Annotated in this window: 55 protein-coding genes, 1 tRNA gene and 1 riboswitch (1 of these 57 running past the window's edge); of the genes, 31 read left to right on the plus strand and 25 right to left on the minus strand. The window is 37.0% G+C overall.

Features of this window, described 5'->3' with window-relative positions; genetic code table 11:
* Positions 1-258, minus strand: the 5' portion of a protein-coding gene (locus DSM00_RS01240) for an SCO family protein (protein WP_128756205.1). The gene continues 423 nt to the left of window position 1, outside the view; only the first 258 of its 681 coding nucleotides appear in the window; the start codon lies at positions 256-258; its stop codon lies off the left edge, out of view.
* A gap of 245 nt (positions 259-503) precedes the next feature.
* On the opposite strand from DSM00_RS01240, the gene rseP reads away from it, so the two are divergent.
* From rseP to DSM00_RS01265, 5 genes are all read left to right on the plus strand, one after another.
* A complete protein-coding gene (gene rseP, locus DSM00_RS01245; RefSeq protein ID WP_128756206.1) occupies positions 504-1838 on the plus strand; it encodes an RIP metalloprotease RseP in 1335 nt (444 codons plus the stop codon).
* Between the two features lie 176 nt (positions 1839-2014).
* A tRNA-Asn gene (locus tag DSM00_RS01250) sits at positions 2015-2088 on the plus strand.
* Positions 2089-2289: 201 nt separating this feature from the next.
* Positions 2290-2679 (plus strand): hypothetical protein, encoded by a 390-nt coding sequence (locus DSM00_RS01255; RefSeq protein WP_128756207.1) that lies wholly within the window; start codon positions 2290-2292, stop codon positions 2677-2679.
* Positions 2676-2870, plus strand: a complete 195-nt coding sequence (locus DSM00_RS01260; RefSeq protein WP_128756208.1) for a helix-turn-helix transcriptional regulator — start codon at positions 2676-2678, stop codon at positions 2868-2870. Before DSM00_RS01255 ends, DSM00_RS01260 begins: the two co-directional genes overlap by 4 nt.
* A gap of 13 nt (positions 2871-2883) precedes the next feature.
* Complete coding sequence (locus DSM00_RS01265) at positions 2884-3576, plus strand: TVP38/TMEM64 family protein (RefSeq protein WP_128756209.1); 693 nt, start codon at positions 2884-2886, stop codon at positions 3574-3576.
* A 1-nt stretch (position 3577) separates the two neighbouring features.
* On the opposite strand, the gene DSM00_RS01270 is transcribed toward DSM00_RS01265, so the two are convergent.
* Positions 3578-3940 carry a hypothetical protein gene (locus DSM00_RS01270; protein ID WP_128756210.1) on the minus strand — a complete coding sequence of 121 codons (363 nt, stop codon included), beginning with the start codon at positions 3938-3940 and terminating at the stop codon, positions 3578-3580.
* Positions 3941-4113: 173 nt separating this feature from the next.
* Here DSM00_RS01270 and DSM00_RS01275 point away from each other — a divergent pair, with 173 nt between their 5' ends.
* The 4 genes from DSM00_RS01275 (at position 4114) to DSM00_RS01290 (ending at position 9678) form a co-directional block, all read left to right on the plus strand.
* A complete protein-coding gene (locus DSM00_RS01275; protein ID WP_128756211.1) occupies positions 4114-4866 on the plus strand; it encodes a lysophospholipid acyltransferase family protein in 753 nt (250 codons plus the stop codon).
* A 17-nt stretch (positions 4867-4883) separates the two neighbouring features.
* A complete protein-coding gene (locus DSM00_RS01280; protein WP_241652335.1) occupies positions 4884-5561 on the plus strand; it encodes an HD domain-containing protein in 678 nt (225 codons plus the stop codon).
* Between the two features lie 446 nt (positions 5562-6007).
* Positions 6008-6994, plus strand: coding sequence for a ribonucleotide-diphosphate reductase subunit beta (locus tag DSM00_RS01285; RefSeq protein WP_128756212.1), 987 nt, complete (start codon positions 6008-6010; stop codon positions 6992-6994).
* Between the two features lie 146 nt (positions 6995-7140).
* Positions 7141-9678, plus strand: a complete 2538-nt coding sequence (locus DSM00_RS01290; RefSeq protein ID WP_128756213.1) for a ribonucleoside-diphosphate reductase subunit alpha — start codon at positions 7141-7143, stop codon at positions 9676-9678.
* A 382-nt stretch (positions 9679-10060) separates the two neighbouring features.
* Here the strand turns inward: DSM00_RS01290 and DSM00_RS01295 are convergent, their stop codons facing one another.
* Positions 10061-12304: an inorganic phosphate transporter gene (locus DSM00_RS01295; protein WP_128756214.1), complete on the minus strand. Its 2244-nt coding sequence runs from the start codon at positions 12302-12304 to the stop codon at positions 10061-10063.
* Positions 12305-12579: 275 nt separating this feature from the next.
* On the opposite strand from DSM00_RS01295, the gene DSM00_RS01300 reads away from it, so the two are divergent.
* Positions 12580-12942 carry a toxin-antitoxin system YwqK family antitoxin gene (locus tag DSM00_RS01300; RefSeq protein ID WP_128756215.1) on the plus strand — a complete coding sequence of 121 codons (363 nt, stop codon included), beginning with the start codon at positions 12580-12582 and terminating at the stop codon, positions 12940-12942.
* An 87-nt stretch (positions 12943-13029) separates the two neighbouring features.
* Here the strand turns inward: DSM00_RS01300 and DSM00_RS01305 are convergent, their stop codons facing one another.
* Positions 13030-13323: a TIGR03643 family protein gene (locus DSM00_RS01305; protein ID WP_128756216.1), complete on the minus strand. Its 294-nt coding sequence runs from the start codon at positions 13321-13323 to the stop codon at positions 13030-13032.
* 219 nt (positions 13324-13542) lie between these two features.
* Between DSM00_RS01305 and DSM00_RS01310 the strand changes: the two genes are divergently transcribed.
* The 5 genes from DSM00_RS01310 (at position 13543) to DSM00_RS01330 (ending at position 18038) form a co-directional block, all read left to right on the plus strand.
* Entirely contained in the window at positions 13543-14148 is a 606-nt protein-coding gene (locus DSM00_RS01310; RefSeq protein ID WP_128756217.1) for a hypothetical protein, read from the plus strand.
* A 181-nt stretch (positions 14149-14329) separates the two neighbouring features.
* Positions 14330-14773, plus strand: a complete 444-nt coding sequence (locus DSM00_RS01315; protein WP_128756218.1) for a hypothetical protein — start codon at positions 14330-14332, stop codon at positions 14771-14773.
* Positions 14774-14847: 74 nt separating this feature from the next.
* Positions 14848-15432: a hypothetical protein gene (locus DSM00_RS01320; RefSeq protein ID WP_128756219.1), complete on the plus strand. Its 585-nt coding sequence runs from the start codon at positions 14848-14850 to the stop codon at positions 15430-15432.
* Between the two features lie 12 nt (positions 15433-15444).
* A complete protein-coding gene (locus DSM00_RS01325; protein WP_128756220.1) occupies positions 15445-15942 on the plus strand; it encodes a nuclear transport factor 2 family protein in 498 nt (165 codons plus the stop codon).
* A 32-nt stretch (positions 15943-15974) separates the two neighbouring features.
* Positions 15975-18038, plus strand: a complete 2064-nt coding sequence (locus DSM00_RS01330) for a M13 family metallopeptidase (RefSeq protein WP_128756221.1) — start codon at positions 15975-15977, stop codon at positions 18036-18038.
* A gap of 50 nt (positions 18039-18088) precedes the next feature.
* Here the strand turns inward: DSM00_RS01330 and DSM00_RS01335 are convergent, their stop codons facing one another.
* Entirely contained in the window at positions 18089-18730 is a 642-nt protein-coding gene (locus tag DSM00_RS01335; RefSeq protein WP_128756222.1) for a hypothetical protein, read from the minus strand.
* 100 nt (positions 18731-18830) lie between these two features.
* Here DSM00_RS01335 and DSM00_RS01340 point away from each other — a divergent pair, with 100 nt between their 5' ends.
* Positions 18831-20156 (plus strand): aspartate kinase, encoded by a 1326-nt coding sequence (locus tag DSM00_RS01340; protein WP_128756223.1) that lies wholly within the window; start codon positions 18831-18833, stop codon positions 20154-20156.
* An 83-nt stretch (positions 20157-20239) separates the two neighbouring features.
* On the opposite strand, the gene DSM00_RS01345 is transcribed toward DSM00_RS01340, so the two are convergent.
* Positions 20240-21040: an SDR family oxidoreductase gene (locus DSM00_RS01345; protein ID WP_128756224.1), complete on the minus strand. Its 801-nt coding sequence runs from the start codon at positions 21038-21040 to the stop codon at positions 20240-20242.
* A 22-nt stretch (positions 21041-21062) separates the two neighbouring features.
* Positions 21063-23369 carry a M20/M25/M40 family metallo-hydrolase gene (locus DSM00_RS01350; protein ID WP_164916276.1) on the minus strand — a complete coding sequence of 769 codons (2307 nt, stop codon included), beginning with the start codon at positions 23367-23369 and terminating at the stop codon, positions 21063-21065.
* 135 nt (positions 23370-23504) lie between these two features.
* Between DSM00_RS01350 and DSM00_RS01355 the strand changes: the two genes are divergently transcribed.
* Positions 23505-23966, plus strand: coding sequence for a CBS domain-containing protein (locus DSM00_RS01355; protein WP_128756226.1), 462 nt, complete (start codon positions 23505-23507; stop codon positions 23964-23966).
* A gap of 5 nt (positions 23967-23971) precedes the next feature.
* On the opposite strand, the gene DSM00_RS01360 is transcribed toward DSM00_RS01355, so the two are convergent.
* Both DSM00_RS01360 and DSM00_RS01365 read right to left on the minus strand, forming a co-directional pair.
* Positions 23972-24319 carry a hypothetical protein gene (locus DSM00_RS01360; protein ID WP_128756227.1) on the minus strand — a complete coding sequence of 116 codons (348 nt, stop codon included), beginning with the start codon at positions 24317-24319 and terminating at the stop codon, positions 23972-23974.
* Between the two features lie 111 nt (positions 24320-24430).
* Positions 24431-24931 (minus strand): hypothetical protein, encoded by a 501-nt coding sequence (locus DSM00_RS01365; RefSeq protein WP_206633776.1) that lies wholly within the window; start codon positions 24929-24931, stop codon positions 24431-24433.
* 314 nt (positions 24932-25245) lie between these two features.
* Here DSM00_RS01365 and DSM00_RS01370 point away from each other — a divergent pair, with 314 nt between their 5' ends.
* Positions 25246-25578: a single-stranded DNA-binding protein gene (locus tag DSM00_RS01370; RefSeq protein ID WP_128756229.1), complete on the plus strand. Its 333-nt coding sequence runs from the start codon at positions 25246-25248 to the stop codon at positions 25576-25578.
* Positions 25579-25583: 5 nt separating this feature from the next.
* Here the strand turns inward: DSM00_RS01370 and DSM00_RS01375 are convergent, their stop codons facing one another.
* The 8 genes from DSM00_RS01375 to metG form a co-directional block, all read right to left on the minus strand.
* Positions 25584-25976, minus strand: a complete 393-nt coding sequence (locus DSM00_RS01375; protein WP_128756230.1) for a DUF2752 domain-containing protein — start codon at positions 25974-25976, stop codon at positions 25584-25586.
* Positions 25963-26226, minus strand: a complete 264-nt coding sequence (locus tag DSM00_RS01380; RefSeq protein WP_128756231.1) for a CD225/dispanin family protein — start codon at positions 26224-26226, stop codon at positions 25963-25965. Before DSM00_RS01380 ends, DSM00_RS01375 begins: the two co-directional genes overlap by 14 nt.
* A 115-nt stretch (positions 26227-26341) precedes the next feature.
* Entirely contained in the window at positions 26342-28255 is a 1914-nt protein-coding gene (gene acs, locus DSM00_RS01385) for an acetate--CoA ligase (protein ID WP_128756232.1), read from the minus strand.
* A gap of 183 nt (positions 28256-28438) precedes the next feature.
* On the minus strand, positions 28439-28840 hold the full coding sequence (locus DSM00_RS01390) for a VOC family protein (RefSeq protein ID WP_317127829.1): 402 nt from the start codon (positions 28838-28840) through the stop codon (positions 28439-28441).
* A 135-nt stretch (positions 28841-28975) separates the two neighbouring features.
* The gene (locus DSM00_RS01395) at positions 28976-29512 is read right to left on the minus strand and encodes a hypothetical protein (RefSeq protein WP_128756233.1); all 537 of its coding nucleotides are present in this window, start codon (positions 29510-29512) and stop codon (positions 28976-28978) included.
* A gap of 101 nt (positions 29513-29613) precedes the next feature.
* Positions 29614-30516 (minus strand): histone deacetylase family protein, encoded by a 903-nt coding sequence (locus DSM00_RS01400; protein ID WP_128756234.1) that lies wholly within the window; start codon positions 30514-30516, stop codon positions 29614-29616.
* Complete coding sequence (locus DSM00_RS01405; protein WP_128756235.1) at positions 30509-32644, minus strand: Tex family protein; 2136 nt, start codon at positions 32642-32644, stop codon at positions 30509-30511. Before DSM00_RS01405 ends, DSM00_RS01400 begins: the two co-directional genes overlap by 8 nt.
* Positions 32645-32774: 130 nt before the next feature.
* Positions 32775-34856 carry a methionine--tRNA ligase gene (metG, locus tag DSM00_RS01410; protein WP_128756236.1) on the minus strand — a complete coding sequence of 694 codons (2082 nt, stop codon included), beginning with the start codon at positions 34854-34856 and terminating at the stop codon, positions 32775-32777.
* Between the two features lie 106 nt (positions 34857-34962).
* Between metG and DSM00_RS01415 the strand changes: the two genes are divergently transcribed.
* Genes DSM00_RS01415 through DSM00_RS01425 form a run of 3 tightly spaced genes read left to right on the plus strand, consistent with a single transcriptional unit; the run spans position 34963 to position 36877 of the window.
* Positions 34963-35592, plus strand: coding sequence for a hypothetical protein (locus DSM00_RS01415; protein WP_128756237.1), 630 nt, complete (start codon positions 34963-34965; stop codon positions 35590-35592).
* Positions 35593-35598: 6 nt separating this feature from the next.
* The gene (locus DSM00_RS01420; RefSeq protein ID WP_128756238.1) at positions 35599-36504 is read left to right on the plus strand and encodes a S66 peptidase family protein; all 906 of its coding nucleotides are present in this window, start codon (positions 35599-35601) and stop codon (positions 36502-36504) included.
* Between the two features lie 16 nt (positions 36505-36520).
* Positions 36521-36877 carry a YraN family protein gene (locus tag DSM00_RS01425; protein WP_128756239.1) on the plus strand — a complete coding sequence of 119 codons (357 nt, stop codon included), beginning with the start codon at positions 36521-36523 and terminating at the stop codon, positions 36875-36877.
* Positions 36878-36929: 52 nt separating this feature from the next.
* Here the strand turns inward: DSM00_RS01425 and DSM00_RS01430 are convergent, their stop codons facing one another.
* Positions 36930-37751, minus strand: coding sequence for a helix-turn-helix domain-containing protein (locus tag DSM00_RS01430; protein WP_128756240.1), 822 nt, complete (start codon positions 37749-37751; stop codon positions 36930-36932).
* Between the two features lie 171 nt (positions 37752-37922).
* Positions 37923-41315, minus strand: coding sequence for a transcription-repair coupling factor (gene mfd, locus DSM00_RS01435; RefSeq protein ID WP_128756241.1), 3393 nt, complete (start codon positions 41313-41315; stop codon positions 37923-37925).
* 104 nt (positions 41316-41419) lie between these two features.
* On the opposite strand from mfd, the gene DSM00_RS01440 reads away from it, so the two are divergent.
* Together DSM00_RS01440 and DSM00_RS01445 are read left to right on the plus strand one after the other, a co-directional pair.
* Positions 41420-41830: a DoxX family protein gene (locus DSM00_RS01440; protein ID WP_128756242.1), complete on the plus strand. Its 411-nt coding sequence runs from the start codon at positions 41420-41422 to the stop codon at positions 41828-41830.
* 22 nt (positions 41831-41852) lie between these two features.
* Positions 41853-43208 carry a dihydrolipoyl dehydrogenase family protein gene (locus DSM00_RS01445; protein WP_128756243.1) on the plus strand — a complete coding sequence of 452 codons (1356 nt, stop codon included), beginning with the start codon at positions 41853-41855 and terminating at the stop codon, positions 43206-43208.
* On the opposite strand, the gene DSM00_RS01450 is transcribed toward DSM00_RS01445, so the two are convergent.
* The 3 genes from DSM00_RS01450 to DSM00_RS01460 all read right to left on the minus strand — a co-directional run bounded on the left by DSM00_RS01450 (position 43198) and on the right by DSM00_RS01460 (position 45170).
* The gene (locus DSM00_RS01450) at positions 43198-43995 is read right to left on the minus strand and encodes a tryptophan-rich sensory protein (RefSeq protein ID WP_128756244.1); all 798 of its coding nucleotides are present in this window, start codon (positions 43993-43995) and stop codon (positions 43198-43200) included. The two genes, DSM00_RS01445 and DSM00_RS01450, sit on opposite strands and share 11 nt — an antisense overlap.
* A 34-nt stretch (positions 43996-44029) precedes the next feature.
* Positions 44030-44665, minus strand: coding sequence for a ligase-associated DNA damage response endonuclease PdeM (gene pdeM, locus DSM00_RS01455; RefSeq protein WP_128756245.1), 636 nt, complete (start codon positions 44663-44665; stop codon positions 44030-44032).
* Positions 44666-44765: 100 nt separating this feature from the next.
* Complete coding sequence (locus tag DSM00_RS01460; protein ID WP_128756246.1) at positions 44766-45170, minus strand: VOC family protein; 405 nt, start codon at positions 45168-45170, stop codon at positions 44766-44768.
* Positions 45171-45342: 172 nt separating this feature from the next.
* Positions 45343-45440, plus strand: a riboswitch (TPP riboswitch).
* 93 nt (positions 45441-45533) lie between these two features.
* Here DSM00_RS01460 and thiS point away from each other — a divergent pair.
* Genes thiS through DSM00_RS01495 form a run of 7 tightly spaced genes read left to right on the plus strand, consistent with a single transcriptional unit; the run spans position 45534 to position 51849 of the window.
* Positions 45534-45737, plus strand: coding sequence for a sulfur carrier protein ThiS (gene thiS, locus DSM00_RS01465; RefSeq protein ID WP_128756247.1), 204 nt, complete (start codon positions 45534-45536; stop codon positions 45735-45737).
* Between the two features lie 43 nt (positions 45738-45780).
* Positions 45781-47637 (plus strand): phosphomethylpyrimidine synthase ThiC, encoded by a 1857-nt coding sequence (gene thiC, locus DSM00_RS01470; protein WP_128756248.1) that lies wholly within the window; start codon positions 45781-45783, stop codon positions 47635-47637.
* 10 nt (positions 47638-47647) lie between these two features.
* Positions 47648-48241 carry a thiamine phosphate synthase gene (locus DSM00_RS01475; RefSeq protein ID WP_128756249.1) on the plus strand — a complete coding sequence of 198 codons (594 nt, stop codon included), beginning with the start codon at positions 47648-47650 and terminating at the stop codon, positions 48239-48241.
* On the plus strand, positions 48228-48902 hold the full coding sequence (locus DSM00_RS01480; protein ID WP_241652336.1) for a thiamine phosphate synthase: 675 nt from the start codon (positions 48228-48230) through the stop codon (positions 48900-48902). The genes DSM00_RS01475 and DSM00_RS01480 overlap by 14 nt, the downstream gene beginning before the upstream one ends.
* A 3-nt stretch (positions 48903-48905) precedes the next feature.
* Entirely contained in the window at positions 48906-49676 is a 771-nt protein-coding gene (locus DSM00_RS01485) for a thiazole synthase (RefSeq protein ID WP_128756250.1), read from the plus strand.
* Positions 49669-50778: a 2-iminoacetate synthase ThiH gene (gene thiH / locus DSM00_RS01490; RefSeq protein ID WP_128756251.1), complete on the plus strand. Its 1110-nt coding sequence runs from the start codon at positions 49669-49671 to the stop codon at positions 50776-50778. The genes DSM00_RS01485 and thiH overlap by 8 nt, the downstream gene beginning before the upstream one ends.
* Positions 50779-51849 (plus strand): HesA/MoeB/ThiF family protein, encoded by a 1071-nt coding sequence (locus DSM00_RS01495; protein ID WP_128756252.1) that lies wholly within the window; start codon positions 50779-50781, stop codon positions 51847-51849. It abuts the gene before it with no gap.
* Here the strand turns inward: DSM00_RS01495 and DSM00_RS01500 are convergent.
* From DSM00_RS01500 to DSM00_RS01510, 3 genes are read right to left on the minus strand one after another with little or no spacing between them, the layout of a single operon-like run.
* Entirely contained in the window at positions 51846-54314 is a 2469-nt protein-coding gene (locus DSM00_RS01500; RefSeq protein WP_128756253.1) for a ligase-associated DNA damage response DEXH box helicase, read from the minus strand. The two genes, DSM00_RS01495 and DSM00_RS01500, sit on opposite strands and share 4 nt — an antisense overlap.
* Before the next feature lie 6 nt (positions 54315-54320).
* Entirely contained in the window at positions 54321-55931 is a 1611-nt protein-coding gene (locus tag DSM00_RS01505; RefSeq protein WP_128756717.1) for an ATP-dependent DNA ligase, read from the minus strand.
* A 53-nt stretch (positions 55932-55984) separates the two neighbouring features.
* Positions 55985-57007, minus strand: a complete 1023-nt coding sequence (locus DSM00_RS01510) for a ligase-associated DNA damage response exonuclease (protein WP_128756254.1) — start codon at positions 57005-57007, stop codon at positions 55985-55987.
* Between the two features lie 238 nt (positions 57008-57245).
* Here DSM00_RS01510 and DSM00_RS01515 point away from each other — a divergent pair, with 238 nt between their 5' ends.
* On the plus strand, positions 57246-57671 hold the full coding sequence (locus DSM00_RS01515) for a tellurite resistance TerB family protein (RefSeq protein ID WP_128756255.1): 426 nt from the start codon (positions 57246-57248) through the stop codon (positions 57669-57671).

A 57671-nucleotide genomic window follows, 5' to 3' on the forward strand; every position in this document is an offset into this window, starting at 1 on the left:
TGCAACGTAAATACCCTCGTAATCATCTTGAGTGATAGTATCCCCGTTTTGATTTACAAGTTTAAAGTCGGCAATTTTATGGTACTTTTTTACAAATTGAACGGTACTATCCACTAGAGTATTATCTACCATTGTAGGTTGGTAAACCGGTAAACTGGGTTCTGGTTTTAATAAGGTGTAAAATATATAAAGAATAACTGCGGAAAGTATTACCATAACGATGGCAAACTTTTTGTATTTAGCAAAGAACTGAAGCATAATCTGCGTTTTGAGAATGCAAAATTACAACCCGAATCGCGCCTGGCAAAAGTATTCTGAGGCTATCTTTTTAAATGCCCGCTGCAGCACACTGTAAATACTTTTGTATGCGGATGTAAAAGGTTACTTTTGTGCACTTTTTAAGGCTCCTTGCCTTTTAATTAATATAGTATTTTTAGTTTTTGAGGTTTCTTTTATTCCCTGTAATATGTGATTAGATAGACACCTTTAGTTATATAAAATTTATGGATCCATTTTTTGTAAAAGGTGCTCAGCTTTTTCTGAGTCTTTCAATATTAATCGTACTTCACGAGTTTGGTCATTTTATACCGGCCCGTCTATTTAAAATACGTGTAGAGAAATTCTTCCTGTTTTTTGATGTCAAATTTGCTCTGTTTAAAAAACAAATAGGGGAAACAGTTTATGGTATAGGTTGGTTGCCGTTAGGAGGTTATGTAAAAATTTCTGGAATGATCGATGAGAGTATGGACAAAGAGGCCATGGCTCAGGAGCCCAAAGAATGGGAATTTAGATCAAAACCGGCTTGGCAGCGACTTATTGTAATGATAGGTGGGGTTACCGTGAATATAATTCTAGGATTCTTTATCTATATTATGATTATCGCTACATATGGAGATGAGTATTCTACTCCAGATGATCTAAAATATGGTTTTGGTTTCACACCTACGATGGAGCAATATGGTTTTGAGCAGGGAGATAAAATTCTAGCTGTAAATGGTGAAGAATTAGAAGATCAATTAGAGTTTCCTCAAATGCTAATGATGCGTGATGTATCTACAGTAACTGTACTTCATGAAAATGGAAGTCAGGAAGAGTTGAGTCTTCCAGATGATATAGGGATGCAGTTGTTTAAATCTGGAGAGATGTTTGGGGTTAATTTTCCACGTACTCCGGTATATTTAGATTCGGTTTTTGGTGGAGCAAAAGAGGCTGGTGTATTAGGAACAGATGAATTAATAAGCATCAATGATTATCCTATTAAATATAAAAGTGATGCGAGCTACGCGCTTCAATCTAGAAAAGATAGTGTTGCGACAATATCGGTATCCCGAGATGGAGTTGCGCGTACATTTGATATCCCTATGGGAGAACAGAAGATGGTAGGTGTAGGATTTGGGTTTGCAGATAAGGAATATTTAATGCCCGAGCGTCATAAGCGGGAGTATGGAATAGGAGAGAGTATAGGTAAGGGTATAGGCTACGGTGTAGATAAATTGAGTGATTATGTAACTCAGTTTAAATATGTATTTACTGCTAAAGGAGCTTCTCAAGTAGGAGGTTTTGGTGCTATTGCAGGTTTATTTCCAGATTCATGGAACTGGTTATCCTTCTGGGAGACAACAGCTTTTATATCAATAATTTTAGCGTTTATGAATATTCTCCCTATTCCTGCATTAGATGGTGGGCACGTGATGTTTTTATTGTATGAAATTGTTACAGGAAGAAAGCCAAGCGATAAATTTTTAGAATATGCGCAAATGATAGGGTTCTTCTTGCTAATTGCCTTAGTATTATACGCTAACGGAAATGATGTGTACCGCTGGATAACGGGATCCTAGCTTGTTTTTAAAAAATTTTGAAACTCTTTAAAAAGAATTTTCAAAATTGTTTTGTGGGTTCAAATAGTTGTGTATATTTGCATCCGCTTTCAGCAAATAAGCGAAACGTTCTTTAAGACATACCAGAAGTCAGCATTGCGATGTTGATAAATGATCTTAAAAATATAAAGATAAATTCCTCCTTAGCTCAGTTGGTTAGAGCATTTGACTGTTAATCAAAGGGTCCTTGGTTCGAGCCCAAGAGGGGGAGCAAAATTAAGCCTTAACTACTAGTAGTTGAGGCTTTTTTGTTTTATACCTTTTGTTTTCATCTCCACCTTCAAATTCCGCTATCAATACTTTACTCGAAAATTCGATTTTCATAAATTTCTCAATGTAAAGCTTGCTTTACATTTGAAAATAGGTTTATATTTGTAAAGTATACTTTACATTAATCCAAAAACAATCAATTATGAAATCAAAACAGAAATTTTCAAAAAAGTATCTACTAATGTGGGCATTAGCCTGGGTGTGTACCACGGCTCTGGTAACTTTTGGCTCTATGTATTTATGGGAGTCATCACTTCTTACGGGTATTGCTATTGTATTAAGTCTGGCTGTGGGAGTAGGTATGGTACTTGCTAATAGAAAATTTGTAAATGCAGCAGATGAGCTGCAGCGTAAAATTCAATTAGAGTCTATGGCACTTACTTTAGGACTTACCGTTGTTGTGGGTCTTGCATACTCCCAGTTAGATACTACTAACTTAATAAATGCTGATGCTGAAATTAGCACCTTGGTGTTGTTTATGGGGGTGACTTATATAGTTTGTACAGCCATTAATAACCGAAAGTACTCATGAAAAATAATATCAAAAATTTAAGAGCCACGTTTAATCTCACTCAGGGAGATTTGGCAAACCGCATAGAAGTCTCGCGGCAGACAATTAATGCTATAGAAAAAGGTAAATTTGACCCAAGTTTACCTACCGCTTTTAGACTGGCAGCTGTGTTTAGATGTACCATAGAAGAGCTGTTTGTCTATGAGCCCTAGTCTAAAAGTTATCATGCAGAAATTTATCTCAAATAATCTACCTAAACTGGTTTCGGTCTTGCTATTTGTAAGTCTGGTACTGGCCTACTTTTTTATCCCAGATGTACAAACCTTTTTTAATAAGGCCTGGGAGATTTTAACCAGTGGCGATGAGCAGCGTATTGAGAAGTGGGTGTCTTCCTTTGGTTGGGTAGGACCTGTTGTGTTAATTGTAGCGATGATCGCCCAGATGTTTTTAATTATAATTCCCTCTGTAGTACTTATGGCTGTCTGTATTCTTGCCTACGGGCCCGTCTGGGGAAGTCTACTCGTATTTGTGGCTATAGGGTGTGCTTCTAGCGTGGGGTATCTTTTAGGTAAAAAATTAGGATCTGGATTAATAAATAGTTTAATAGGCGCTGCTACCGAAGCTAAGCTCGAAGATTTTATTAAGGATTATGGCTTTTGGGCAATTGCAATAACACGCTTAAATCCGTTTTTATCTAATGATGCTATTAGTTTTGTAGGCGGAATATTAAAAATGAATTATCTGCGATTTATAAGCGCCACACTTCTTGGGGTAGCACCATTAACACTCTTTATTGCAATAATGGGAGAGCGCTCTGAAGGTATGAAAACCGGACTATTATGGGGTTCTGTATTAAGTCTTGTGATATTTGGCCTGTACGTGTATTGGAGTAAACGCCGTAAGAAAAAAACTCAATAATTCACCAGAGTTTTAGAAATAACAAAGTGCCCAGAAGCAGACCATTATAAAAGATAAATTCAAAAAAATCAAAGCCGGCAAAAAACCCTCTAAACCTTCCGGTATAATCTGTTTCGCTTGTTGAAGTGTTTATATAAAAAGCTTCAAAAGGCCAGAAGCCATCAGGCGTTTGCGCTAAAGGCCCAACTTCTTGCAAATTGGATTTTAAGCCGATCTCTGAGTCTGTAAATAAGTATATTTCTAATTTTTGATTCGCTGTTGTGGCTTCTATTTTTGGAGATATTCCAAAGTAATTTACGCATAAGGCAATTGCATTAAATAATGCGATGCTTACAGCTAATTTTATTTTAAGTGATTGATTCATTCAATTAAGTTGAGGCTAATTTAAGAGAGTTTGTTTTCTGAGATAAGGGGCTTTTCCCCCAGATTAAAACTTTCTTTCCTATTTAGCTTAGGAGTAAGCCGTATTTTAAACAATCATTATACTTAAATTTGTGGGTTAATGACAGACCAGAATGTTGTCATCAATGTTAGTCTATGAGAAAACTAGTTGCGTATCCACTAAGTATTATATTTTATCTGGCTTTTGGCTTGGTTATAGTAATTTTTCATCCCGTTCAATGGCTATGTTATAACCTCTTTGGATATCAAGCTCATAAAAAAAGCGTTGATTATCTTAACTTCATGATCATGCGCACGCTTAATCTTTTAGGAACAAGATTTACTTTTAAAAATGATTATAAGCTCAGTAGAGATCAGCCCATTATTATAGTGGCAAATCACCAGGGGCAGTGGGATATACCACCCATCATCTGGTATTTAAGACGTATACATCCTAAATTTATTAGCAAAGTTGAGCTGGGTAAGGGCATCCCCAGTATTTCATATAATTTACGCAAAGGAGGTTCTGCATTAATTAATCGTAAAGACAAACGTCAATCAATTGTTGCTATTAGAGATCTTACTAAAACAATGAATTCTACAAACAGATCGGTGGTAATTTTTCCTGAAGGTACACGTAGTAAAACAGGGATTCCTAAAGAGTTTGCAAAGGGAGGATTGGTAACGTTATTTAAATCGATGCCTACAGCACTTGTATTGCCGGTTACCATTCAAAACTCCTGGAAGTTGATGCGCTGGGGAGGGTTTCCTCAGGATATAGGAGTTCATGTTACACATACGGTGCACAAACCACTACCTGTATCTTCATACGACCCGGAAGAGCTTGTAAAAGTCGTGCAGGAGATAGTACTCGGAGATTTTTCAGAAATTAGAGTACACAAATCATAAAAGTAAAAAAGAGACTTGTGAACGCACTTATACATTTACACAAATCAGACCTTGATCTTATTGAGAAAACCAGCGTTTTTGTTAAACAGACCTTAGCTGATTCTGAGGGTGGTCACGATTGGTTTCACACGCTTCGTGTTTATAAAAATGCATTGCATATAGCTCAAGGCGAAAAGTCTAATGTTATGGTTGTTGCTCTGGGTGCTCTACTTCATGATATCGCAGATTCAAAATTTCACGACGGGGACGAGTCTGTTGGACCTACACTCGCACGTGAATTTTTAGAACGAGAAGGCGCTGAAAAAGAGCTAATTGAAGCGGTTATTCTTATTATTGGAAATATATCATTTAAAGGCGGAAATAAAATTTCTCAATATACTAGTCCAGAATTGCAAATAGTACAAGATGCAGACCGCCTAGATGCATTAGGGGCAATAGGTATTGCGCGAACCTTTAATTATGGAGGATTTAAAAACCGAAAGTTATACGATCCTGCCGTTCCACCGCGGCTCGACATGACTCCTGAAGAATATAAAAAATCGGAAGCACCAACTATTAATCATTTTTACGAGAAGCTGTTACTGCTCAAAGATAGATTGCATACCCAAACAGCAAAAGATATAGCTGCTAAGCGTCACGCATTCATGGAGGATTTCTTAATCCAGTTTTATGCAGAATGGGAGGGAAGTTTATAGTTCCCAGTACTTTTTTCTCCTTCTGATAAATTTGAAAATAGAATTTTCTGAAATTAAAAATACTGATGTGTATTTTCGGTATTTTACTTCCTTATTGTGTTAAAGTTTGCGCGGGATTGTGATAAAAATTCATTGCATTTCATAACTTTTTGGGGATGAAAAAGGGCTTCCTAATAACTCTTTTTAAAGCGTGTCAAACCTCTTAACTAGAGGGTTTCAGGGTATAAATAGATCGGTATTTCTTCAGATATCTTAAACTTATAAAATATTGAAATTTAGCTGGTTAAGTACATGTCGATCATGGTCGTTATAAATTCTCTATAATAGATGGTGTTGAAAACTTTGTTGAAAACGTCGAGTCATTTTTTGGCTTAAAACCCTCTTTTTTTTTGATCTTTGTTAGTCCCTAGTTATCGGTACTTAATCACTTAAAAAAACAGACGGACATGAGTAATGCAGTAGAGCCAATTTTACAGGAAAACAAAAATCGATTTGTGATTTTTCCCATCCAGCACCCAGATATTTGGGAGTGGTATAAAAAATCGGAAGCGAGTTTTTGGACTGCAGAGGAGATCGATTTACATCAAGATCTTTCAGACTGGACTACAAAGCTTAATGATGATGAGCGTTACTTTATAAAGCATATTCTTGCATTTTTTGCAGCTTCTGACGGGATTGTTAATGAAAACCTGGCAGAAAACTTCGTTAATGAAGTTCAATATTCTGAAGCAAAATTTTTCTACGGCTTTCAGATTATGATGGAAAACATTCACTCTGAAACTTATTCTTTACTTATTGATACATATGTAAAGGATGAAAAAGAGAAAGACCAGCTTTTTAATGCTATTGAAACCTTTCCTGCAATAAAGAAAAAAGCAGATTGGGCTTTAAAATGGATTGAAAGTCCATCATTTGCAGAGCGTCTTATCGCATTTGCTGCTGTTGAAGGTATTTTCTTTTCAGGTGCTTTTTGTTCTATTTTCTGGTTGAAGAAAAGAGGCTTAATGCCAGGCCTTACGTTTTCAAATGAATTAATCTCGAGAGATGAGGGAGTTCATTGTGATTTTGCGGTGCATTTACACAACAAGCACTTAGTGAATAAAGTTTCTAAAGAGCGCATAAGAGAGATCATCGTTGACGCATTAAATATAGAAAGAGAGTTTATTACAGAATCGCTTCCTGCGAGTTTGATAGGTATGAATTCTAAGTTGATGACTCAATATCTTGAGTTTGTAACAGATCGCTTATTAGTCGAGTTGGAATGTGAGAAAGAATACAATACAACAAATCCTTTTGACTTTATGGATATGATTTCCCTACAAGGAAAAACTAATTTCTTTGAGAAAAGAGTAGGTGAATATCAAAAAGCTGGTGTTGCTTCCGGAAGTGGAGGAACAGAAGGTCAGAAAATTAGTTTTGATGCTGATTTTTAAATTATAATTTCATTTTTGACTTCGGTCAAATACACAATACCCATATTTATTTAATCAGGTTGGAGTGTTTCTCATTTTGACCCTTAAACCACTTTTCTCAAATTTTAGCCAAAATAATTTGAGAAAATCTAAAAAACTGAAGCCTTATGTATGTAGTTAAAAGGGATGGCCGCAAAGAGCCGGTAATGTTTGATAAGATCACAGCGCGTATAAAAAAGTTATGCTATGGTTTAAATCCGTTAGTAGATCCGGTTAAAATATCGCTTCGTGTTATTGAGGGTTTATATGATGGTGTTACCACTAGTGAGTTAGATAATCTGGCTGCAGAAGTTGCCGCTACAATGACGACTTCACACCCAGATTATGCAAAATTAGCAGCTCGTGTTTCGGTTTCAAACTTGCATAAGAATACAAAAAAGACCTTTAGTGACGTAGTTACAGATTTGTACGAGTACGTAAATCCACGCACAGGTAAAAAGGCACCGTTAATTGCAGAGGATGTTTATGCTGTAATTACAAAGCATAAAGAAGAATTAGATTCTTCTATAATTTATAGCAGAGACTTTGGTTACGATTATTTTGGCTTTAAAACTTTAGAACGTTCTTACCTTTTAAAAATAAACGGTAAAATAGCAGAGCGACCACAACACATGCTTATGCGTGTAGCTGTAGGTATTCACTTAGATGATCTAGCTTCAGTTAAAGAAACGTATGAATTGATGTCTAAGAAGTTCTTTACTCATGCTACTCCTACTTTATTCAATTCAGGAACTCCAAAACCACAAATGTCATCTTGCTTTTTACTTACTATGCAAGACGATAGTATAGACGGTATTTATGATACACTAAAGCAAACCGCGAAGATTTCGCAAAGTGCAGGAGGTATCGGTTTATCTATTCATAATGTGAGAGCTACAGGTTCTTACATAGGTGGTACAAATGGTACTTCTAATGGTATTGTGCCTATGTTACGCGTTTACAATGATACTGCTAGATATGTAGATCAAGGTGGAGGGAAGCGTAAAGGTTCTTTTGCTATGTATATTGAGCCTTGGCATGCAGATATCTTTGACTTCTTAGATTTGAAGAAAAACCACGGTAAAGAAGAGATGCGTGCACGTGATTTGTTCTATGCTATGTGGATTCCAGATTTGTTTATGGAGCGTGTACAGAATAATGATACCTGGACCTTAATGTGTCCTAATGAGTGTCCAAATTTATTCAATGTACATAGCGAGGAATTTGAGCAGTTATATCTGAAATATGAGTCTGAAGGAAAAGGACGTAAAACGATCAAAGCACGTGAGCTTTGGGAGAAAATATTAGAATCTCAAATTGAGACAGGTACACCTTATATGCTGTATAAAGATGCGGCTAACCGTAAATCAAATCAGCAGAATTTAGGAACAATACGTTCTTCTAATTTGTGTACTGAAATTATGGAGTACACAAGTCCAGATGAAGTAGCGGTTTGTAACCTTGCTTCTATAGGATTGCCTATGTTTATTAAAGACGGGCAGTTTGACCATAAAGAATTATTTAGAATAACAAAACGCGTAACCCGTAATCTTAATAAGGTTATTGATCGTAATTATTATCCGGTTAAGGAGGCAGAAAACAGTAATATGCGCCACCGTCCAATAGGTCTAGGTGTTCAAGGTCTTGCAGATACATTTATAAAATTACGTTTACCGTTTACTTCTGATGAAGCTAAAAAACTAAACCAGGAAATTTTTGAGACTCTTTACTTTGCAGCGGTTACTGCATCAAAAGAAATGGCTCAAGAAGAGGGACCTTATTCTACCTTTGAAGGTTCTCCTATTTCTAAAGGAGATTTTCAACATAACTTATGGGGCATAAAGGATGAGGAATTAAGCGGCCGTTGGGATTGGGGTAAATTACGTAAAGAAGTTATGGAGCACGGTGTGCGTAACTCTTTATTAGTAGCACCTATGCCTACAGCTTCAACTTCTCAAATTTTAGGAAATAATGAAGCCTTTGAGCCTTATACTTCAAATATCTATACAAGACGTGTACTTTCTGGGGAGTTTATTGTTGTAAATAAACACCTTCTTGAAGATCTAGTTGAATTAGGTTTATGGGATGAAGAGCTAAAACAAGCAATTATGCGTGCTAATGGATCAATACAGCACATAGATGGCATTCCTGAAGATTTAAAAGAGCTTTACAAAACCGTTTGGGAGCTGAGCATGAAAGATATTATTGACATGTCACGTCACCGTGGTTATTTTATCGATCAGTCACAATCTCTTAACTTATTTATGGAGAATGCTAACTTCTCGAAGCTTACGTCAATGCATTTCTATGCATGGAAAAGCGGTCTTAAAACAGGAATGTATTATTTAAGAACGAAATCTGCTGTAGATGCAATTAAGTTCACACTTAATAAAGAGGCTAAGCAAGCGCCAGTGCAGGAAAAACATGTTGCAGAGCGTGCGGCTGATACTTTAAAAGCAACATCGGCTCCGGTTCACAGACCAGACTCTGTAGAAGAGCGCGCTACACCTTACGAAGCTAAGGAGCCGCAAGCAGTAGAGGTTGCAATAGAAACGGAAAAAGCACAAGTAAATACAGCACCAATGAGCGCTGCAGAAATGAAAGCAATTATCGCGCAGGCAAAGGCAGCCGAAGGTGATGATGATTGTTTAATGTGCGGTTCATAAATATTTTTAAGTAGTTAATTAAAAAGCCCGCTCTATTAATTTAGAGCGGGCTTTTTTAGTTCGGTAAATGAGATTACAAGAAAGTTGTTTATTTATAGAGAAAAAGCGGAAAGAAGGATGGATTCTAGAACTTCTAACCCGCTCCTGATATTACCTGTAGAAAACTCTTTGAATGTCGGTTTAGGAGCTTGTGCTAAATAACCTAGAGCATATTGACTTAGTTAGTAAGAACTCTATATTTTAGCTGAAAACTGTTATTATACAAAATGGAAGTGGTTGCTTTCTTTGCTGAATAAGATGATTCTGATTGTATGAATAAGTCGGAAATAGAAAAGCCGAGAACGCAGTACGTTTTCGGCTTTTGATTTAAGTAGTATGAGAATTACATATGTTTCTTATACTCTATATAGTAATGTTCTAGGATATTCATCGTTGCAACAATAAGATCCTGTGTCTCCTGAAGTAAGCTTATATAAAGCATGGTATTCTTAGGGCTAGAATCACTACTTCTGGTACGTTGTACTTGTTTTTCCATTTTAATAGAAAGACTATCCAGTAGATTTTGCTTTTCTTCAAGAATAGGTAAGAGCGCATCAAAATTTTTGGCTTTAAAAGCGTCTTCTATCTGGCTAAATAATACGTCTAATCGCTCTTCAATTTCCTTAAGATCTTTTAGCTGCGTAAATTTTAAGCCCTTATGATTGTTGTTTAAGTGATTGTAGCTAGATGTTACAACAAAGTCTATTGATTGTGTTACATCTTGTAAATAGCCTAAAACATCTATGTAAAATCGGCTGGCCTGTACGTGAGATTCATCAAGATTTTTAATGAAATAGTATAAGTTATTACGTAACTCTTCAACCTCTGCATTAAGTTTGGTAATTCCTTTTTTACTCTTACGTAATTTACCAAGATCAACTTTAGCAAGACCTTCTATAGCGCCTACATACACTTTACTTCCTCTTTTAAATGAGGAGGCTACGTTAGTTGTGCTTTCGTTTATAATTCCTTGGATAGAGCTACTTACCGCACGCATAAGACGACCTTCTTCAGCTTCTGCTTCAGAACGTTTTTTGTGATTCATGTAATTGCGTACAAGTATTGCTATAGCAATTGCAAATAATAAGAAGAGTGCAATGCTTCCACCTTTATAAAGTATAAACGCCATTATCGCAGCAGCAGTAAATGCACTTATAGCGGTCATAAACCAACCTCCGATTACATTTAAAACACCAGCCACACGATATACTGCGCTTTCACTGCCCCAGGCACGATCTGCAAGAGAGGTACCCATTGCAACCATAAATGTTACATAAGTTGTAGAAAGCGGAAGTTTTAATGAGGTTGCTACAGATATGAGAACACTGGCAATCATTAAGTTTACTGCAGCGCGCACAAGGTCAAAAGCTGGAGTGTCTATTGCAGCAACACGAATAGTTGATTTTGGTTTAGAAAATCTTACTTCAATATATTTAAGAATCGGTTTAGGTAGTATAGCTACAAAACCCGTATTTAACTTCATTGTGCCGCGTACTAAGGAGCGTGAAAACGCATTAGATTTAAAGCGTTCCTGACCTTCATCTTGTCTGGATAAATCCACAGATGTTTTAACAACTCTTCTGGCTTTCTTTGAGAACCAGAGTGTTAAAATCATAATTAAACCAGCAAAAAGTAATAATAGCGGCTGTGTAGGTACCTTTTGAGCGAGAGATTCCATTGTAAATGTATTTGCAGGTTCTCCACTTGCCAGCCAAATCTCATATGAATTATAAGCTGCCATAGGCACGCCAATAAAGTTTACAAGGTCGTTACCCGCAAATGCCATTGCTAATGCAAATGTACCTACGATAATTACCAGTACATATACATTTAATTTTACAAGCTTAATGAGGGCGTAACTAATTATAAAATAGACAATAAAGCTATAACCTATAAATTCCCAAACATTTGAATTTGCCCAGTCTATAAAGGCTCCTTGAACAAAATCTGCGCTTTTTAAACCTTTAATAATTATAAAATAACTTATAGAGGCAATAGCAATACCACTAAAAGCAGCAGCATTCCATACGGGTCGTTTTTTGAAATCGAAGGTTAGTAATAGCCTTGTAAAAAACTGTACGAGCGCCCCCACCGTAAAAGCAATGACGACCGAGAGCAGTATCCCGGTTATAATCTCAATTGCTTTTTCAGAATTGATATACTCCCCTAAATGTAATAGTGTATCTGGTGTACCTGCTAATTTTATAAAGGTCATACAAAATGCAGCTCCCAGTAATTCAAACACGATTGAAACTGTTGTAGATGTGGGAAGTCCTAGTGTATTAAAAAAATCGAGAAGTAAAATATCGGTAAGCATCACAGCCATAAAAATGATCATGATCTCATCAAAGTAGAATTTTTCTGGCACAAAAATACCTTTACGGGCTACTTCCATCATACCACTTGATGATAGCGCTCCAAAAGCTATCCCAACACTAGCTACTATTATAATCGTTCTAAAAGAAACTGCCTTAGATCCTATGGCAGAATTTAAAAAGTTGACGGCGTCATTACTTACTCCAACAACAAGGTCTGCAATAGCCAGGATAGCTAATGCAATAAGCATAATTAGGTAAATGTTATCCATATTTAGATGAATCAGTTCAGGCTGCAAATTTGATACTTATTTTTAGGCTGAATGTTACGACAATGTTATAAGTAGGGCATATTATAGGCTATAATTTAATTAAAAATGTACTGTAAAGCCAAGTAGAGCAAAGGATTTAATAAACGAAAGAAACATAGATAACTGAATAACAGTAAATTAACACTTTAATGTTAATTTAACGTTATCTAAACATTGCTTTATGTTTAATTATTTGTTAGATTTGTAAAGTAAAGTTTAACCCAAATACTATTATTATGAAAAAGTTACTAGTTGTTATTGCCTTGATGGGTGTTGTAAGTTTTGCGTCTGCACAAGAGAAGCAAAAAAACGTTTATGTGAAAGACGGTAATTTGATAAAAGCAACTTTGTTTCATGACAATGGAGAGGTTAGTCAAAAAGGTTTTTATACTGAAGATGGTAAGTTAACAGGAGAATGGGTAAGTTTTGATAAAAACGGATCTAAAACTGCTGTAGCTAATTATATAAATGGCGAAAAGACCGGTAAGTGGTTTTTCTGGAATGAAGATACCTTACGCGAAGTTGATTATAATGACTCTAGAATATCTGCAGTAAATACTTGGAAACTTTCTGGAGATCGTGTAGTAAGTAATGAATAATACTAAGTTCTCTATATGAGACAAAGTTATACTTTCAAAAAAACAAAAGTCGTTAATCTACATTAACGGCTTTTTTGATTTAAAAAATTAGCGTTTACTAATTTTATTATGGGTAATTTGCTTTTGTCTGGTACTTTTAAAAGTGCCTTTCTCGAAGTTTCGCTTAGCAGCATGTTTAGTTGCTCTTCCTTGTACGCGTTCCCGCCACATTCTAAAACTTGAAGGTTTCATTTGCCTCCGCATCAATTCAATAACTTCTTGTTCTTTAAGACCAAATTGGAATTCTATAGCGTCAAAGGTAGTTCGATCTTCCCAAGCCATTTCGATAATTCGATCAAGTTCGCGATCACTAAAATTTTCTGTATCTTTTGTAATACTCATACTTATTCAATTTTTCATAGCTCGATAAAGATATGATTTAGCAATTCACTATTTTTTAAAATTGAGTTAACCTTATAGGATTTCAGTCTTTTGTATGGTTTGAAAGACCGAAAAAGTTAAAATTCTTATTAAAGTTTAAGTATTTTTTATCTAATCAAAAACAAAAGTTATACGTATCTCTTTTAATTTTACTTTTGATAAAAATTAAAAAATCACATTATGAAATATATGAGTGTTGTTGCTACGGGTGTGTTGATGACAGTGGCCCTGGTAAGCTGTAAAAATGATGCAGAAAAAGAAGCACAGGTAAATGAAACTACAGAAGAAGTTCAAAATGTAGGGGATAGTACGGTATCAGAAAAAGAACGTTATGCAGATGCTGCGATTGATGGTTCTTTAGAGAAGCCAGCTTTGCCAGACGATTATTCTATTAATTGGGAAAATGTTGAAGTTGATACAAAGCTTAAAGCAGATGTTGATGGCTGGAAGAATCTAAAGTCATTTTCAAATTCTGTTAAGGCATTAGATCTTAAAGAAGTTCCTGAGGCTGAAATTACAGATTTTGTATCTCAACTTGTTGTTGATGCTAACAATCTAGAATCTTCAATTCCTAAATCTCTTCTTACTGAGGAAGTTCAGGAAGATATTAAAGATATAAAAGAAGAAGTTGCAGATTTGAAAATGGTTATTGCAAAATCAGGTAACGATCAGAAAAAGATAGGAAATCAAGTAGAAGAACTTCTAGAAGCGTTTGATGATTTAAATGAAGAAATCAAAGAAACAGTTTCAAAAAGCGGTAAGTCTCTAGTAGATGATAATCAATAGGAAATAAAAATAAGTTTATCAAAACGCCTGCAATTTTTTGCAGGCGTTTTTGTTTTAACACTATTTAATAATAAGTGGGAGTATTAGAGGATTTTCAATAGATTTTTAGGAATACTTTATTATCAGAAAATTCTAAGGGCGTGTTAGTTACCTTAATTTTACATGCTTAAACCCCCAAATAATGAAAACCAATTTTGTAATCTTAATTATTGCCTTGACAACACTTTTGTCTTGTAAGAATAAAGGTGCAAGCGATTCTCAAGATTTAGTTTTGAGAGCAAATGTTGAGCAATTAGAACCTAATGCTAAAGAGGCTGTTAAAATGTGGGATGGTTATCTCGCGTTAGAAAAAACGATTATTCTTATCTCAAACACAAATGCCCTGAATGCTGTAGACTTGCGTTCAAATCTCGCAATAAGTTGTAATTCAATGTCACAAAATATCCCCGAAAACTTAGAACTACCTGAAATAAAAAGTCAGGTTGATAAAGTAAATGAGGAAGTGAAGGAATTTTATATAGAAGTAAACCGCGATGAAACGCGAGAGGCAGTAGTTCAGAATCATTTGAAAACGATTTATAGAGCTTTTGATACGCTCAATAAAGAGATTAATCACATTATGTAATCCACTTTTAAACGATTATAAGCTCCTTGTAAAAGGGGCTTTTTTTATGGAAACCTTTGTGTATTTTTGAGGCTATGAGATTTATAATAATTCCCTTTCTTATAGTGCTGCTTACATCGTGCGAGGATAAAAAAGAAGTTGCTGTTGATCCACGCTTAGCGACAGATACGCTAACGATCAAAATGCAGCCTCAGTTAAAACAGGAAATTGTATTGACGCCCGTTGCCCAACAGCGTATTGAAGTCTGGGAAGACTTCAAAGCATTAACAGACTATATAAAGGCTTTAGATACAATAAAACTTATAAACCTTCGGAAACAGGGTCAAGAATGGATTAAAGTCGCTGGGAATGCTCAGAAAGATCCTAATGATAGTATTGTTAATAGTGCCATTCAATCTCGATTAACAGTTTTCTTTTCAAAAACAAACACACTTGTTCAAGAAGCATCAAAAATTAATGTTGACACAGCTTTAGTCAATAAAGAGGCAACGGAATATTATAATGCTTTTCAAAATTTAAAACTGCAGATCAATTTAAAGTATCAGGAGTCTATTGAAGAATTACTTGAAAAATACCAGATAAAAGCAGATTCATTATCTACAAAACGTGATACGACAACAACTGTGCAATTGTCATCAAACCCTCCTCGCAAAAACTAAATATATTCAAGTATGAAACTACGAATCCTACTTTTATTTTTACCGTTGATTTCAGCAATAACTTTTGGGCAAGATCAAACCGAAATGGCAATTAATAGTCAGTTAGAAAGTTGGCACCGGGCTGCAGCAGAAGCAAACTTTGATGCGTACTTTGGAAATATGACAAGTGATGCCGTATTTATAGGAACAGATGCTGAAGAAAACTGGCAAATAGAAGAATTTAAGTCTTATGCAAGACCTTATTTTGAATCAGGAAAAGCGTGGAGTTTTAAAACATTAGAACGTACTATTTATCATCTTAAGAAATCTAAGGTTGCCTGGTTTGATGAGCTTTTAGAAACACAAATGGGTATATGTAGAGGTTCTGGCGTGATGCGTTTAGAAAATAAAATCTGGAAAGTACAGCATTATGTGCTTTCTATAGCTGTGCCTAATGAGGATGTAAGTCAACTTACAGATCTCAAGAAGGAGCACGATCAAGTGCTTATCACGAAACTAAGGGCTAACTAAATTAAAATAACCACAAATTTTTTAAATTATATATGAATAAAATTGCACGAATGATACTCCCTGTTTCACTGGGAATATTGAGTTTAACATCCTGTAAGGATGAAGCTAAAAAGCAAGATACTGCAGAATTAAAAATACCTGCTTTAGATCTTGCAAATATGGATACTTTGGTAAAACCGCAAGACAACTTTTACGATTTTGTAAATGGAAATTGGATGCGTAATACAGAAATTCCGGAAGAAGAATCTACTTGGGGAGGTTTTAGCGTACTGCGTAAAAAAACCAGAGAAGATGTTCTAGCGATTATTGCAGACGCTCAAAAAGAAAAAAGTTATGGTCCCAAAACAGATCAAGCAAAGGCATTAGCTCTTTATGAAGGACAGTTAGATACTGTTGCTCGTAATGCTGCTGGTTTAAAGCCGCTTCAGCCTGCATTAGAAAGTATTGCAGCAATCACATCTGTACAAGATATTCAAAAGGTAGGCCAGCAGCGTAATGGTGTGGTTTCTCCTTTTGTAAACTTCAGTGTATTTTCAGATTTTTCTAACAGTAAAATGAACTCAGGGTATATTGCTCCGGGAAGATTAGGTTTACCAGATCGCGATTACTATGTAGAGCAAGATGCAAAATCAAAAGAAATACGTGAGCAGTACAAAGATTATATTAGCTGGGTGTTGCAATATGCCGGAGATGACGAAGCGACTTCAAAAGCAGCGGCCGATCGCATTTTAGCACTTGAAACTAAATTAGCAGAACCTAGGCTGGACAAAGTTGCTCGCAGAGATGCTCGCAATATGAATAATCCACGTAGCGTTGCGCAACTTCAAAAAATGACTTCAGCAATTAACTGGAAAGCCTATTTTGAAAATCAAGGTTTATCAAAAGAAGTTGATACGGTAATTGTGTTACAACCTAAATATATGCAGTCATTACAAACTGTTTTAGCAAAAACAGCTGTTGATGACCTAAAATTACTTATGAGATGGGCAACTCTTAACTCGTGGTCAGATGCTTTAACTACAGAGCTAGAATATGCAAACTGGGAGTTTTACAGTAAAACGCTTAACGGAACGCCAAAACAGAAACCTGCAGATGAGCGTGCATTAGAAACTGTAGATAATACTTTAGGAGAGGCTCTAGGTAAATTATACGTAGATAAAGTATTTCCTCCGGAAGCAAAGGCAAAAGCCGAGGCGATGATTGACAATATCAAAGATGCGTTTAGAGATCGTATTAACAACCTGGAGTGGATGACAGATTCTACTAAACTTCAGGCAATAGATAAATTAGACAAGTTTACAGTAAAAATAGGCTATCCTGATAAGTGGGAAGATTATTCAAAATTAGAAATCAGCGCAGATAAAACGTATTTTGAAAATCTATTAGCAGCAGGTTCCTGGGCAGAAGATAAAAATAATGCAGATTACAAAGAGCCGGTAGATAAGACTAGATGGGGAATGTCTCCTCAAACCGTAAACGCCTATTTTAATCCATCATTTAATGAGATTGTTTTTCCAGCGGCTATTTTACAACCTCCATTTTACAATTATCAGGCCGATGAAGCAGTAAACTATGGTGGGATTGGAGCTGTAATTGGTCACGAAATTTCACATGCTTTTGATGACAGTGGTTCACGATTTGACGGTGATGGTAATTTAAAAAATTGGTGGACAGATGAAGATTTATCTGCGTTTTCTGAGCGTAGTGGAGCTTTAGCAGAACAATACAGCGCTATAGAAGTAGCAGACAGTCTTTATATTAATGGTAAATTCACATTGGGTGAAAATATCGGTGATTTAGGTGGATTGCTTGCTGCATACACAGGATTGCAAAAATTCTATGAGAAAAATGAAAAACCAGGCCCTATAGACGGTTTTACTGCAGAGCAGCGTTTTTTCATTAGCTGGGCAACTATCTGGCGTACAAAAATGCGTGATGATGCTTTAAGAACGCGTATTAAGACAGACCCACATTCTCCAGGTATGTATCGTGCTTATGTACCACTTCAAAACATAGATGCTTTTTACGAAGCTTTTAATATTAAAGAAGGGGATGCAATGTTTGTACCGGTAGAAAAACGAGTACGAATCTGGTAATTATATTATAATTATTTAAAAAACCCGAAAGCATCGCTTTCGGGTTTTTTTTACCCTTTAATTTCATTTATAAGTGCAAATGCCTGATTAACGTATTCTTTCTCGAGGAATAAGGTAAAATAATTTGATGTTGAAATGGCTTCAAAAATTGGTATTCCCTCATAAGCCAGCAACTTAAAAATATAAAAATAGAGACCTACTGTTTTTGAGTTATTAACAGGCAACGCTATAGATAAGGAAGACAAATCGTGTTTTACCATCACGCAGGTTTCATTTGCAAAACAATCTTCGACAAGTTTAGTGAGATCATTAGACACCAGAATGTTACTTTCATGAAATGTGCTGGAGTATGTTAAATAGGCCTTCGGAATATTTTTTGTTTGCTCAAGTAGTTTAGACTGACTCTCTAAAATTGTATTCGAATTTAAAAAGGTGAAGTCTGTTATACCACTACGTACGACAATATCTCCTAGATCTCGCATCACCCGTTCATCTAGTCTTTTTTGTGGGTAATATCGTCGTAATGCCATTACGATAGATCCAACATTAACCTTTTTACCAAGCTCTTTTTCAATTCTAGGCTGAAAATCTTCGGCTAGAGCGCTATAGTTTATAATTTTACGCATAAGAGCGTCTTCAGTATAAGGCTGGTGTTTTATAAGCTGCTCAACTACAGAGGTGATTGTTTTCAATGTTATATATTTAACAATTTGTACAAATTTATATAAAATTGTTGAATTTTTTTCAGTCTTCTTTTTTTCGGTTTAACTATGCACTACTAAATTAATGAAGATGAATGTTTTAAAATTTGGCGGAACTTCTGTAGGAAGTGCCCAAAATATTAGAAAAGTTGTAGAGATACTTGCGGTAACAGAAAGCCCTAAGATTGTAGTGTTATCTGCAATGTCTGGAGTTACTAATTTACTTGTGAGTCTTAATCAGGCAAGCATAGATAAAAATACTGCACGTATTGATGAGGTGATCGAGCAATTACGCGCAAAACACAATGAGGCTATAGATGATTTATTTACAGCAGAAAATCAAGCATCAGCTCGGGCGCAAATTGATGAGTTTCTTATAAATATAGATAATGTAGCGCGAGCCGGTCGTACTTTAACTACCTATGCGGAATTAGTAACCTACGGGGAAACAATGCTTACTTCTTTGTTTTCTAGGTTTCTAACACAAGAAAATGTGGTTAATGTATTGCTTGATGCAAGTACATTTATGAACGTTGGCTCTGTAGAAAATCCTAATATTGAGGCAGTATCACAAGCGTTGTTACCGCAATTAGAGCAAAATCCGTCTCAATTATATATTACGCAAGGTTTTGTATGTCGTGATGAGCGAGGTTCTTTGGCAACGCTAAAACGTGGAGGAAGTGATTTTAGTGCGACTATCATAGCCGCAGCTGTATCTGCAGAAGGAGTGCAGATTTGGACCGATATTGATGGACTACATAATAACGATCCTAGATATGTTGAGGGTACAAATCCTATAGAGCATTTGACGTATAATGAAGCTGCAGAGCTAGCTTATTTTGGAGCAAAAATCCTGCACCCGCAAACGGTGGCACCTGTTATTGACAGAGATATTCCCGTATGGTTAAAAAATACATTTGAGCCTTCTGCTCCAGGAACAAAAATATCAAATGAATATCATAACCGCGGACTTAAAGCTATCTCGGCTAAAGATGGTATTACTGCAATAAAAATAAAATCTAACCGAATGCTAGGAGCTCACGGTTTTCTACGAACCATATTTGAGGTGTTCGACCGCCACGAGACTTCTATAGATATGATTACAACTTCTGAAGTTGCTATTTCATTAACTATTGATGATTCCAGTCATTTAAAAGCGATTATTACAGAACTATCTGTAATTGCAGAAGTGACTGTTGAAGAAGATCATAGTATCATTTGTATTGTAGGAGAAAACCTTATAGCAGATCAAGAATCTTATAAAGCTTTCGGAATTCTAAACTCTATTCCGGTGCGTATGATTGCCTACGGAGGAAGCAATAATAATATTTCACTTCTCGTTCCTACTCGTGAAAAAATAAATGCCCTACAATTTTTAAATGCGCAATTGTTTCAGTTGCAAGAAACAGTAGCTTAAAACGCTGTTAGTTAGTGTTAGCCTTTCTTCTGACCAACCAGAAGAATTCCTTGAAAACCCGGTATGTGCTTGCCGGGTTTTTTTTATAGATTTTTCTGAAAAGAATATCCGAGTACAGACTTAATATTTATTGAATCTACCTGCTTGTACACATGTTCTTCCTCTGAGTTGTAATGAGGTGGTTCTAAGCCTAATTGCTCAGCTTGTGTCGTATAATATTCTTTCTTAGATGGGTGTTCTGGATTCACGGCATTAAAGATATGCCCATAAGCATTTTTATAGATAACAGCTAAAATAATACCTATACAGTCCTGACGATGAATCATATTCACAGGTGCATCTCCATTTGTTAAGTCGGTTCTTCCTGAGAGATATTTTACCGGATTTCTACTTCCGCCATACAGCCCTCCAAAGCGTATTACCGTATTGTCACTTGTAGATGACTTAAAAAACAGCTGTTCTACTTCTAGAAGTTGGTTTCCTTTAACGTCTTGCGGTTTAGGTACATCTGCCTCGGTCACTACACCTTGGGAGTCATCATAAACACCAGTACTACTAATCAAGATAACCTTTTTAACTAATGCATTTTGAATGGCGTCGAGTAATTGAGCCATTCGAAGTGCGTGATTATGACCTGTGTTACGACGTAATCCTGGCGGAATAAGAACAACTAAAATATCTACGTTAGCTAAAAAATTAGTTATCTCACCGCGTATTTCATCTTCTGCAATTTCTACTTGATATACATCAACTCCATAAGAAGCTAATTGTGCTTTTTTTTCTTTAGAGGTTACAGAACCTTTTACAGTATGACCTAATTCTTGTAATTGAACAGCTAGGGGCAAACCTAACCATCCTAAACCCGCTATTGCAATCGTACTCATAATCTAAAGTGTATAAAGCCGTTTAATAATTAAAATGCTGAATTGTAATGAGCGCATCTGTATTAACAAAAGGCATTGGCATTGTATTTATAGGCCGCGAAGGTAAGTCAAAGTCTGTGTTCTCTAAAAGATCATAACTATAATCAAATAGGGTAAAGTCGAGGGCAGCTTTAGATTCTGTTACCAGTTCTACTTCTAATGGCTCTCTATTTGTGAGTCTATAACTTAATAGGTAATCAGAATTTCTATTATTGAGAACGCTGGTTTCATCATTTTCAAGTTGAACTTCCTGTCCATTAAAACGTGCTGTATTTAGAACTACGTTTTTTGATAAAAATAAAACTATATCGTTCACATTGCGTTGTGGGAATACACTAAAATTTAGAAATCGCTTTCCATCTATAACGGTGTCACGAGATGTATAGATTTGTGATGGTGCAATAAATTTTTTAGGAGCTTTCTTGGCAAAAGTGAATTTACTGCCATATTTTCCCGATCCCGCAGTGTTAAAAATTTCTGAGGCAACTTCTGGGTTTTCTCCTAGTGTTAGTTTTAACCAGTCATCTAGATGTGTATTATAGGTTGCGTAAAAGGTGTTTCCACTATCTACATCATATATATAATTCAAACTTGTTGGAAACGGGCGATCTTCAGTAAAATCTGACTTGGCGTACGCCGAAATAAAAGCACCAATACTTACAAGCGCAAATGCGATGGCAAGTTTAGCTTTCATTCTATAATACCCAATTACCGGAAGCAATAAGCCAAAAAGCAGAACAGTTAACATTAAGGCTGCAACCAGCATTTTTAAACCTAACCCTACCGGAAATTCTTTAATGTAGTGCGCTACAATAAATATAGCTGGAGCACAGAGAAGTGTTAGAATAAATAAGTTGGGTTTGCCGCTTTGCAAAATCACAAAAACAGCTAGTAATCCAAAATAAACTGGAATTACAAAAAAGGAAGCGCCTTCTAAATAAATACCTACACCAGTGGCAATTAATAACCAAAAAAACAACGGTGCAAAACTTAACGATGCAGCATCATTGGGTTTATAAAAGAAATAATAAACAGCAAAGGTTATAGCGATCATTAGCGCCACAAAACCGGTTAATAATTCATAACCATTATAAGGAAAACCTTGTAAAATATCTGCCTGTGCAGGGTCTATAGCTAGGATTAAATTCCATCCAAGACTTAGAATGTAGCCTACAATTAATGATATTATTAAAGGTAAGAAGCCGCGACCAATAGTAATAAGTTTAAGTTCTTTTTTCTTTACTGCATATATTAGTAGAGCTATAAATAGAATCCACGCACCCACTAACATAGGTAATATCCAGCTAAATGGATAATACATCATTTTTAGTAGGGGCATATTCAAGTAAACATAATCCTCTTCTGCTTTTAAATTTAGATTTGCGTCTTGAAAGTAGTCGAGTAGTGCTGTCAAATATCTTCCTTGATGTTCTAATGAAGCAGGATCTAACCGTGAAGGAATATCATTGGCCGTATGGTAATCAAAATGATCACCAATAAATGCAAAAAAGAAACCATCGATATCTCCATCTTCACGTAACACTGTAGAATCTGTATCATTTGGTAGAAGCTTGTAAACGCTATACATTAACGAGTTTGCAAAAGGATGAGAAGGATTAGCTTTTGCAAATGCTTTGATAAGAGCTCCGTTTCCGCCATTTGTTTCAACAATCATGTTAGAGGGGCCGCCGCTGCCTCGAGCTTCAAAATTGAGGGCTAGGTCAATATCTTTTGCCCATTTATGCTTATTTACAAAAATAGAAGCCCCATTGAGACCTAATTCTTCAGCATCTGTAAAGAGAATAATTATATCATTTTTTGCCTTTTTACCTTTAGCTTTAAAGGAACGCACAGTTTCTAAAATTGCAGCAACTCCGCTTCCGGCATCACTCGCGCCACGTGATTGCGTATGTGGAGCACTATCATAGTGGGACATTAATAATAATGTTTGTCCAGAACCATCGCCGGGAATTTTTGCAATAATATTTTCAGCTCTGCTTAAAGCTCCCCATCCCGGCTTATACGCAAAATCACTTTGAAGTTCTACCTTGAGACCCATAGCAGTCAATTGTTGAACAATATAATCCTGAACTTTTTTATGGGCAGGCACCCCTACACTGTGAGGATGCTGAGCAAGAGAGTCTACATAACTCATAGCTCGGGTAGTTGAGAATTGTGTTAATGGCGTTTCAGCTCCAGAAATAGATTGTGGTTTATGAGTAGAAAAACTATAATAGAAAAGGCCTAACAGAAGTAAAAACGAGAGAATTGCAGCGTAATTAATTTTCATATATCTAAAATGAAGGATAAAGGTAGTTGGATTAGGCATTATGCACAATATCTAAAATTAGCTTATAGAGCTCAAAAAAGGAGCTCGTGATTTCCAAAAAAAATAGGTAACTTAAGGAATCTAAAATCTAATCATATGGGAATCAAGAGTTTTATGGGCAAGCGCTCAAAGGTCATTGCAGATGAAGTAAATATTACGGTAGCAGATTATATGACTCGGAAATTAATAACATTTACTCCAGATCAATCTATTATGGAGGTTATGGAAAAACTTATTAAAAACCGAATCTCTGGTGCTCCTGTTATAAATGAAAATAATGAGCTCTTAGGAGTTATTTCTGAAGGAGATTGTATCAAACACATATCTGATAGTCGGTATCATAATTTACCTATGCTTAATGCCACTGTTGGACAAAATATGGCTATTGATGTAGAAACAATAGATGCTAATATGAATGTTTTTGATGCAGCTCGTTTTTTTATTGAACGTAAGCACAGACGGTTTCCCATTGTTGAAGATGGAAAACTTATAGGCCAAATAAGTCAAATGGATGTTATAAAAGCAGCATTACAACTTAAAGGAGCTACCTGGAAGTAACTGTTTTATTTACGCTTTACCAATGCGTAAAAGTCTCCATCTAAAGGAAGATATCCCTGATCGTACACAAAGAAATATGTTGTGCCAGCTTTTGTGGTGTATATACTCGTAAATAACTCAAAATCAAAACCAGCAAGAACTAGTTTTTCTCTAGTGGTTTTGGTTTTAGTATCAGGATTTAGTTTTTCTAATATTCTATAATTCTTGCGTAGCTTATTATTGGTGTTACGCACAAGATTCTTACTGTCTGTATTTAATTTATTATTGGCAGAATTTCTACATGCATCACTACAATACTTCTTATCTGCTCTGCCTATAATTTTATCACCACACTCTGGACAAGTCTTCTGCATAAGAACTAAGTTAATTACTAAAATATGATATTAGTAGTTGATAATCAATTTGTTGTGTGTTAAATACGGTTATTAGATTGATGTATTTAAAAATTTAAATAGTAAAAATCACTAACGTCTAAAAACTAATGCTTTTCCATAATTATCTCGATCTCCTGCTGCAAAAATCATCAGATTTTCTTCTAGTTCTACTAATTGTAAACTAAAGAATATCGATTTTGTTACTTCATCTAATTCGGCATTTTTCGCATATCGAATATACACACTTCCATTATCTTCATTAAATATATAAGTAACAATAGTGTTTTCAGTTTGTGTATCATCTGCAAAACAATTTATGTCTCCAGATAAAACATCTACCGCTCCATCTTCTAAAAAGGTATACTTCTCATCTATGAAACACGCATTGTCAGAATTTAATGATTTTGAATTGTAATTATTGTAGTGTGCTTCTAGATTCCAACCTTTGGAGTCACCATTATGAATGACTTCTAGATCCTGTAACGTGTAAGAAACCTTATAATTTGTATTGTTATCATCAGTTGAACAGGCTGTAAAAACGACTATAAGTAGTAGTGTATATAGTAGAGAAAATTGTTTCAACCTTATCATAACAATGAGTTTTTTGAGCATTTAATTAAAATTTAAATATATAGTTAATAGTTAGCTTACGTATAACTACTTCTAATTTTTAGTGCACAATGATTTTGATGTGAAGTAGAAACTAGAGATGATATAAGATGTAATTGTAAGTGATTGTAAGCGTTTACAATCGACAATAAACGTAAGTAACTGATTAATAAACGAGTGATTCTCTTAGGCTACTTCATCTTTGCAGTGTCATTAAGTTGCAATGCTTACAGCTTACTGACCTAAGTATTCGCCTTTGCGAAAATAAATTAACTGTTTAACGAAAAATAAAAATCATGAGCACATTAAGAAACAAAGTACAGTTGATCGGAAATTTAGGTAATGATCCTGAAATCGTCAATTTAGAATCAGGTAAGAAACTGGCAAAATTCAGTATCGCTACTAATGAGAATTATAAAAATAACAATGGAGAGCGCATTACCGATACGCAGTGGCATAATGTTGTTGCCTGGGGTAAAACAGCAGAATTAGTAGAAAATTATGTTGCTAAAGGTAAAGAGATCGCGATAGAAGGTAAACTTACCTCTAGATCATATGAAACTAAACAAGGTGAAAAACGGTATATCACAGAAATCGTTTGTGACGAATTATTGCTTTTAAGTAAATAGATTTTTTAAAACGTTAGATTTCTAAAAATCCAAAATGTAAAGATTATTCCTAGAATACACCAGATAGCTGTGGACCCAAAAAAGCGCTTTCTAATATTCAATAATTTTTTACTCAATGGTTTTTTAAACTCTAAAAAGAGTCCAAGTAAAACATAGGGCATTGCTAATAGTAGTAACGCATTTTGTTTAAAAGCATTTACAAAATGGCCATTTAAAAGATGATGTACGGCACGTTGTGAACCACATCCTGGGCATTGCAAACCAGTAAGTGATAAAAAAGGACACTTTGGAAAATAGGAATGCACTTCTGGATTATAGGTTTTATAAAATACGAGTAAACCTAAACCCAAAAGTGCAAAACCTATATAATAATATGTTTTAGTATTAACTTCCGACAAAGCCTAACATAGTACCTATAAAAGCTAACACAACAACAAGAACTCCTAGAGCAGCACTTATAAGTGTCCACTTTTTTGCATTTGCTGAAGCGCGTTCTGCGCCTTCTAGATCTCCCTGAGCAAATTTTGATTCTACTTTAGCAGCGTTTACAATTCCTGCAATACCAAATGGTAAGCAACAGAATATTGTGGCTAATATAGATTCTACCAACCAAGATTTAGGAGGGTTTTGATTGTTAATAGTATTCATGCTGTATTTTAATAGGTTAGTAAACGACTAAATTAATAATTCTTTTAGAAGAGCGCATTTAATTAAAAGTAAAGTTATTTAAAACTTCAGTTTATAACTGATTACAACCAGCTTGTTAGCTGCTTATAACATTTTCCATTAGCTCTTCAACAATTTCGGGATTCAATAAAGTACTTGTGTCTCCAATATTTGAAGTGTCGTTCGACGCAATTTTACGTAGAATTCGACGCATTATTTTTCCGCTTCGTGTTTTTGGTAATCCACTCGTAAATTGAATTTTATCCAATTTTGCAATGGGTCCAATACGATCTGAAATTAATTGATTTATTTCTTTTCTAAGATTGTCTTGATTACGGGTTTCTCCAGTTTCTTTCAAAATTACGTAACCATAAAGCGCACTTCCTTTAATCTCATGAGGGTAACCCACAATTGCACTTTCTGCTACAGCGGGGTGTTCATTAATTGCATCTTCAATAGGTGCAGTTCCTAGATTATGACCACTTACAATTACCACATCATCAACGCGTCCTGTAATTCTATAATAACCCACACTATCACGCAAAGCCCCATCACCGGTAAAATACATTCCTTTATATGCAGAAAAGTAAGTTTCTTTATAGCGCTGGTGATTATTCCAGATTGTACGTGCCATCGATGGCCACGGAAATTTTATACAAAGACGTCCATCTACTTGATTGCCTTTTATTTCTTTGCCTTCTTCATCCATTAAAGCAGGTTGTATTCCAGGTAATGGTAAAGTAGCAAAAGTGGGAATTGCCGGTGTAGAATAGGGAATAGGAGAGATCATAATTCCTCCGGTTTCAGTTTGCCACCACGTATCAACAATAGGACATTTTTTCTTACCTACGTTCTCATCATACCAGTGCCACGCCTCTTCATTAATAGGTTCACCCACGGTACCTAAAATCTTAAGACTTGATAAGTCATATTTCTCGACATATTCTGTTTTCTCTTTTGCCAGGGCGCGTATGGCAGTTGGAGCCGTATAAAACTGCGTTACTTTATGTTTTTCTACAATTTCCCAAAAACGACCATAGTCGGGATAACTTGGAACACCTTCAAACATAACTGTCGTGGCTCCATTTGCTAATGGTCCATAAACAATATAGCTATGACCGGTAATCCAGCCGATGTCTGCTGTACACCAGTACACATCATCTTCTCTATATTGAAATACATTTTTAAAGGTAAAAGCAGCGTATACCATATAACCTGCAGTGGTATGAACCATCCCCTTAGGAGTGCCGGTAGAACCAGAAGTATATAAAATAAATAATGGATCTTCAGCATCCATTATTTCTGGTTCGCAAGAGGAAGAAGCATTGTCCAGTAAAGGTTGCAACCAGATATCCCGACCGTTTTGCATAGAAATATTGGTTTCAATACGCTTCACCACCAGCACATTTTCTATAGACTCACAATTTTCTAATGCGGCATCCACTATTCCTTTTAAATCAATTTTTTTATTTCCGCGGAAAGATCCATCGCTAGTAATTAACATTTTACACGAAGAATCATTAATACGAGTAGCTAGTGCTTTTGAAGAAAAACCTGCAAAGACTACAGAGTGAATAGCTCCAATACGTGCACAAGCTAGTACTGAAACAGCCAATTCTGGAATCATAGGCAGATAAATACATACGCGATCACCTTTTTCCACCCCTTTATCTTTCAGCACATTCGCCATTTTACAAACTCGCTCGTGGAGTTCGTTGTAACTTATATGTTGTGCTTTTTCAGTAGTATCATTTGGTTCAAAAAGTATAGCAGTCTTGTCTCCTCGGGTTCTTAAGTGCCGGTCGATGCAATTTTCGGTAATGTTTAATTTTGCGCCTTTAAACCATTTAAATTCCGGTTTTTCAAAATCATAACTTAAAACTTCATCCCACCGTTTGTGCCACAGAAAGTGTTCTTCAGCAATTTCTTCCCAGTAACTTTCTGGATTGCGCACAGATTTACGATAAACTTGAAAATACTCTTCTAAGTGTTTTATGTGATAATTACTCATGGAGGCTAATAATTGTAGTTGTAACCTTTAAAATTACTAAAACGTTGTCGATTTAGAGGCAAGTATTGAGTCTGCTTATGATAAATATAACGAGACTTTTTACTATTATTTTTGAAGATAAAGTGAATTAAACTGATTATCAGCAGGTAAGATGATAAGGTGAATTTTTATTCATAAAATTACTTAGATGGCATTATTTACTTCAATCCAATAGCCATCGGGATCTTGAAAATAAACCTGAGCAATACCATCTTTGCGAATGTAATCTTTTGTTAGGGTGCCACGCCAGTCTGAATATTCGATATTTAAATCGTTGAGGTGCTGTATAAATACATCTAAATCTGGTGTAGAAAGCGCAAAATGAACAGCTTTATTGGTTTTGATAATGGCTTCGGGTCGGGGTATGAAATGAAGTTGTCTTCCTTCTCCTATTTCTAGCCAGCGCGTATTAGACGAGGATGCAGTATTTTCAATTTCAGGAAATTGAAAAATGCTTTGATAAAAGGCTATAGAGTTAGCCACATCCTTGACAGATAATGCTATATGATTAAATTTAAAATCGAGCACAAGATTTAATTTACTCAAATGTCGGTAATATTTTTAATTTTATAGAATGGGATTTTCTATACTTACTTATCTTGATTATGCATTGCAGTACTACATAAAATAAAAAACCCGATGCAGTGCATCGGGTTTTTGTTTTAAATTTTAAAACTGCTGTTAGATAGCATCTACAACTACATTTACTTTTGCTTTAACGCGTACAACAAATGTCACCGGTGACGCAGATACTGTTCCGGTTGCAATAATAGAAGCAGTTGCTCCACTTCTTAAATCTGCTTCAAATGCGCTTATAACATCTTCGTCGACTTCAATTTCATAAACGGTTCCAGCCTCGGCTGCAGCGGTAAGGTTAACAAAGTCGCTCTCTGAATAAGAGAACCATGGGAAACTACTGCTGGCTATTGAAAACTCTCCGATAGCAGTTACATTTTCAGTCCCGCTAACACTTATAATTTGATAGGTTAGGCTTTCAATTTCTATATTTTCTATTTTATCAAGATTGTCTTGAACATTTTCATCATTAATACTTACAGAAAGTGATTCTGAAAATGTCTCTCCCTCAGTTACTACAATAGTAAAATCTTCAGAAATTTCAGTATCAACTTCAATTTCAGTAAGATCATCAACTGCATCGCATGAGATTAGAGAAGTAGCTAAAATAAAAAGGGCAAAAAAGGTTTTTAAATTTTTCATATCAAATAGGTTATGTGATTTACAAAATTAAAATTAATATACTGAATATCAATGTTTTAATTTAAATATGGGAAAAACACCCAACTTTTTAAGTTAATTGGCTAAAAATAAAGAGCTTGAGCAAGCCTATAGGTATTGGCGTGCGCATCAATAATAGTCTTTATTTGAGGAGAATAACCACCACCCATACTTACTTGAACGGGTATTTCACTATCGCGAAAACATTCTAGTGCAAAACGATCGCGCTCTTTGCAGCCTTCTACTGTACAAGAAAGTCGTCCCAATTTATCGGTTTCTAAAATGTCAACACCGCTGAGGTAAAAGATAAAATCTGGATTTACTTTCTTAATTAATTCCGGTAAGGTTTCTTTTAGCAATGCTAGATAAATGCGGTCGTCACTTTTGTTTGGCACGGCAATGTCGAGATCAGAAACTTCTTTTCTAAACGGATAATTACCTGCGCCGTGCATGCTAAATGTAAACACCGAGTCATCTCCCTGAAAAATTTCTGCTGTACCATTGCCTTGATGTACATCCAGATCTACAATAAGAATCTTTTGAGCTAACTCATTAGCCTGAAGGTAGCGTGCTCCAATCGCTTGATCATTTAATAAACAAAAGGCTTCCCCGTGATCGCTGTAAGCGTGATGAGTACCACCTGCAATGTTAAAAGAAATGCCATTTTCTATAGCATATTGACAGCCCAGAATCGTTCCTTGAGCGATGATTTGTTCACGATCTACCAATTCTTGAGACAGCGGAAAACCATTTTTGCGTATCGCTTTTCGGTCTAGATTGAGCTTCTTTAAATTATCTACATACGCAGCAGTATGAACAGCTTTAAGATATTTTTCCTCAGGAAAACCAGGTTCAAAAAAGTTGACTTCAGTGCAGGTGCCTTCGTGCAAAAGTTGCTTTGGGAGCAAATCATATTTTTCCATCGGAAAGCGGTGTCCTTCGGGTAAAGGATGCTTATAAATTGGATGATAGGCAATTTTAAGCATTCAGCTTGTGCAATTTGAGTTGAATACGCTTTCGCGGAATATCTACCTCGAGGACTTTTACTACCACATGTTCCTGTAAGGTTACGTGGGCATTTACATCACTTACAAAGCCATCGGCGAGATTTGAGATGTGAATCAAACCACTTTCTTTAATCCCAATATCTACAAAAGCACCAAAATTAGTCACGTTATTCACAATCCCCGGAAGCAGTTGGCCAACTTCCAGATCTTCAATTTTACGTATGTTTTGATTAAAGGTAAAAGCCTTTGCCGGCTCCCGCGGGTCGAGTCCGGGTTTTTCTAATTCGTCTAAAATGTCTTTAAGTGTAGGTAAGCCCACCTCGTCGGTAACGTAATCTTCGAGGCTTATTTCTTTTAAAATGCTTTTATTTCCTACTAGGTTTGCTACGGAAACTTTTAGTTTTTTAGCCATTTTTTCGACCAAATCGTAACGCTCGGGATGCACAGCAGAGTCGTCTAGCGGATTTTCACCATCTTTTATGCGTAAAAACCCACCGGCTTGTTCATAGGCTTTTGCACCCAATCGCGGAACATTCAAAATTTCTTTCCGCGAAGCGAAAGCACCTTTTTCGTCACGATAGGCAACAATATTTTCTGCCAATTTAGGACCTATTCCTGAAACATAACTCAACAATGGGACACTGGCCGTATTTATATTTACGCCCACGGTATTTACGCAACTTTCTACCACACGGTCGAGTTCGTTTTTCAACTTTGTTTGATCTACATCGTGCTGGTATTGTCCTACGCCAATGGATTTTGCATCAATTTTCACCAGTTCAGCAAGTGGGTCTGCAAGACGACGACCTATAGAAACCGCGCCGCGCACTGTCACGTCATAATTAGGGAACTCGTCACGGGCAATCTTAGAAGCCGAATAAATACTAGCGCCGGCTTCGCTCACTACAAAAACATCTATATTTCTATTGAATTGCATGCGTTTGATAAACTGTTCGGTTTCCCGACTAGCGGTACCATTACCAATTGCAATAGCTTCTATCTTATGTGCGTCGACCAGAAAACTTATTTTACGCATTGCGCCTTTTGTGTCGTTTTTAGGTGGATGCGGATAGATGGTTTCGTTGTGTTGCAATCCGCCATTTTCATCAAGGCAAACCACTTTACATCCCGTTCTAAAACCTGGATCAAGTGCGAGAATACGTTTTTCGCCGAGTGGCGAACCTAATAGCAGCTGACGTAAATTTTTTGCAAAAACCGAAATCGCTTCGTTGTCTGCTTTATCTTTTGCAGCGCCTAATGACTCATTACTTAATGCGGGAAATAGTAAACGCTTATAAGAATCTGCAATTGCCATTTGAATCTGGTCTGCACAGGCATTGTTAGATTTTATAATGCGATTCTCGATATTTTGGAAGGCTTTATCATCATCAATCTCAACTTTTAACCGAATAAAACCTTCTTCAGCAGCACGCATTAATGCTAAAAACCGATGAGAAGGAATACGCGCTAATGACTCATCCCACTCAAAATAATCTTTGTATTTCTGCGCTTTTTCTTCGTCTTTTTTAGACTTGACAACTTTAGTGGCAATCTGTGCGTGGCGCTCTAATTGATTACGTAAATAATTACGAATGTCTGCACGCTCATTTACCCATTCTGCAATAATATGACGGGCACCTTCCAGCGCATCATCTGTTGAGCTAATTGTATCGTTTTGAAACGTCACAGCAGCAGCTTCCAGATCACGGGTATTTTGCGCCATTATGATTTTAGCAAGTGGCTCCAAACCATTTTCACGGGCGGTGTCTGCTTTGGTTTTTCGAGTTTTTTTATAGGGTAAATAAAGATCCTCAAGAGCGATTAAATCACTGGTGTTACTAATTTGCTTTTTGAGTTCCGGGGTTAAAAACTCCTGCTCCTTAAGCGCTTTTAGAATGGCTGCTTTTCGCTTTTCCAACGCTTCAAACTGCTCTTTATAGGTTACAATTTCACCTATTTGTACCTCGTCGAGATTCCCGGTACGTTCTTTACGATAACGAGAAATAAACGGAATAGTCGCATCTTCATCAAGTAACTGCAAGGTGTTTTTAATGCTACTTTCCGGAAGGTTAGTTTGAGATAGGAGGTAGGAGAGGATTGCGGACATAATTGATAAAATAATTTAATCTGAATGAAAAAGGGCAGACTTTATCGCAAGAAATTTATGCGAAAAACACCACCCTTATTTAGCAAAGCTGAAAAACTCCCATCTTATGAAAGAGGGGAGCTTAAAATAGTTAACTAATCACCCCACCATTTTTTACACCGGCAGTATCTGGGTTCATAAACACGAGTTTACCTTGTGCATCTTCAGTCATTAAAATCATTCCCTGGCTTTCTACACCACGCAATGCGCGAGGAGCAAGATTAACTAAAACAGTAACTTGTTTCCCTATGATTTCCTCGGGAGTAAAACTTTCTGCAATACCTGAAACAATAGTGCGTACATCAATACCAGTATCTACTTTTAAGACTAAAAGTTTCTTTGTTTTTGGCATTTTTTCCGCTTCAATAATGGTTCCCACACGCATATCTAATTTGGTAAAATCGTCAAATTCGATGGTTTCTTTTTGAGGTGTTACCGTTGCGTTTTCAGCTTGATTACTCATTTTTGTGGCTTCTAGTTTATCTAATTGTTTTTGAATCTGCTCGTCTTCAATCTTACTAAAGAGCAATGCAGCAGCATTAATCGTATGACCTACAGGCAGTAAATCTATTTTTTCGCCTAAGCTTGACCAGCTCAATGGTTGAGGTAATGTCATTAGCGGATCATTACTTTCCATATTCAGCATTTCTTTTAAAGTTTTTGCGGTGTGGGGTAAAAAGGGCTCGCTTAAAACAGCTAGACTTGCTGCGATTTGTAGCGCAACATACATTACGGTTTGTGTGCGTTCTGCATCTGTTTTTACCGTTTTCCACGGCTCAGCATCTGCTAGGTATTTATTACCTAATCGCGCTACATTCATCAATTCATTTTGCGCTTCGCGGAAGCGATAACGCTCAATCGAACTGGCAATCACAGCAGGGTAAGCCTTCATTTCGGCAAGAACACGCTCGTCTTCTTCGTTAAAAGCTGCCGGCTGGGGTATTACACCTTCATAATATTTACTCGTTAATACAACCACACGGTTGATGAAATTTCCAAAAATAGCAACCAGTTCATTATTGTTTCTCGCTTGAAAATCATTCCACGTAAAATCATTATCTTTTGTTTCTGGAGCATTTGCAGTTAATGTGTAACGCAAAACATCTTGCTGTCCCGGAAAATCTTGAAGATACTCATGTAACCAAACTGCCCAGTTTTTTGAAGTAGAGAGCTTATTGCCCTCGAGATTTAAAAATTCGTTTGCAGGTACATTGTCGGGTAAGATATAACTGCCTTCTGCTTTAAGCATGGCAGGAAAAATAATGCAATGAAAAACGATATTATCTTTTCCTATAAAATGAACCAGTTTTGTGTCTTCATCTTTCCAGTAAGGTTCCCAATCTTTTCCTTCGCGTGCAGCCCACTCTTTTGTAGAGGAGATGTAGCCTATGGGAGCATCAAACCAAACATATAAAACTTTACCTTCTGCGCCCTCTACCGGAACTGGAATTCCCCAATCAAGATCACGAGTTACAGCACGTGGTCGCAAACCATCATCAATCCAGGATTTGCATTGCCCGTATACATTAGACTTCCAATCTTTTTTATGATCCTCAAGAATCCACTGTTTTAAGAAGTCTTCATAACGTTCTAAAGGTAAAAACCAGTGTTTGGTTTCTTTCATAACAGGTTTTGCGCCAGATATAGTAGATTTTGGGTTGATAAGATCTGTCGCATTAAGAGAAGAGCCACAGCTCTCACATTGATCACCGTAAGCCTCTTCATTACCACACTTAGGGCAAGTACCTATTACAAAGCGATCTGCCAGGTATTGATTTGCTTCGGCGTCATATAACTGCTCTGTAACTTCTTCTATAAAGTCACCTTTTTCGTAAAGTTTTGTAAAGAATTCTGATGCAGTATTGTGATGTACTTCCGCAGAAGTACGAGAATAATTATCAAAAGAAATTCCAAAATCTTCAAATGAATCTTTGATAATTTTATTGTATTTATCAACAACTTCCTGAGGCGTAATCCCTTCCTTTTTGGCTTTGATACTTATTGCAACACCGTGCTCATCACTACCACATATAAAAGCTACATCTTTGTCAATACCTCGTAAGTAGCGTGTATAAATATCTGCCGGCACATACACGCCTGCTAAGTGACCTATGTGTATAGGGCCGTTTGTATAAGGCAGTGCTGCGGTTATTGTATATCTTTTAGGAGTCATAATAAATATAAAATTTTCAGCGGCAAAGATACCATTTATGGGTTTAATCAAAACCAGTGATAGGAGCACATTTATTAAGTATGTATCTTAGTCGTTTATATCATTTATGAAGAAGCATATTTTTGTGTTTGTAGGGTTTATAATCTTTTTAGGTTGTAAAGAAAAGTTAGATTCTAAAGCCGCTTCCCCAACTGTTATTCAAGAAGAGACGGTGCAAGAAAATGTATATACAGTTGAAGAAATATACAGACTAGCTGAAGCCAAATCAATTGAAGATACATTCGCTGAAGAAGATCTTTTAGAAACAAAACAATGGATCGAAGAAGGAAGTATAGAAGTAGTTACCTTGAAAGTCTTTCCCAATACTCCCAGAGAGCTACTAATTAATTATACAGATATCAATAAATCTATTGTGCATAGCATTGAAGTATATGCTTACGACAGCCCTTGGAAATCTGAAACCGGAATTTACATGGGAATGCCTTTAAATGAACTAGAAGCATTAAATAAGAAATCACTTCGTTTTTATGGCTATGAATGGGACTATGCAGGTGCAGTAGATTTTGAAAAAGGTGCTCTGGCGAGTGAGATTCTTTTTGTCTATTTAGGGACAGATGGTGATGTAGATATGCCAAAAGAATTTATAGGTAGTGATATTACTATAACTGCTGAGCAAGCAAAACAGCACAATATTGACTTTAAAGTAACGGGACTTATGTATCGTCCTAAAAAATAAGATTTCATGTTAACTCCCCCATATTTAAAAAAAGGTGATCGAGTAGGTATCGTTTGTACAGCGCGCAAAGTAGATCTAGATGATCTGGAGAAAGGTATAGTTTATTTAAAAAATATGGGTCTGGTTCCTGTTTTAGGCAAAACAATAGGTGCTTCTGCAGACCAGTATGGAGGGACAGACAGTGAGCGTGCTGCAGATTTACAAGCTATGCTCGATAATGAAGATATTAAAGCACTATGGTGCGCAAAAGGAGGGTATGGCACCGTTCGAATTGTTGACGACATTAATTTTTACAAATTTGTAAAATATCCCAAGTGGATTGTAGGGTATAGCGATGTAACAGTCTTACATTCTCAAGTGCATATGTTAGGTTTTGAAACCATACACGCTGTGATGCCGGTAGGCATATCTAGAAATACAAAAGAAGCTAAAGAAACACTAAGACGGGCTTGGTCTGGAAATTCATTAAATTATAGTATTAATTCTACACGCTATAACAGACTCGGTCAAGGAACAGGAGAATTGGTGGGTGGTAATATCTCAATCTTATATTCTTTATGCGGTAGTACATCATCTATTGTAACGGACGGTAAGATTCTATTTATTGAAGACCTGGATGAGTATTTGTATCACGTAGATAGAATGATGGTCAATCTAAAGCGTAATAATATGCTATGTAATTTAAAAGGACTTATCGTTGGTGGCTTAACCAAAATGCACGATAATTCGGTGCCTTTTGGAAAATCGGCACGGGAGATCGTATTGGATGCGGTTAAAGATTATAATTTTCCGGTTTGTTTTAATTTTCCGGCGGGTCATCTCAAAGATAACAGAGCGTTAATATTAGGTAGAAACGTGTCGCTTGAAGTTACAGAAAAAGGTTCTAGACTTGCTTTTGACCACGTAGAATAAGTATTAAATCTCTGCTATGAATCATAACGAACTAGGTAAATGGGGCGAGCAGTTTGCAGCAGAATATCTAGAGAAAAATAATTATGAGATTATTGAGCGTAATTGGTTTTTCGCTAAAGCGGAAATTGATATTATCGCTAGAAAAGACAACGAACTAATTATCGTTGAGGTGAAGACCCGTAACTCAGACTTTTTTGGCGATCCGCAGGATTTTGTAACGCCATCTAAGATAAAATTACTCGTTAAAGCTGCAAACGAATTTATAATATCTAATGATCTCGAATTGGAAGTGCGTTTTGATATAATCGCAATTCTCAAAAATAAAACACAGGAGCAGCTTGAACATTTTGAGAATGCTTTTTATCATTTTTAATTCAAAGAGGGAAGGCAATTCTAAAATTACCTTCCCTCTTGTTACTAAACTTTTACTGAGAAATTTGCTTTCTTAAGGTATCAATCGCTTTTAAAATAATTGCAACATACAACCCTTGCACAAGAATGCTTGCGGGTCCTGCCACAACTGTTAGAATGATGGTTAAGAACATACCGCCAAGCACTAGATTTATAATCCCGGTTACTTTTGGAAGTTGTCCCAAATGGTTGGTTTTTAAAAATGCAATTCCCATACAGATAAAAACAACACCAAAAAGCACGCTATAAATTACCGCAAATGCTTTAAGATTGATATACATAAAATGTAAATCAAATACTGAATATAGTGCGATAAGCGTGTTAATTGCAATGGCAATTATTGCACTTGTCTTTAAAAAATTAGCGTTGAAGAGTTCGCCGATTAACACAAAAATGCGCATATGTAACGCAAAAGCAATTGCAGAAAATATCGTGATAATTACGTAGGGTATCTCCCCAAAATAATACGAATTTGAAGTAAGATAGGTAGTTTCTTCTATAAGTTGGAAGACTAAAAGAATCATACTTATTATTCCGGCTATCCAACCCAGATTGAGTTGTTTGAATAAAAAGGAAGCATCTTTATTTTCATCAATTTCAATGAGAAAGGCTTTTTTGACCTGTTTCTCAAAGTAGATTTCCTGCAAATCATCTAAGTCTCTATCGAGTGCGGCTAAAATGGTTTTTATAGTGTACACTCGAGGTGTTACTTCACCGGCTTCAATACGTTGAATAGTGCGTACAGAGATATTGCATTGCGCTACAAGTTCTTCTTGTGTAAATCCTTTTTGCTGACGTAATTCTAAAATTTTCAGCCCCAATTGTGGTTGTTTCATAAGTGACATAAGATTGCTCTTGTAGTTGATGCGCATCTAAAAATACAAGAATGTTAGACACTGCAATACTAAATACAAGAAGCTATTTGCTGCAATCTTTCAGCTTAAATTTCACCCGTCATTTACCTGACATTGTACTGTTTATAGGGTTTAAGAATAATTTCACGAAGCTTATTCTGATTCAGAAACTGTTTCTGACTTCTTCGGCATAAGAGGTTTTAATACTTCTATTGCTTTGTCTACAGAAGATATACCTTGCGCAGAAAGCAATAAACGCAAACCTTTACTTGTTTTCTTTTCTTTTAAAGTAACTCTGTTGGCGTGCGTTTGTACAAATTGAAGTACTCTGGAGAAAGCCTGACTCTGGTAAAATTTTGACTGCTGGTCTGCAATAAAGAATCCTATTAGTTTTTTGTTTTTCATTACAACCTTCTCAAGGCCATAGTGAGTTGCTACCCATTTAATGCGCACCGAATTAAGCAAGTCATCTGCTTGTTTTGGCAACTCACCAAAACGATCTATCAATCGGGTTTCAAAAGCTGCCAGTTCTTCTTCAGTTTTTAACCCGTTAAGCTCTGTATAGAGATTCAAACGCTCGGTTATATTATTGATGTAGTCATCAGGAAACATAAGGGAAAAATCGGAATCGATTACTGTATCCTTCACATATTCTTTATTAGAATCATCAACATCATCTTCTGCGTATAAGTCTGCAAACTCATTTTCTTTAAGCTCTTCAATCGCTTCGTTAAGGATTTTTTGATAAGTATCAAATCCTATTTCATTCATAAAACCACTCTGCTCACCGCCTAATAAATCGCCCGCACCTCGTATTTCGAGATCTTTCATCGCGATATTTATACCACTTCCAAGACTTGAAAATTGTTCTAATGCCGTCATACGCTTACGTGCATCATCTGTCATTGTAGAAAACGGCGGAGTAATAAAATAGCAAAACGCTTTCTTATTACTACGACCTACACGTCCTCGCATTTGATGCAAATCTGATAGGCCAAAATTATTAGCATTATTAATAAAAATTGTATTCGCATTAGGGACATCAAGACCACTTTCTACGATTGTTGTAGAAACTAATACATCAAATTCGCCATCCATAAACTTGAGCATTAATTCTTCAAGTTTTTTACCATCCATTTGCCCGTGACCTATACCTATTTTAGCATCTGGCACCAGGCGCTGTATCATACCCGCGACTTCTTTAATATTTTGCAGTCTGTTGTGTATAAAAAATACTTGTCCGCCGCGCTGTATTTCATAGGATATAGCATCGCGTATGGTTTCTTCCTGTAAACGTATTATATGCGTTTCAATAGGGTAGCGGTTAGGAGGAGCAGTCGTTATTGTACTCATATCTCGAGCCGCCATTAAACTGAATTGTAGCGTACGCGGGATAGGAGTTGCCGTTAATGTTAATGTATCTACATTCTCCTTAATCGTCTTAAGTTTATCTTTTACAGCTACACCAAATTTTTGTTCTTCATCTACAATAAGTAATCCCAGATCTTTGAATTTCACGTTTTTACTCGTGAGTTGATGAGTACCTATAATAATATCTACCCTACCATTTGCAAGGCGTTCTAAAGTCTCGCGCTTTTCTTTTGCGGTACGGAAACGATTCAAATAATCTACAGTTACTGGTAAATCTTTGAGCCGTTCACTAAATGTTTTATGATGCTGAAATGCCAAAATTGTGGTGGGTACGAGTACCGCCACTTGTTTCCCATTATCTACAGCTTTAAATGCAGCCCTAATTGCAACTTCGGTTTTACCAAATCCTACATCGCCACAAACAAGTCGATCCATAGGGCGAGCACTTTCCATATCTGCTTTTACAGCTTCTGTAGCACTGCTTTGATCTGGCGTGTCTTCATATATAAAACTCGCTTCGAGTTCGTTTTGCAAATACGTATCAGGCCCAAATGCAAAACCCTTTTCCAGACGGCGCTTAGCATATAATTTGATTAGGTTAAAGGCAATTTCCTTAACTCTGGTTTTTGTCTTTTGCTTTAATTTCTTCCAGGCAGCACTTCCCAGTTTGTATATGGTGGGCGGTTTACCATCTTTACCATTGTATTTAGTAACCTTATGCAGCGAGTGAATGCTTAAATAAAGTACATCGCGCTCTCCATATATAAGCTTAATAGCTTCCTGTTTTTTGCCTTCAACCTCAATTTTTTGAAGTCCGCCAAACTTTCCTATTCCGTGATCAATATGAGTAATGTAATCACCCACCTGTAAGCTGGTTAGGTCTTTAAGAGTAATGGCCTGTTTTTTTGCATAGCCATCCTTGAGCTTAAATTTATGATACCGCTCAAATATCTGATGATCTGTATAACAGACTATTTTAAAATCTTCATCGATAAAACCGCGATAGAGCGGGAGGATTATAGTCTCATATTGTTTTACATCAGACTGTGCATCCTCAAAAATATCTTTAAACCGTTTTGCCTGCTGCTCACTGGCACAACAAATGTAGTTAGTATAACCTGCCTCTTCATTCTCATTAAGATTTTCAATAAGTAGATTGAATTGCTTGTTGAAAGCAGGCTGAGGAAATTGATTAAAACTTATCTGAATATTTGATTCTTTGCCCGGTAAATCTGAACTTAATTTTACAAGTGTAAAATCTAATAGCTGTCTTTTAATTGTTTGTGAATCACAAAACAGAGCTTCCGGGGCAGTACGTTTTACTTCACTATCAAGATTGTTATATGCTTCCTGCGCTTTTTCAAAATTAGTGTCTATACGAGCGGCAAGTTGCTCAATATCCTGAGTGAAAACTACAGTGTCTGTAGCAATATATTTAAAGAAACTGTCGCGAGATTCTTGCAGTGCCTTATTTTCCACATTAGGCATCAAGCTTATTTTCTCAATCTTTTTTACTGAAAGTTGAGTCTCTACATCAAAAGTACGTATGCTATCAACTTCATCACCAAAAAATTCTATGCGATAGGGCTCATCGTGAGAGAAGGAGAACACGTCTATAATCCCACCACGTACAGAAAACTCTCCGGGTTCGGTAACAAAATCAACGCGTCTAAACTTGTATTCAAAGAGCATTTCATTTACAAAATCGAGTGATAGTTTATCATTCAATTTTACCTTTAATGTGCTTTTATCTAATTCTTTTCGGGTAACAACCTTTTCAAACAGCGCATCGGGATAGGTGACTATTAGCGCAGGTTTTTTTCTGCTATTTATTCTGTTGAGAACTTCTGCTCTTAGTAGCACGTTTGCATTATCGGTCTCTTCAATTTGATAGGGTCTGCGGTAACTTCCCGGATAAAAAAGAACATTAGTCTCTTTAACTAATTGTTCTAAATCATTCAAAATATAGGCGGCTTCTTCTTTATCATTAAGAATGAGAAGGAAAGGTTTTTCTGCTTTTTTGAAGCTTTCTGCCAGTAAAATAGACAGCGATGAACCTATAAGTCCGCTAATTGAGATTCGTGATGATTTATCGGCGCTATTAGAAATAGCGTCGTGCAGTTTTTGCATTTGCAAAGACTGTGAAAATGGCTGCGTGATCTTGGTTTTACCCATAAGCGAGCAAAGATAGTATCTTCTTGTTTTTTATCATAAACCCTATAAACGATTTATCATTTTTGTAACACAATACGGTAAGAGCCTTTACTACATTTGATAAAATGAAAAATTTAACTAATAAGCAACTGGCTTTTTTTCTGGCTCGTATTACGATAGGCATTAATTTTCTAATGCATGGCATTGTAAGATTACCCAAACTTTCTGCTTTTGCATCGGGTCTTACAAAAGGGTTTTCAGAAACCTATCTGCCAGAATTTCTCATACTTCCATTTGCGTATGTTTTACCATTTCTAGAATTAGCTCTAGGAATATTAATGTTAATAGGATTTAAGACACGATCTGCACTTGCAGCTTCTTCTTTTCTGATTGCAATTTTAATTTTTGGTTCTGCATTTAAAGAAGATTGGGCAGGAGTAGGTACACAAATGATTTACGCAATCTTTTTCTTCTTACTTATTTCTAAGTTAGAGCATAATGCTTGGGCTGTAGATAGTAAGGTCAAACGAATTTAAACTAATTCACAATTACACTAGAATGGCAATAGAGCACTTTGATATATTTATTATAGGTACCGGAAATGCAGGTAAGCACGTTGCTTATGATGCAGTAGAAGCAGGAAAAAAAGTTGCAATAGTAGATAACAGAGAGTATGGGGGGACGTGTGCCAATAGAGGGTGCGATCCTAAGAAAGTTTTAGTGGGAATTACCGAAGTTTTAGAACGCAGTAGAGACCTTAGTGGTAAGGGAATAAATGATTTGCCTACAGTAAATTGGGCAGATTTAATAAAGTTTAAAAATACATTTACTGGAGCCGTACCCTTTACAACAGAGCGTAAGCTAGACAAATTAGGAATTAAAATGTATCATCAATCCCCAAAATTTATTGATGAGCACACGCTATCTGTAGAGGGGAAGACAGTAACCGCAGATAAAATAATTATAGCAACAGGAAATATTCCTTTGGAGTTAAAAATTCCGGGACGAGAACACGTTCTTATTAGTGATGATTTTCTTGAATTAAAAGAGCTTCCTGAAAGTATGTTGTTTATAGGTGCAGGATATATAGGAATGGAGTTTGCACATATTGCTGCTCGTTGCGGAGTTAACGTGACGATGGTGGACATAAACGACCGAATTCTTTCAAATTTTGATGAAAATTTATCTAAATATCTACAAGAAAATTCTGAGCAGATAGGGATCAATTTTGTTTTTAAGGCCAGAGCAACTTCCGTAGAAAAGCTTCGTAAAAATTACAGAGTAACGGTAAATCAAGATGGAGAAACGAAAGAACTTAAAGCAGAAATGGTATTTAATACCGCTGGCAGAGTTCCGTCTATTGAAGATCTTGAACTAGAAAAGGGTAATGTGGCTTTTACTAAAAGAGGGATCACGGTTAATGAATATATGCAAAGCACAACAAATCCCAATGTTTATGCGTGTGGAGATGTTGCTGCCAGCAATTCATTGCCACTAACGCCTACTGCACATCAAGAAGCCAGAGTGGTTTCAAAAAACGTATTGAAAGGTGAAAACTACCTCAAGCTAGACCTTCCGCCTACACCATCTGTTGTGTTTACACAACCTCAATTAGCTACTGTGGGTTATAATGAAAAAGAAGCCAGAGAGCAGGGTTATGACATAGTTGTAAAAGAAGAAAATGTTCCAAGCTGGTTTAATTCGAAACGGATGAATCAAAATTGTTATGCATTTAAGACTATCGTAGATAAAAAAACAGGCTATATTTTAGGAGCTCATCTCTTAAGTTGGGATGCGGCAGAAACTATAAATATGTTTGTTATGGCAATGTGTGGAAACCTGGACGTAAATACCTTAAAAGGAATGATTTTCACTTATCCCAGCTGGTCGTATGATATAAAATCTATGATCTAAAACGCTCTTTACATTTTTCAACCGGACTCGTGTCTTTATTTTTAAAAGCGTGTAAACCGGCAGATATAACAAGTAAAATACAGCCTAAAAGTGCAAAATATGCAACGCTTTCTAGGCTGTTTTGATGTCTGATAAAGATGGCAAATAATGCCCAGGCACCTACAAGAGCAAATTCGCGCATATTTCTCAAATTTATCATAAGTAGGTTTATATATACCGCAGCCGTTATCATGACCATGGTTGCTATTATTTGTACTAATTCGCTACCTGCTAATTCAAGTTTCACTAAAAATGCAGCAATATTAGCAATAGTTGCAACCGCAATCCATCCACTGTAAAAGCAAATAGGCCACCATACAAAAGCAATTATTTCTATGGGAGCATCCCAGCGTTCCATATTTGTTTTAAAAACAATTTTTATAAGACTTACTAAAATCCCCAGCATGATAATTACAGATAATCCTACATAATTATGCATAAATGCTATTACCCATAGTGTATTAAGCACATTTGCAATAGCAAACCAATATCCCGTTTGCTCAATATGTGGAGTCTCTTTCTTACTGAAAAATGCGCGTTTAATTCCAAATACAGCATAGGCAAATAAACTTAAGAATATCATTCCCCAAATTGAAAATGCGTAACCGGCAGGAGTAAATAAATTATTATAATTACTACTCATTTCTCCTATTGTCGTATCATTCCAGCGTTGTGCCTGAGATAATCCGTTTACCGCAATAACCAGTAAAACAGAAAAGAGATTAAGGATTGCAAGTTTCTTTTTCATAATAAATGGGAGCTAAGCGTATCGATAAATTAGATTAACACACTTGTATAACTTCGTTTTTTGTAACTGCATAAACCTGATCGCCAGATTTTGGTTCCAGGTAATAATTACCTGTAAATGTACCGAAAGCTGGTAATATCAATTGATTTTCAGTCTTAAAGAAACATGAAAGTTTTAATACTTGTCTGCCTATTCCACCCAGCCTAATGCCAGGATGTATGTGTCCACAAAAATTAAAAAAACCGCTTGTTTCTTCTGGGTGATGTGTAAGTAGAAAACCACCACTTCTAATTTCAGAATAAATAGGAATTTTTAAACGCTCGTATTTTACAGGGGTGATAATGTCATGATTTCCCGCTACCAGAATAATTTTTTCTTGTCGCGATTGCACCCATTTTTCAAATAAATTCCATTCTGTATTGAGGCTACTGTGAAACAGGTCTCCCAGAAAACAAATAGCTTCTGTATTAAATGAATCTGCAATACGACTTAATTGTTCAAAATTTTCAGCAACTGCTTTAAAGGGAACAGCGCTCCCGTGTTTTCTAAAATGGGATATTTTACCCAGATGTACATCTGCAATAAGTAACATTGATTTTTCTTCCCAAAAAATGCCTCCGGCAGGATGTAAAATAAACGTATTGTTTAAAATAGAAATGGTCTGATTCATAGCACTGCAAATTTCAGTCATTTTGACCACTTCATAAACTCAGGCGCATAAAAAAAGCCGAAGCAAGACTTCGACTTTTTAAATTATGTATTATTACTAACTACATATCGTAGTTAAGCATCCAGTTTACACCATATTTATCTCGTACACGTGCATAATATGCATTCCAGCTGGTTTCTTGCGGTTTTGCAAGACTTTGTCCTTCAGCCTCTAATTTTTTAAATAGTTCATTTACTTCCTCTTTACTTTCAAGATCTGCGCCTAGTTGAACTTGATTACCGTGTTGCAATGGTGTATCTGGTGATGCATCATATGCCATTAAGTGTATTCCTTTTCCTTTTAATTCTGCGTGCTGTAATTTATCTCTGTAGTTACCCGGGATATCGATATCTTTTCCTTCATACGTTTCCTTATTTACAATATCTCCGCCAAAACAATCTTTATAAAAATTTAAAGCTTCTTGACACTCACCTCTAAACGTTAAATATGGTTTTACAGTCTTCATAATTTTGATTTTTTAGTTATTCTAAAATTACAAAGCGAGGCGTGTATTTATGGGCTCTTTCGTGTTATTTTGTTCTTAATCAAAGGCTAAATAATGTTAAGTAGGATGATGCCTTTTTAAAATTTTCAAATCACAAGTGCAGTAGGTCTCCAATTAATGTATAGCTTTACGTTGTAAACTTTAGGGGCGCTGATAGCAATATCGGCTGAGATAGTACCCTTTGAACCTGATCTGGTTAGTACCAGCGAAGGGAAAAGTGAAAACTTTCCACAATAGATAGGATCTTTTATAAAGATTCCATGCTAACGGGTTGTTGCTTTTTGGCGTATGCCACCTTCAGTTTACAGTTTAAAACTATTTTAAATGATCACTGTAAAAGTCAACAATCAATCACATTCTTTCGCCAAAGAGCTTTCGCTTTCAGAACTTTTAAATCATCTGAACATCGTGCAAAAAGGCATCGCTGTGGCTGTTAACAACGCCATTGTTACCCAAACTGCATGGGATGATTTTATGCTGAAAGATGGTGCTCTGGTACTTATAGTTAAAGCCACGCAAGGCGGATAGTATTATTGATTTGTGACACGTATAATTCTTAAAACTACCTGTTATGAAGACCGAAAAAATTCCAGAGCAACAAACCATTAGCCGTGCACCTTTTCCTAATTCAGAAAAAGTGTACGTTAGCGGCAGTCTGTACCCAGACCTTAAAGTGCCTATGCGCCAGATTTCTCTGGCAGATACGGTAGATAAATTTAATGGAAAGGTTGAAAAAAACGCACCGGTTTTGGTGTATGATACCAGCGGCCCATTTACCGATCCTAATATTGATATTGATGTAAAAAAAGGACTTGATCCCGTACGTAAACAATGGATTCTAGACCGAAATGACACCGTACAATTATCAGGGCTTTCTTCGGCTTACGGTCGTAAACAGGAAGAAAACCCTGCGCTCGATCATTTGCGTTTTGTACGCAATACAAATCCATTAAAGGCTGAAGCAGGCAAAAATGTTACTCAGATGCATTATGCGCGTCAGGGAATCATTACTCCTGAAATGGAGTATATCGCAATTCGTGAAAATCAAAAACTTACCGAAATACAACACATTACTCCACAGCATCCCGGCAACAGTTATGGGGCGAGTATTCCTAAAGTGATTACCCCAGAATTTGTGCGTGATGAAGTTGCCCGTGGCAGGGCCATAATCCCGGCAAACATCAATCACCCGGAAGCAGAGCCTATGATTATAGGGCGTAATTTTTTAGTAAAAATAAATGCCAATATCGGTAACTCTGCAGTAAGTTCCTCCATTGAAGAAGAGGTAGAAAAAGCGGTATGGGCGTGCCGCTGGGGAGCAGATACCATAATGGATCTTTCTACAGGAAAAAATATTCATGAAACACGGGAATGGATTTTACGCAACTCCCCAGTTCCCATAGGTACAGTTCCTATTTATCAGGCTTTAGAGAAAGTAAATGGCAAAGCCGAAGATTTAACCTGGGAGATTTTTAGAGACACGCTTATCGAGCAAGCAGAGCAGGGAGTAGATTATTTTACGATTCACGCCGGTGTACGTCTTAAATATGTACCGCATACAGCAAAACGCCTTACCGGAATTGTATCTAGAGGAGGGTCGATTATGGCAAAATGGTGTCTCTCGCACCATAAAGAAAGCTTCTTATATGAGCATTTTGAAGATATCTGTGAGATTATGAAAGCCTATGACGTATCGTTCTCTTTAGGAGATGGATTGCGTCCCGGAAGTATTGCAGATGCTAATGATTATGCGCAGTTTGCCGAGTTAGAAACTTTAGGCGAACTCACGAAAATTGCATGGAAACACGATGTGCAGTGCATTATTGAAGGTCCCGGCCACATCCCAATGCATATGATAAAAGAAAATATGGATAAGCAACTCGAAGTTTGTGGAGAAGCTCCGTTTTACACTTTGGGTCCCTTAACTACAGATATTGCTCCGGGCTATGATCACATCACAAGTGGTATAGGTGCTGCAATGATAGGCTGGTACGGTTGTGCGATGCTGTGTTATGTGACGCCTAAAGAGCACTTGGGCTTGCCTAACAAACAAGATGTAAAAACCGGTGTAATTACGTATAAAATCGCGGCACATGCAGCAGACCTAGCAAAAGGGCATCCGGGAGCGCAACACAGAGACGACGCAATGAGTAAAGCGCGGTTTGAATTTAGATGGGAAGATCAATTCAATTTAGCGCTCGATCCTGATACGGCTCGTGAATATCATGACGAGACCTTACCCTCAGAAAATGCCAAAGTAGCTCACTTTTGTTCTATGTGCGGTCCTAATTTTTGCTCGATGAAAATTAGTCAGGATGTGCGCAATTACGCTAAAGAAAATGGTTTAGAGACCGAAGAAGCACTCGAGAAGGGAATGAAGGAAAAGTCTGAAGAGTTTAAAAAACACGGAAGCGAAGTGTATCTGTAAACCATTAAAGATGCTGGTTGTTATTACTGCTGAAACATTTTTTATTGCTGAAATAACCCAAATCAAACAAATGATTGATTTGGGTTTAAAACATGTTCACATCCGCAAGCCACGGGCTTCTTATGCTGAATTGAAAAGTTGGTTGCAGCAGTTTGAGCCTCATTATTTAGCGACCATGATGCTTCATCAACATCATGTTCTTGCTGAGGAATTTTGCTGTAAGGGAATGCATTTTAAAGAAATGCAGCGCAATACAGAGTCAGAAGCTTTTAGATTTCAATTAGAAAAACTTAAAAAGAAAGGGTTTCAGGTGAGTACCTCTTTTCACGAGATAAACGAACTCAATAGTTATGCAGCACTTTTTGATTACTGTTTTTTAAGTCCGGTTTTTACTTCGATTTCGAAAACAGGATATGAAGGGAAAGGGTTTGAAGTACACAATATCCCACAACAAATAATCGCTTTGGGCGGAATCACTTCAGAAAAAATAGCAGAAGTACAGCAACGGGGATTTAGCGGAGCTGCCTTTTTGGGAGCAATCTGGCTTTCTGAAAATCCCGTAGAAGCTTTTATTAAAATTAAAAATGAGTATGAACACATTTAAAGATAAAACCCGTGTAAATATGGAGATCTCTCATTTGCACTATATCTCTCAGGGTGCAGATGGCAAAGCCCATTTAGAACATATAGATCGGGTTTTAAAGGCGGGTTGCAACTGGGTACAGCTGCGAATGAAAAATACAGCTTTTGAAGAGGTTCTTGAGACTGCGCATAAAGCGAAAAAATTATGCGATAAATTCAATGCAAAACTCATTATAAATGATAATGTGAGTATTGTACAAGAGGTAGATGCAGCTGGTGTTCATTTGGGGCAACAGGATATGTCAACCGCAGAAGCGCGAAAGATTTTAGGCGAGTCTAAAGTAATTGGCGGTACTGCAAATACATTGGAGCAGTGTTTAGATCACTTAAAAAATGGGGTCGATTATATTGGTTTAGGCCCCTTACGATTTACTTCAACTAAAGAAAAGCTGAGTCCTATTTTAGGAATAGATGGGTATTCAAGCGTGCTTCAGAAGTATTTAAAAAATCAAAATACAGTACCTATTATCGCTATTGGTGGCATTACCAAAGAAGATTTTGAGGCATTAAAAAGCTGCGGAATACACGGTGTTGCGGTTTCAGGATTACTTACTCAATCACAGAACCCCGAAGAGCCTATTAATCAGGTTTTCCGTTTATGGCGAAAAAATAAAATATTTTAAAAAATGGAAAAATTAAGAATAGCAGATAAAACCTTCAGTTCAAGACTGTTTACAGGAACCGGAAAATTCAGCAGTTCGCAATTGATGCGCGATGCGATTTTAGCTTCAGAAAGTGAGCTGGTGACTGTTGCTTTAAAACGCGTAGAAGCAGGAAATACTGAGGATGATATGATTAGCAACCTCGCTCATGAAAGCCTGCATCTCCTTCCTAATACCTCTGGAGTACGCACCGCTAAAGAGGCGGTGTTTGCAGCACAGATGGCTCGGGAAGCTTTACAAACAAACTGGGTAAAAGTGGAGATTCATCCAGATCCTAAGTACTTGTTGCCCGATGCAATTGAAACATTAAAAGCGTGTGAAGAGCTGGTAAAATTAGGTTTTGTGGTGATGCCCTATATTCAGGCAGATCCGGTGTTGTGCAAGCGTCTTGAAGAAGTAGGTGCACAATGTGTGATGCCGCTGGGTTCGCCTATAGGCAGTAACAACGGACTTAAAACACGGGATTTTTTAGAAATCATTATAGCGCAAAGCAATGTGCCGGTTATCATAGATGCGGGGATTGGCAGACCGTCTCACGCGGCAGATGCTATGGAGCTGGGTGCCGATGCCGTTTTAGTAAATACAGCAATTGCTGTTTCTCCAGATCCTGTGATGATAGCAAGAGCGTTTAAAATGTCTGTTGAAGCCGGTAGAATGGCATATACGGCACGATTTGCACCGCAAGCTACATACGCACAGGCAAGCAGCCCACTAACTCAATTTCTGTATGACTAATTTTAAAGAGCACTTAAACGCACACTCCTGGGATGCCGTTTTAGAATCTATTTTTTCAAAAACAGAACGGGATGTGGAGTTGGCGTTGGCCAGTGCTAAACCCAACCTAGAGGACTTTAAAGCTTTGATTTCGCCTGCGGCAAAACCTTTTTTAGAGCAAATGGCGGCAAAAAGCAAGGCGATTACGCAGAAACGGTTTGGCAATACGATGCAAATGTATGCGCCTTTGTATTTGAGTAATGAGTGTCAGAATATTTGTACTTATTGCGGCTTTAGTCTTACAAACAAAATTCCCAGAAAAACGCTAACTGATGCTGAAATTCTTAAGGAAGCTCAGTTTCTAAAAGATAAAGGTTTTCAGCATATTTTATTGGTTACCGGTGAAGCGAATCAGACGGTAGGCGTGGGGTATATTGCTAATGCGATACGCTTATTAAAACCGCATTTTGCAAACATTTCAATAGAAATACAGCCGTTAGATCAGGATGAGTACGAGCTTTTAATTAAAGAAGGTTTGTATGCCACATTGGTATATCAGGAAACGTATCACGAGGCAACCTATAAAATACACCATCCCAAAGGAAAAAAATCAAACTTTGATTACCGGTTAGAAACACCAGATAGGTTAGGAAAAGCCGGAATTCATAAAATAGGAATTGGCGCTTTATTTGGACTTGAAGATTGGCGGGCAGATAGTTTTTTTACAGCCTTACATCTCAAATATTTACAAAAAACCTATTGGAAAACGAAGTATTCTATTTCGTTCCCCAGATTGCGTCCTTTTAGTGGCGGTCTCGAACCTAAAGTAGCAATGACAGATCCAGATTTGCTGCAACTAATTTGCGCCTATCGTATTCTTGATGAAGATGTAGAATTGTCTATTTCTACACGCGAACAGGAAAAGTTTAGAGATCATATTGTGCATTTAGGAATCACTTCTATGAGTGCGGAGTCAAAAACAAATCCCGGAGGTTATGTGGTAGAACCGCAGTCTTTGGAGCAGTTTGAAATTTCAGATGAGCGCAGCACCGAGGCTATTGCTCAAATGTTACGCGATAGCGGTCGTGAACCGGTATGGAAAGATTGGGATCAAAACTGGTAAATGATGTTAACTATTAAAGATAAAAAGCGGTATTCCAGACATATTCTACTTGATGAGGTGGGAGAATTAGGGCAGCAAAAACTTAAAAATGCTCACGTGCTTGTAATTGGCTGTGGTGGTTTAGGTTGTCCTGTTTTGCAGTATTTAGCTGCTGCCGGAATAGGGCAATTAGGGATTATAGATGATGATCGCGTTGATGTTAGTAATTTGCAACGACAGATTTTATTTACAGAGAATCACGCTGGAGCATTGAAGGTTGAAGCTGCAAAAGAGGTGTTAACCAGGCTGAATTCACAATTAAAAATTGAGACTTACCCCACACGCTTATCTGCGGATAATGCACTCGATTTGTTTGCTAAATACGATGTTATTGTTGAAGGTAGCGATAGTTTCAGTACAAAATATCTGGCGAATGATGCTGCGGTACTAACCAATAAGCCACTGGTTTTTGGATCTATTTTTAAGTTTGAAGGGCAGGTTTCTGTGTTTAATTACAAAAACGGCCCTACTTACCGTTGCGTGTATCCCGAGCCGGTTTCAGAAGCAGAAATGCCTACTTGTAGCGAAGTAGGTGTACTGGGAATTCTACCCGGAATTATAGGAATGTTTCAGGCAAATGAAGTGCTTAAGATTATTTTAGATTTGGGGAATGTGCTTTCAGGGAAACTTCTCATTTACAATAGTCTTGAAGCCTCTCAAATACTGCTTCCGTTTGCAAAAAATGAGGCCATCAAAATCTCAGAACTTATTGAACTGGATTTGAGTTGTACGATACCTTCAATTCCTGAAATAGATTATTCCGCCTACGCGGAAGCTAAAGAAATCTATTTTTTAGTAGATGTACGGGAGCAGGAAGAACGGGAACATTTCAGTTTAGGTGGTTTGCACATTCCTTTAAAAGAACTATTAGCTAATCCTCAAGTACTCGCAGCGCAGGAAAACCTCGTATTGTATTGCGCTTCCGGGAAACGTAGTGCTGTTGGGGTAAAAGCACTTATAGAACATTTTCCGCTTAAAAAAATAGTGAATTTAAAAGGAGGAGTTTCAGCTGTTATTTTTACCGAAAGCTAAATCTTATCTAGATACCTCAGCATATTCTTAATGCGATCTTCGAGTTTTTCACTACTCAGTTTTTCGCGTAGGCGATCTGTAATAATAGGGAAGGAGAACGGCGTTGCTTTCTGGCACGCTCTTACAATTATTTCTTGTTTTTCGATGCGCTCTAAGGCAATACGCAAGCGGCCTTCTTCAAGTTGGTGCTCAAACGTCTCACGATACGCCTGCTGAAACAACAAATTTTCGGGCTCATAATCCCGAAACACTTCAAACAACAACTGACTATTACTTTGCAGGTGTTTGTTTTTGACTATTTTCCCCGGAAAACCGGTAAAAACCATTCCGCTAATTACCGCAATATCTCTAAATTTTCTGCGTGCCATTTCGGTGCTGTTTAAGCTTTTTTGCAGATCTTCAAATAAAAATTCTGAAGTAAAAAGATCATTATCAAGCACCTGTTGCATATCTATTTTCTGGTCTGACAAGATCTCAAAACCATAATCATTAAAGGCAATGCTAAAGGTTATGGGCGAAAGTAAACTAATGCGATATGCTAGTAGACTGCCTAAAGCTTCGTGTACAAATCGTCCCTCAAAAGGGTAAAATATATGGTGATAGCCCTCTCTACTTTTAAAGGTTTCTATGAGAAACTCATCATTTGTAGGGACAATAGATTCCAAACGCTGGCGCTCAAAAATTTCTTTCAAGGCCTGCAGTTCGCGGGTTTGTTGTGCAAAGGGTAAGTTTGCAGAGTAGAGCTCTTCGCGCAGCAGTTCGCTCATTTGAGCAGATAAGGTGAGTCTACCTCCCATCCAACTAACCACGCGGGCTTGTTTTTTAGTTTTTGCCTTTTTGACTAAAACCTGCATTCCTTTTATGCGATAAAGTTCGAGGTTTTTACCAGCAAACGTAAATACATCACCCGGTGATAATTTTGAGATAAACCATTCTTCAACACTACCTATAAAACCACCTTTTAGATATTTTACCTGCAGTACGGCATCGCTCACAATAGTTCCTATTTGCAAGCGGTGGCGCATTGCAACGGCTTTGCTGTTTACTTTAAATTTTCCATCGTCTTCAATTTCAATTTTTTTGTATTCGTCGTACGCTTGTAAAGACTGACTACCTTTTGTGATGAAGTTGAGAATCCAACGCCATTGATCTTCGGTCATTGCCTGAAAACAGAAGGTCTGTTTAATTTCTTTCCAGATATCTGCTGGGTAAAATCCATCAGAAACCGCCAAAGTCGTCAAATACTGAATCAACACATCAAAACTTAATAAATACGGTATGCGATCTTCTACCACTTGGTTAATAGCTGCTTTCCCCAATGCCGAAGCTTCGATTAACTCAATCGCATGTGTAGGTAAAAAATAGATGACGCTTTGTTTTCCCGGCTGGTGACCACTGCGTCCTGCACGTTGTAAAAAGCGCGCAACGCCTTTAGGTCCACCTATTTGGATAATGCTTTCTACAGGAGCAAAATCTACACCCAGATCAAGGCTAGAGGTACAAATCACGGCTTTTAGACTCTCGTTGCGAATGGCTTCTTCCACCCACAATCGGGTTTCTTTATTTATACTTCCGTGATGCATTGCGAGTTCGCCGGCATACTCAGGATGTTTATGCATCAATTTCTGAAACCACAATTCGCATTGCGCTCTGGTATTTGTAAACAATAAAGTTGTTTTGCTGTTATTGATTATAGGCACAACTTCTTCAACCAGATGTAAACCCATGTGACCGCGCCACGGAAATTTTTCCATAGTCTCAGGGATAATGCTTTCTACTTTATACGATTTCCCAAGATTTGCTTTTATCAATACTGAATTTTCAAAAGCCTCAGAGTCGGTTCCTAAAAGCACTTCGCGTGCCTGGTTGAGATTTCCTATAGTTGCTGAAATTCCCCAAATACGCAGTTTTGGAGCAATTGTCTTAAGTCTTGATAATCCCAACTCTACATGAACGCCTCGTTTGCTGCCTAAAAGTTCATGCCACTCATCAATTACAATTGCTGTACAGTCTTTAAAAACCTTGTCGTAGCCCTTAGAAGTTAGTAAAAGCTGTAAGCTTTCTGGAGTAGTGATGAGCAAATCTGGCATTTTGCGTTTTTGCTTCGCGCGCTCGGCTTGAGGCGTGTCTCCTGTACGTATACCTATAGTTAGTTGAGTTTCCAAACCATCAGAAAACCGTTGCGCCGCCTGTGCAATTTCTACTGAAAGCGCCCGCAGTGGTGTAATCCATATTGCTTTTAATCCCGGCTTGTGTTTAGTTTTATAATCAGGATTATTTTTAATGTAGTCTAAAACAAACCCGGCCCACAAGGCATAGGTTTTACCGCTTCCTGTTGGCGCGTTTAACAAACCATTTTTACCCGCCAAAAATGCATCCCAACTTTCTTCCTGAAAGGGAAAAGGTTTCCAGCCCTGAGATTTAAACCAGGATTTTGCGAGTGTATGTAGCTGTTTATTTGTCATACCGGATTATTCACCTTTTTCAGGCTTCGGAATCAATTGCTTGAGGTCTTCTAAGGTATTGGCATCCTCAATTTTTTTGTCTTTACGCCAGCGCAGCATTCTGGGAAATCGGGTAGCTACGCCGCTTTTGTGACGTTTAGATAGCGCGATGCCTTCAAAGGCGATCTCAAAAACATGATGTGGTGTGACACTGCGCACGGGACCAAAACGTTCTAACGTATTTTTTTTAATCCATGCATCCAAACTGCGAAACTCGGCATCTGTTAATCCCGAATAGGCTTTAGCAAATGTTACAAGTTCTTCTTTGTCATCATCCCAAAGACCAAAGGTGTAATCTGTAAACAGGTTGCTGCGTCTCCCGTGACCCCGCATTGCATACGTGAGAACAGCATCTATAGTAAGCGGATCGACTTTCCATTTCCACCAATCGCCTTTTTTACGGCCTACGAGGTAAGGAGAATCTTTCCGCTTGAGCATTAAGCCTTCAGACATCACTTCCCGGCTGCGCTCTCGTTCTACTGCTGCCTCTTCCCAATTTGAAAACTCGATGGTTTCTGAAAGATGTAATGGTAATTCTTCAGTTTTAACTTCGGCATATAGCTTTTCTAAAAGTTTACGCCGTTCGGCGAAAGCCATATCACGTATGTCTTTACCATCCCACTCCAGAATATCGTAGGCTTTAAGAATTACAGGAGTTTTTTTGAGTTGGGCTTTGGTAATATTTTTACGACCGATTCGGGTTTGTAAATCATTAAATGTGCCTATTGTATTTTTTTTATAAGGGAGAATTTCGCCGTCTAGTACGGTTCCGTTAGGTAATGCTGAAACAAAAGCTTCAAACTCAGGATATTTATCGGTAACGAGTTCTTCTCCGCGGCTCCATACAAACAATTCTTCATTACGAATAATTACCTGAGATCGTATTCCATCCCATTTATGTTCTGCGTACCAATTATTTACATCACCTAAATCTTCTGGTTTGTCTTCAATAGCATAGGCGAGGTAAAAGGGATAGGGTTTGCTGAGGTAATCTGCTGCATTTTCTTCTAAAATAAGTTCTTGAAAACTAATTTTTTTAGGATCCCAATTCCCCATTAATTTGTAAGCTAAAACATCAATGTCTATACCTGTAGCTTTTGCCAGTGCACGCGTCATTAACTTCTGACTCACACCAATTCGAAAACTTCCGGTAATGAGTTTAGTAAATACAAAGCGCTCGTAGTAGTTGAGGTTTGTCCAGTTTTCATGAAGATATTCTCGCTTTTCTTCTTCGGTTTTTTTCTTAAGGGCAATCATTTCTTCAAGAAACTGAGTCAGGCTTTTTTCGGTACTATCTTCAGAAGCCGGAATCACAAGTGCAATAGTTTCTGCGAGATCACCTACGATATGATAGCTTTCTTCAAACAACCATAAGGGAATATTGGCGAGTTCCGTCGCCCAGGTACGCAATAATGTGGTGTTTACCGGTCGTGGTGGGCGACGGTGTGAAAGAATAGCAATCGTCCACACTTTATCTTTAGGGGAAGCTTCCTGAAAATATTGGGTAAGTGCATCTACCTTAACATTAGTTTTGTTAGTGCTGTCTATTTTCTTAATAAGTTGTGCAAATGCCTTCATATCGCTGTACCTCATCCCCAGCCCTTCTCAACAGAGAAAAGGGAGCGGAGTAGTTAATTTTCTTCAGATTCTTCTTTTTTATTTTCTTCTCCGAGTTCGCCTTCATATTGTGTAGCTTCGGTACGTGCGTCGTAACCTTGTTCCAGTAAAAAGCGCGTAAAAATATCGGTATAACCGTGTGTGCTGATGATCTTTTCTGCACCTGTAGCTTTCACACTTTCTAGTAAACCTTGCCAGTCACAATGGTCGCTTAGTACAAAACCTTTATCAATCGCTCTTCTTCTTCGCGCTCCGCGAAAAGTCATCCAACCACTCGCAGATGCGGTAACGTAGGGAACCATCTTACGTATCCACGTACTGCCGTGCGCGCTGGGCGGTGCAACTACAATATTGCCTATAAAATCTTCTTTTTTGGTATCTCGGGTTACACGCGTAGTTACCGGCATTGAGGTAAGGGGTCGTATGACTTCGGTCATGTTTTCTATTGCCCCATGGGTATATATCTTACCAATGTCTGTATCTAGATAGCGCAACAAGCGCTGTGCTTTACCCAATGAATATCCAAATATTATAGAAGTTTTGCCCTCAGCTTTGTTTTCTGCCCACCAATTGTTGATGTCTGTAAAGACTTCAGCTTGCGGGCGCCACTTAAAAGCAGGAAGACCAAATGTGCTTTCTGTTATAAAAGTGTGGCACTTAACCGGTTCATAAGGTACAGCAATACCATCATCTTCCGTTTTATAATCTCCAGTAAATACCCATACTTCACCTTTGTGCTCTACGCGTATTTGAGAGCTGCCAATAATATGTCCGGCGGGATGCAGGCTAAATTTGACATTGTTAATTACAAAAGTTTCGCACCATTCTTTACCAGTCACATTAATCTCACCAAGCCGATGTCGTATAATAGGAACATTAGTGTGGTGTGTGATATAAGACTTATGCCCATATCGACTATGATCTGCATGACCATGAGAAATAATGGCTTTATCTACCGGTTTCCAAGGATCGAGATATACATTGGCTGCTGCACAAAATATACCTTTGTCGTTAAATTGTAAGAGAGGCTCTGCGATGACTAAGTGGTTTTTATTTAAAATTACGAAGCCCGATTACTACTCTTTATAGGATTAAGAAAAGATTAGCTAGAATTATAACTTATTAAGAATTACTAGTTACCAGTGGGCGAGTTGCTAAAGTAGAAATCACTAAAAACTCAAATGCCTTAATAGCTAGTAAGAGCCCTAAATTAATACTGTTTAAATTTCTAAACGATTGCAGAATATCTATCTTTGATCTTTTAAAATTAGAACCATGTCTTTTACAGATTTATTTGATAGCGGAGAGCACAGACGTAATTTAGGTCATTTTGCAGCAATTGCAAATATGGCAACTGTTGATGGTGAACTAAACGCCGAAGAAACAAAACTTTTAAAGCGTTTTGCAGTTAAGCTTGATATTGATGAAAGTGAATATGTCGATATCGTAGAGAATGCACGCAAGTATCCTATAAACCCTCCTAATACTTCAGAAAAACGTTTAGAGCGTTTGCATGATTTATTAAGAATGATATTTGTTGATCATACTATAGACGACCACGAGCGTTTTTTAATAGAAAAATATGCTATAGGTTTAGGTTTTAGCGCAGAACGTGCTAAAATGATCATTGAGCGCTCTATAGATATTTTTCAAGGTGGTGTAGATTTTGAAGATTATCTATATCTACTAGAGAAAAAATAG

This window comes from Leeuwenhoekiella aequorea, from assembly GCF_004104375.1.
In the GTDB taxonomy this organism is placed as follows: Bacteria; Bacteroidota; Bacteroidia; order Flavobacteriales; family Flavobacteriaceae; genus Leeuwenhoekiella; species Leeuwenhoekiella aequorea.

Bases quoted from the DNA above. Each gene is read 5' to 3' on its own strand.
- DSM00_RS01340 (WP_128756223.1), top strand. From the start codon at position 18,831: ATGAATGTTTTAAAATTTGGCGGAACTTCTGTAGGAAGTGCCCAAAAT.
- DSM00_RS01500 (WP_128756253.1), bottom strand. From the start codon at position 54,314: ATGACAAATAAACAGCTACATACACTCGCAAAATCCTGGTTTAAATCT.
- DSM00_RS01295 (WP_128756214.1), bottom strand. From the start codon at position 12,304: ATGGATAACATTTACCTAATTATGCTTATTGCATTAGCTATCCTGGCT.
- DSM00_RS01505 (WP_128756717.1), bottom strand. From the start codon at position 55,931: ATGAAGGCATTTGCACAACTTATTAAGAAAATAGACAGCACTAACAAA.
- thiH (WP_128756251.1), top strand. From the start codon at position 49,669: ATGACTAATTTTAAAGAGCACTTAAACGCACACTCCTGGGATGCCGTT.
- DSM00_RS01365 (WP_206633776.1), bottom strand. From the start codon at position 24,931: ATGATAAGGTTGAAACAATTTTCTCTACTATATACACTACTACTTATA.
- DSM00_RS01485 (WP_128756250.1), top strand. From the start codon at position 48,906: ATGGAAAAATTAAGAATAGCAGATAAAACCTTCAGTTCAAGACTGTTT.
- DSM00_RS01300 (WP_128756215.1), top strand. From the start codon at position 12,580: ATGAAAAAGTTACTAGTTGTTATTGCCTTGATGGGTGTTGTAAGTTTT.
- DSM00_RS01325 (WP_128756220.1), top strand. From the start codon at position 15,445: ATGAAACTACGAATCCTACTTTTATTTTTACCGTTGATTTCAGCAATA.
- DSM00_RS01265 (WP_128756209.1), top strand. From the start codon at position 2,884: ATGCAGAAATTTATCTCAAATAATCTACCTAAACTGGTTTCGGTCTTG.
- pdeM (WP_128756245.1), bottom strand. From the start codon at position 44,665: ATGAATCAGACCATTTCTATTTTAAACAATACGTTTATTTTACATCCT.
- thiC (WP_128756248.1), top strand. From the start codon at position 45,781: ATGAAGACCGAAAAAATTCCAGAGCAACAAACCATTAGCCGTGCACCT.
- DSM00_RS01350 (WP_164916276.1), bottom strand. From the start codon at position 23,369: ATGAAAATTAATTACGCTGCAATTCTCTCGTTTTTACTTCTGTTAGGC.
- DSM00_RS01355 (WP_128756226.1), top strand. From the start codon at position 23,505: ATGGGAATCAAGAGTTTTATGGGCAAGCGCTCAAAGGTCATTGCAGAT.
- DSM00_RS01285 (WP_128756212.1), top strand. From the start codon at position 6,008: ATGAGTAATGCAGTAGAGCCAATTTTACAGGAAAACAAAAATCGATTT.
- metG (WP_128756236.1), bottom strand. From the start codon at position 34,856: ATGACTCCTAAAAGATATACAATAACCGCAGCACTGCCTTATACAAAC.
- DSM00_RS01475 (WP_128756249.1), top strand. From the start codon at position 47,648: ATGCTGGTTGTTATTACTGCTGAAACATTTTTTATTGCTGAAATAACC.
- DSM00_RS01425 (WP_128756239.1), top strand. From the start codon at position 36,521: ATGAATCATAACGAACTAGGTAAATGGGGCGAGCAGTTTGCAGCAGAA.
- DSM00_RS01330 (WP_128756221.1), top strand. From the start codon at position 15,975: ATGAATAAAATTGCACGAATGATACTCCCTGTTTCACTGGGAATATTG.
- DSM00_RS01255 (WP_128756207.1), top strand. From the start codon at position 2,290: ATGAAATCAAAACAGAAATTTTCAAAAAAGTATCTACTAATGTGGGCA.
- DSM00_RS01420 (WP_128756238.1), top strand. From the start codon at position 35,599: ATGTTAACTCCCCCATATTTAAAAAAAGGTGATCGAGTAGGTATCGTT.
- DSM00_RS01405 (WP_128756235.1), bottom strand. From the start codon at position 32,644: ATGTCCGCAATCCTCTCCTACCTCCTATCTCAAACTAACCTTCCGGAA.
- DSM00_RS01445 (WP_128756243.1), top strand. From the start codon at position 41,853: ATGGCAATAGAGCACTTTGATATATTTATTATAGGTACCGGAAATGCA.
- DSM00_RS01480 (WP_241652336.1), top strand. From the start codon at position 48,228: ATGAACACATTTAAAGATAAAACCCGTGTAAATATGGAGATCTCTCAT.
- DSM00_RS01400 (WP_128756234.1), bottom strand. From the start codon at position 30,516: ATGCTTAAAATTGCCTATCATCCAATTTATAAGCATCCTTTACCCGAA.
- DSM00_RS01345 (WP_128756224.1), bottom strand. From the start codon at position 21,040: ATGAGTACGATTGCAATAGCGGGTTTAGGATGGTTAGGTTTGCCCCTA.
- DSM00_RS01460 (WP_128756246.1), bottom strand. From the start codon at position 45,170: ATGAAGACTGTAAAACCATATTTAACGTTTAGAGGTGAGTGTCAAGAA.
- DSM00_RS01320 (WP_128756219.1), top strand. From the start codon at position 14,848: ATGAGATTTATAATAATTCCCTTTCTTATAGTGCTGCTTACATCGTGC.
- DSM00_RS01275 (WP_128756211.1), top strand. From the start codon at position 4,114: ATGAGAAAACTAGTTGCGTATCCACTAAGTATTATATTTTATCTGGCT.
- DSM00_RS01315 (WP_128756218.1), top strand. From the start codon at position 14,330: ATGAAAACCAATTTTGTAATCTTAATTATTGCCTTGACAACACTTTTG.
- thiS (WP_128756247.1), top strand. From the start codon at position 45,534: ATGATCACTGTAAAAGTCAACAATCAATCACATTCTTTCGCCAAAGAG.
- DSM00_RS01450 (WP_128756244.1), bottom strand. From the start codon at position 43,995: ATGAAAAAGAAACTTGCAATCCTTAATCTCTTTTCTGTTTTACTGGTT.
- DSM00_RS01260 (WP_128756208.1), top strand. From the start codon at position 2,676: ATGAAAAATAATATCAAAAATTTAAGAGCCACGTTTAATCTCACTCAG.
- DSM00_RS01270 (WP_128756210.1), bottom strand. From the start codon at position 3,940: ATGAATCAATCACTTAAAATAAAATTAGCTGTAAGCATCGCATTATTT.
- DSM00_RS01430 (WP_128756240.1), bottom strand. From the start codon at position 37,751: ATGAAACAACCACAATTGGGGCTGAAAATTTTAGAATTACGTCAGCAA.
- DSM00_RS01305 (WP_128756216.1), bottom strand. From the start codon at position 13,323: ATGAGTATTACAAAAGATACAGAAAATTTTAGTGATCGCGAACTTGAT.
- DSM00_RS01290 (WP_128756213.1), top strand. From the start codon at position 7,141: ATGTATGTAGTTAAAAGGGATGGCCGCAAAGAGCCGGTAATGTTTGAT.
- DSM00_RS01415 (WP_128756237.1), top strand. From the start codon at position 34,963: ATGAAGAAGCATATTTTTGTGTTTGTAGGGTTTATAATCTTTTTAGGT.
- acs (WP_128756232.1), bottom strand. From the start codon at position 28,255: ATGAGTAATTATCACATAAAACACTTAGAAGAGTATTTTCAAGTTTAT.
- DSM00_RS01310 (WP_128756217.1), top strand. From the start codon at position 13,543: ATGAAATATATGAGTGTTGTTGCTACGGGTGTGTTGATGACAGTGGCC.
- DSM00_RS01495 (WP_128756252.1), top strand. From the start codon at position 50,779: ATGATGTTAACTATTAAAGATAAAAAGCGGTATTCCAGACATATTCTA.
- DSM00_RS01380 (WP_128756231.1), bottom strand. From the start codon at position 26,226: ATGAATACTATTAACAATCAAAACCCTCCTAAATCTTGGTTGGTAGAA.
- DSM00_RS01440 (WP_128756242.1), top strand. From the start codon at position 41,420: ATGAAAAATTTAACTAATAAGCAACTGGCTTTTTTTCTGGCTCGTATT.
- DSM00_RS01370 (WP_128756229.1), top strand. From the start codon at position 25,246: ATGAGCACATTAAGAAACAAAGTACAGTTGATCGGAAATTTAGGTAAT.
- DSM00_RS01360 (WP_128756227.1), bottom strand. From the start codon at position 24,319: ATGCAGAAGACTTGTCCAGAGTGTGGTGATAAAATTATAGGCAGAGCA.
- DSM00_RS01515 (WP_128756255.1), top strand. From the start codon at position 57,246: ATGTCTTTTACAGATTTATTTGATAGCGGAGAGCACAGACGTAATTTA.
- rseP (WP_128756206.1), top strand. From the start codon at position 504: ATGGATCCATTTTTTGTAAAAGGTGCTCAGCTTTTTCTGAGTCTTTCA.
- DSM00_RS01395 (WP_128756233.1), bottom strand. From the start codon at position 29,512: ATGAAAAATTTAAAAACCTTTTTTGCCCTTTTTATTTTAGCTACTTCT.
- mfd (WP_128756241.1), bottom strand. From the start codon at position 41,315: ATGGGTAAAACCAAGATCACGCAGCCATTTTCACAGTCTTTGCAAATG.